Genomic DNA, 56,062 nt, shown 5'->3' with positions numbered 1-56,062 from the left:
CGGCGCGGAGACCCGGTTCACGGTGTGGCTGCGGCGGCGGCTGCGGACCGACCCGGGGCTGCGCGCGGAGCTGCTCGGCGACGGCGAGCAGCGGCTGCCGATGGTGTTCCAGTACAACCCGTTCGCGACCTACCTGGAGACCAACGAGCGGCGGGAGCTGGTCTGCACGGTGGCCGGGCCGGACGTGCTCCAGCCCCGGCTGCGCTACAACGTCGGCGACGAGGCGCTGCTGGTGCCGTACCGGCGGATCGCCGAACTGGCCGCGGCCGACCCGGTGCGCGCGGCCGAGTTCCGCGCCGCGACGGCCGAGGAGCGGATGACGCTGCCGGTGCTGCTGCTGTTCGGCCGGCGCGACTCCACGATCTCCTACCTGGGCGCGAACCTCTACCCGCAGGACGTCGAGTACGGCCTCTACACCGGCAACCCGCACGCCGCCGCGATCAGCCGGTTCTGCCTGGCGCTGGTCGAGGACGCGACGCTGGAGACCCGGCCGGTGATCCACGTCGAGCTGCGCGGCCCGCTGGCCGCCGCCGACCGCGCGGCGCTCGCCACCGCCTGCCGCGACGGGGTACGCCGGCACCTCGGCTCGGTGTCGCGCGATTTCGCGCAGTCCCTGTTGGAGGACCCGTCCGCCGGTGACCTGCGGGTGGAGCTGCACGAACCGGGAACCGGCCCGTTCGCCGGCCCGCAGAAGATCAAGAACGCCTACCTGGTGGTGAGGTGACCATGCGTACCCGAGACTTCTCCCGCGCCCCGGCGCAGGCCCGCGCCGGCGCGATGTTCATCGGCGGCACCCGCTACGCGAGCCCGCTGGTGCTGCTGCGGCTGGCCCCCGACTGGTTCCGGATGGTTCGCGACATGCGCCGGATGTCCGGCTACTGCTGGCACACCGTCTACTGGCAGTTCCCGCTGACGCTCGGCACGATCGCGTTCTTCACCGACCGGGACGCGATGCTGCGCTTCGCGCGTACCCGGCACCACCGCAAACTGATGGCCTGGCTGACCGACGGCGGGCGCAACGCGACCGCCGGGTTCATCCGGCTCTACACGGCTTCGCCGGACGGCTACTCCAACGGCGCGTGGCGGGCCGAGGACGGCGCGATGGGCCACATCGACACGTTCACCCCGCTGGGCGCGGAGACCACCGGGCCGGCGGTACGCCGGTGAGCGGCCACCGGTTCGAGCGGGTCACCGGCCGGCGCGGCCTGGCCGAGTTCGTCGCGCTCACCGACCGGCTGTACGCGGACCAGCCACGGTACGTGCCGACGCCCCGGCAGCAGATTCGCCGCTGGTGGGCCGACGGCGTGCCGCTGTACGTGCTGCGCGACGCCGACGGGGCGGTGGTCGGGCGGACCACGCTGCACACCGACGCGGACCTCGACGCGAAGCTGGGCCGCCGGTGCCAGTTGTTCGGGCTCACCGAGTTCACCGCGCCGGCCGCCGGGCCGCTGTTCGACGCGGTCACCGCGCACACCGGCGCCGACCGGGACCTGCTGTTCGGCCCGGTGGCGCTGCTGCCCAACCAGGCCGGCGGCGTGATCACGTCCGGGTTCGACGACCGGGGCTTCGTGGACAGCGCCTGGAACCCGCCGCGCTACCCGGCCGCCTACGAGGCGTACGGGTTCGTCCGCCGGTTCGTCTCCGACACCTGGATCTGCCCGGTGCCGGCCCCGGTCGAGCCGCCGCCGGGGTTGGGTGGCCAGCCGGACGGCGCGCGGCTGGAGCTGCACCGGGGGAACGCGCGGCGCCTCGACGAGCAGCTCGACCTGCTGCGCGGCATGCTGAACGCCTCGTTCGCCCAGCTCGGCTACTACACCCCGATCTCGGCGGCGCAGTTGCGCCGGCAGACCGACGGGCTGGCGTACCTGCTGGACTCCGCGCTGCTGCTGTACCTGACCCGGGACGGGCAGCCGGTGGCGTTCGTGCTCTGCGTACCGGACATCAGCGCGTTCCTGGTCGCGGCGCGTGGCGACCTGGGCCCGGTCAACCAGCTCCGGCTGCTGGCCACCCGCCGCCGGTACCGCCGCGAGGCGGTGCTGATCGTCAAGGGCGTGCTGCCGGAGTTCCAGGGGCGTGGCTACCAGCGGCTGCTCTCCGCGCACCTGCACCACAACCTGCACGCCCGCGGCTACACGACGCTGCGCAGCACCTATGTCGGGCGGGACAACCCGGCATCGGCGGCGCAGTACCGCCGGCTCGGCGGCCGTCCGCTGCACGGCTACACGTTCTACGCGAAGGAGCGTTGACATGGACCTCGCCGCGTTCCGTGCGTTGGAGCCGCTGTGCTGGCGCGCGCCGAGCGCGCACAACACCCAGCCGTGGCGGCTGCGCTACGAGCGCTGGGCGATCACGGTCGGCTGGGACCCGGCCGACGCGCTGCCGGCCGGTGACCCGAGCGGGCGGGACCTGCGGCTGTCGCTCGGCGCGTTCGTGGAAACCTGCCTGATCGTCGCCGCCGACGCGGGACTGCGACTGGACTGGGTCGCCGACCATGACGCGTCGGACCACCGGGTGGGTCGGCTGCGTCCGGCACGGCAGCCGTACCGCACGCCGTTCCGTACCTCGGAGGTGTGGGACCGGCGTACCGACCGGGGCCGGTTCACCGGCGGCCCGGACGCCGACGTGCTCGCCGCCGTCGACGACGTCGCCCGCCGGGCCGGCGGCGCGGTCCGGCTCGTGCCGGCGGCCGGGCGTCTCGGCGCGCTGCTGCGTGCCGCCGACCGGCAGGTGTACGCGGACCCGGCGGTGGTGGCCGAGTTGCGCCGGTGGCTGCGGCTGGACCCGACGCGGCCGGACTACCGGGTCGACGGGCTCAGCGACCGCTGCCTCGGGTTGTCCCGGCCGGCCGCCGCCGGGCTGCGCGCGGCGCTGGCCGCGTACCCGGTGCTGCGCCCGCTGGGGCTGGCCCGGCTGCTCGCCGCCGGCGACGATCCGCTCGCGCGCGGCGGCGCGGTCCTGGCGCTGGTGGCCCCGCCCGAGCTGGACGCGCCCGGGCAGGTCGAGTTCGGCCGGGTGCTGATGCGGGTGTGGTTGACGCTGCACGCCGCCGGCCTGGCGGCGCACCCGTTGAGCCAGCTCGTCGACGTCGCCGCCACCCGCGACACGCTCGGCGCGCTGCTGGACGTGGCCCCGCGGCGGGTCGTGCACGTGACCCGGGTGGGGCGGCCGGTCGCGCCGGCGCCCCGCTCGGCCCGCCGGACCGAGATGGCAACGTTCGCCAAACCTGCTCGTCACTTCTTGACGACCGACGCCTCATCCATGAAAGTCCATATGGGCTGATGTGGTGCGCGGTAAGGGAGCTCCGGCGCGCGCATCGTGACAGGAGGCGTCATGGGGCGCGAGCGATTCGTGTTAGCGCTAACACTCGCTCGCCACCGCTGATCCGCGTGACTGGGAGAGATCATGTCCGAAGTGACCCGAAGAAACGTCCTCAAGGCTTCGGCGGCGGGCGCCGGCGCGGCGCTGGCGCCGGCCGCCTGGACCGCCACCGCCCGCGCCGACTCGGTGGCGCCACCCGAGGTGCTCGCCGCGAACGACCTGGCACTGTGGTACGACGAGGAGGCCGGCACCGACTGGCTGCGGGCCCTGCCCATCGGCAACGGGCGCCTCGGCGCGATGGTGTTCGGCAACGTCGACACCGAACGGCTCCAGCTCAACGAGGACACCGTCTGGGCCGGCGGCCCGTACGACTCCGCCAACACCCGGGGCGCGGCGAACCTGGCCGAGATCCGGCGGCGGGTCTTCGCCGACCAGTGGACGTCGGCGCAGGACCTGATCAACCAGACCATGATGGGCACGCCGGGCGGACAGCTCGCCTACCAGATCGTGGGCAACCTCCGGCTCGCCTTCGGCACGTCCGGCGGGGCGACGCAGTACCGCCGGACGCTCGACCTCACCACCGCCACGGTCACCACGACCTACGTGCTGGGCGGCGTACGGCACCAGCGGGAGGTGTTCGCCAGCGCGGCCGACCAGGTGATCGTGCTCCGGCTGACCGCCGACCGGGCCAACTCGATCACGTTCTCCGCCACGTTCGACAGTCCGCAGCGGACCACCGGGTCGAGCCCGGACACCGCCACCATCGGGCTCGACGGCATCTCCGGCGCCATGGAGGGCGTCAACGGCTCGGTGCGGTTCCTCGCCCTGGCCAACGCCGCCGTGACCGGTGGCACGGTCAGCAGTTCCGGCGGCACGCTGCGGGTCTCCGGCGCGACGAGCGTGACGGTGCTGATCTCGATCGGATCCAGTTACGTCAACTACCGCACCGTCAACGGCGACTACCAGGGCATCGCGCGTAACCGGCTCAACGCCGCCAGGAGCGTGGCGGTCGACCAGTTGCGCAGCCGCCATCTCGCCGACTACCAGGCGCTGTTCGACCGGGTCACGATCGACCTGGGCCGGACGGCCGCGGCCGACCAGCCGACCGACGTCCGGATCGCGCAACACGCGACCACGAACGATCCGCAGTTCTCCGCGCTGCTGTTCCAGTTCGGGCGGTACCTGCTGATCTCCTCCTCGCGTCCGGGCACCCAGCCGGCGAACCTCCAGGGCATCTGGAACGACTCGCTGGCGCCGTCCTGGGACTCGAAGTACACGATCAACGCCAACCTGCCGATGAACTACTGGCCAGCCGACACCACCAACCTGTCCGAGTGCTTCCTGCCGGTCTTCGACATGATCAAGGACCTGACCGTGACCGGCGCTCGGGTCGCGCAGGCGCAGTACGGCGCCGGTGGCTGGGTCGCCCACCACAACACGGACGCGTGGCGGGGCGCCTCGGTCGTCGACGGGGCGCTGTGGGGCATGTGGCAGACCGGCGGCGCCTGGCTGAGCACGCTCATCTGGGACCACTACCTGTTCACCGGCGACCTCGGGTTCCTCCAGGCCAACTACCCGGCGTTGAAGGGCGCCGCCCAGTTCTTCCTGGACACCCTGGTCGCCCACCCGACGCTCGGTTACCTGGTGACGAACCCGTCGAACTCCCCGGAACTGCCGCACCACGCGAACGCGAGCGTCTGCGCCGGCCCCACGATGGACAACCAGATCCTGCGCGATCTGTTCGACGCCGCGGCCCGGGCCAGCGAGGTCCTCGGCGTCGACACCACCTTCCGGTCCCAGGTGCGGACCGCCAGGGACCGGCTGCCCCCGAGCCGGGTCGGCTCCCGCGGCAACGTCCAGGAGTGGCTCGCCGACTGGATCGAGACCGAGCGGACCCATCGGCACGTCTCCCACCTGTACGGCCTGCATCCCAGCAACCAGATCACCAGGCGGGGCACCCCGACGCTGTACGAGGCCGCCCGCAGGACGCTGGAGCTGCGGGGCGACGACGGGACCGGCTGGTCGCTCGCCTGGAAAATCAACTTCTGGGCCCGGCTGGAGGACGGCGCCCGCGCCCACAAGCTCCTGCGTGACCTGGTGCGCACCGACCGGCTCGCGCCGAACATGTTCGACCTCCACCCGCCGTTCCAGATCGACGGCAACTTCGGCGCCACCTCCGGCATCGCCGAGATGCTGCTGCACAGCCACACCGGGGAGCTGAACGTGCTGCCCGCGCTGCCCAGCGCCTGGCCCACCGGGCGGGTCGCGGGCCTGCGCGGTCGCGGCGGGTACACCGTCGCCCTGGCGTGGAGCAACGGCCAGGTCGACGAGATCGGCGTCCGTGCCGACCGCGACGGCACGCTGCGGCTGCGGTCCCGGCTGTTCACCGGCGGCTTCACGCTCGTCGACGCCGACGACGGCAGCACGCCGGCCACCATCCGACCGGAGACGGACGTCGTCCAGTTCGCCGTCCGGGCCGGCCGCACCTACCGGGCGGCGCGGCCGGGCGTGACGCCGACACCGACGTCGACCGCCACCCCCACCCCCACGGTGAGCCCGACGCCGACGCCCACGCCGACCACCAGCTCGCCCGCACCGTCCGGCGCCCGGGCGACGTACGCGGTGACGGGCTCGTGGTCGGGTGGCTTCCAGGGCGAGGTCACGGTGACCGCCGGCGCGACCGCGATCCGCGGTTGGACGGTGTCCTGGACGTTCCCCGACGGGCAGGTCATCACCCAGATCTGGGGCGGTTCGCACACCCAGAGCGGCGCGAACGTGGCGGTGCGCAACGTCGACTACAACGGCGCGCTGGCGGCCGGCGCGTCCACCACGTTCGGCTTCATCGGCACGGTCAACGGCGCCAACAACGCACCGACGAACCTCACCTGCACCACGACCTGACCGACCAGGAACACGCCCCGGGTGGGCGGTCAGGCCAGCAGCGTCTCGCGCAGCCGCGCGCCGAGGTTGATCCGGCCGACCACCCGGGGGCCGGCCGGGTCGTACACGTCGATGCTGTGGTTGCGGCGCATCATCTCGCGCACCGGCGGCGGCAGCCGGGGCGGGTCGTCCATCGTGGCGAGAACCTGCGCGGCGGTGCCGGTGAGCCGCTCGACCAGCGTGGCGCTGTCGGTGTCCACCCGCACCCGGCCGAACTCCCAGCCGGCGGTGGTGAGGTCGAGCACCTCGAACAGACGCGTCACGAACGGCTGCGGGTCGGTCACCCGGTCGAGGCGCTTCGCCCGGCCGCCGACCACCGTGACGGCGGCGGCCACCTGCGCGTACGGGTGCAGCCCGCTGGGCAGCGCGCCGAGCGGCCAGCGCAGCCACTGCCCGGCCTCCTTCCACAGGGGCCGGTAGTTGCGGCGGTGCACCAGCAGCCGCCGGCCGGTGCGCCGGAACACCTCCTGGGCCTGCAACTGCAGGTCGGCGTGGGCCTCCTCGGCGGCCGCGCAGACGATCCCGGCGGCCACCACCAGGCCGTCGTCGTCGGCGAGCAGCCGACCGATCGCGTCGACCTGGTCGGGGAACCGGACCCGGGCGTGCGCGCCGTAGGAGTGCCGGACGTCCCGCAGCAGCGCCTGCTGGCGTTCGGGGTCCAGTTCGACCCCACCGCCGCCACCCAGCAACCGCCGGAGCCAACCCATCGTGCCTCGCTTCCGTCGCCGTCTGCGGACCGGGCAATGCTAGTGCGTCGGTGGATGCTCGTATGGTGACGGGGTGGCTGAGCGATCCCTGACCCTGATGGCGGTGCACGCGCACCCCGACGACGAAGCGACCAGCACCGGTGGCGTCCTCGCCCGCTATGCGGCCGAAGGCGTCACGACGGTGCTCGTGACCTGCACGGACGGCCGGTGCGGCGACGGTCCCGACGGTGTCAAGCCGGGCGATGACGGGCACGACCCGCAGGCCGTGGTGGCGATGCGCCGGGCGGAGCTGGTGGCCAGTTGCGAGGCGCTGAAGGTCACCCACCTGGAGACGCTCGACTACGCCGACTCCGGGATGATGGGCTGGGCCACCAACGACGCGCCCGGCGCGTTCTGGAAGACGCCGGTGGCCGAGGCGGCCGACCGGCTGGCCGAGCTGATCCGGCGTCACCGCCCCGACGTGGTGGTCACCTACGACGAGAACGGCTTCTACGGCCACCCCGACCACATCCAGGCGCATCGCGTCACGATGGCCGCGGTGGAGCGCACCGGCATTCCGGCCAAGGTCTACTGGACCACGGTGCCGCGCAGCGCGTTCCGGGAGTTCGGCAAGGTCATGCAGGAGATCGGGGTGGAGTTCCCGGATCCGGAGGCGGCCGACGGGACGGCGCCGCTGGGCCTGCCCGACGACGAGATCACCACCTGGGTGGACACGCGTGCCCACGGCGGGCAGAAGTTCGCCTCGCTGGCCGCGCACGCCAGCCAGGCGGAGAACATCTTCTTCCTGCGGCTGGGGCAGCAGCGGTTCACCGAGCTGATGGGGATCGAGACGTTCGTCCGGGTCCGCGACACCACCGGCGCGCCGACGCCGGAGGACGACCTGTTCGCCGGGCTGCGCTGAGGTCACGGCCGGCGCCGGTCAGGCCGCGGTGGTCTGCGCGGCCAGATGCTCCAGCACGGCGCGGACGTCGCCGCCGGTGTCGGCCATGATCCGCCGTTGCCGGGTGGCTCCGGTGCCGTCCCGGCGCAGCCGCTCCGCCTCCCGCAGGACCAGCTCCCGGTCGCCGTGCCGGGTCAACGCGGGCGCGACGGTGGCGAGCAGCTCGTCGACCAGGTCCCAGGCCGGCCGGGGCCGGCCGGTGCGCAGGTCCACCAGCTCACCGTCGAGGCCGTCGTGGGCGGCCCGCCAGTGCGCGGCGGCGACCAGGCAGTCACGGATGCGCGGGGCGGGGACGCCCGCGCGGATCTCGTCGATCATGGTGGCGACCAGGGCCCGGACCAGCCCGGCGACGAGCACGGTGTCGTCGACGGTGGGGCAGACGTCGCCGACCCGGATCTCCACGGTCGGGTAGGACGCGGACGGCCGGGCGTACCAGTAGACCATCGCGGCGTCGAGCATGATGCCGGCGGTGATCAGCTCCTGCACGGTGGCGTCGTAGTCGGCGGCGGAGTCGAAGTGCGGTGTGGGCCCGATACTCGGCCACCGTTGCAGTTGCATCGAGCGCCAGCTCGCGTGTCCGGTGTCCCGCCCGTCGTGCAGTGGCGAGTTCGTGGTGAGCGCCTGCACCACCGGCAGCCACGGGCGCAGGTGGTTGCAGACCCGCACGGCGAGTTCCCGGTCGGGCACCCCGACGTGGACGTGACAGCCGCAGACCGCCGGGTCGTGGGCCACCGGCCCGAACCGCCGGGACATGTCGTGGTAGCGCGGTTCGTCGGGCACGGTCCGGTGGGCCTCGCAGACCGGGGTGGCCCCGACCGCCACCAGCCGTGCCCCGACGGCGTCGGCGGCCCGGGCGGCGGCCCGGCGCAGTGCGACGAGGTGCTCCCGCAGCGACGTGAGGTCCGGGCTGACCGGGGTCACCATCTCCACCATGCTGTGCCGGAACTCCTGCCGGCTCTGCTCGCGGGCGAGCCCGGAGAGCGCGTCGCGGACCCGGTCGGCGACCGGCATGCTCTCCCCGGTCGCGGAGTCCAGCAGCAGGAACTCCTCCTCCACCCCGAGCGTGAGCGGGTCGGCGGTCGCCGGGGCATCGGCCGGTCGTGGCCGCACCGACGTTCCGGGCCGGTCGTCGCGGGGCTGCGCCATGTCTCGACGGTACGAGGCCGGCGGCCTTCCGGATGCCGTTTCCACCGGCCCCGCGCCCCTACGCGGGGCCGGTGACGAACCGGGTGACGCGTCAGCAGTCGAAGTACATCGCGAACTCGTGCGGGGTCGGGCGCAGGCGCACCGGGTCGACCTCGTTGGCGTTCTTCCAGTCGATCCAGGTGGAGATCAGGTCGTCGGTGAAGACACCGCCGTCGAGCAGGTAGTCGTGGTCGGCGGCCAGCGCTTCCAGCGCGTGCGACAGTGAGCCGGGGACCTGCTTGACGTCGCCCCATTCCTCCGGGGGGAGGTCGTAGAGGTCCTTGTCGATGGGGGTCGGGGGTTCGATCTTGTTCTTGATGCCGTCGAGGCCGGCCATCATCATCGCGGAGAAGGCGAGGTAGACGTTGGCCGAGGGGTCGGGGACGCGGAACTCGACGCGCTTGGCCTTGGGGTTGCTGCCGGTGACCGGGATGCGGGTGCAGGCGGAGCGGTTGCGCTGGGAGTAGACCAGGTTGACCGGTGCCTCGAACCCGGGCACGAGGCGCCGGTAGGAGTTGACGGTCGGGTTGGTGAAGGCCAGCAGTGACGGGGCGTGGTGCAGCAGGCCGCCGATGTACCAGCGGGCGGTGTCGGACAGGCCGGCGTAGCCGGTCTCGTCGTAGAACAGCGGCTCGCCGCCGCGCCACAGGCTCTGGTGGGTGTGCATGCCGGAGCCGTTGTCACCGAACAAGGGCTTGGGCATGAACGTCACGGTCTTGCCGTGCGCCCACGCCTCGTTCTTGATCAGATATTTGAAGAGTTGCAGCTCGTCGGCGGCGCGAAGCAGCGTGGAGAACTTGTAGTTGATCTCCGACTGGCCGCCGGTGCCCACCTCGTGGTGCGAACGTTCGACCGTGAAGCCGGCGTCGACCATGCGGCGGACCATGCTGTCGCGCAGGTCGGCGTAGTGGTCGACCGGGGGGACGGGGAAGTAGCCGCCCTTGTAGGCGGTCTTGTAGCCGCGGTTGCCGCCGTCTTCGATGCGGCCGGTGTTCCAGGCGCCCTCGATCGAGTCGATGTAGTAGAACGACTGGTGGGCGGAGGTTTCGTGGCGGATGGAGTCGAAGATGTAGAACTCGGCTTCGGCGCCGAAGTAGGCGGTGTCGGCGATGCCGCTGGCGGCGAGGTAGGCCTCGGCCTTCTTGGCGACGTTGCGGGGGTCGCGGGAGTAGGCCTCGCGGGTGAACGGGTCGTGGACGAAGAAGTTCAGCGCGAGGGTCTTCTGGGCGCGGAACGGGTCGATGAACGCGGTGGCGACGTCGGGGAGCAGGAGCATGTCCGACTCGTGGATCGACTGGAAGCCGCGGATCGACGAGCCGTCGAACGCGAGGCCGTCGGTGAAGACGCTGTCGTCGAAGGACTCGACCGGCAGGTTGAAGTGCTGCATCACGCCGGGCAGGTCACAGAAACGTACGTCGACGAACTTCACGTCCTCGTTGCTGAGGTATCGCAGGAGTTCCTCGGAATTGGCGAACACACGTCCTCCTGGCAGGCGTTGTCGATCATGGCCACGTTCCCGTGGCCGGACCGCCCGGGGACATGGCCCGTACCGCCACCGTACGACGGCCCGCCGGTCCCGGCTCGGCAACCGCCCATCCCGGGTTTCCTTGGTCACACGCCGGGTAGTCGCCGACATGTGCGGGATCAGCGGTGAGGCCCGGTTCGACGGGGCCACCCCCGACGCGGGCGCGGTGACCCGGATGACCGAGACCATGCGCTCGCGCGGCCCGGACGGCCAAGGGTGGTGGAGCGACGGCTGGGTCACCCTGGGGCACCGCCGGTTGACCGTGATCGACCTGACCGAGGCGGGCGACCAGCCGATGGTCCGGGACGACCTCGGTCTCGCCCTGATCTTCAACGGTTGCGTCTACAACTACCCCGAGCTGCGCGACGAGCTGCGGGCGGCCGGGCACACGTTCGGCTCGACGAGTGACACCGAGGTGATCCTGGTCGCGTACGCCCAGTGGGGTGAACGGTTCGTCGACCACCTGGTCGGCATGTTCGCCGTCGCGCTGGTCGACCAGCGGCGGCGCCGGCTCGTGCTGGCCCGGGACCGCCTGGGCATCAAGCCGCTCTACCTCGCCGAATCACCCGGCCGGCTGCGGTTCGCCTCCACCCTTCCGGCGCTGCTGGCCGCCGGCGACATGGACACCGGCATCGACCCGGTCGCGCTGCACCACTACCTGTCCTGGCACTCGATCGTGCCGGCCCCACGCACCATCCTGCGCGGCGTGCGGAAGCTTCCGCCGGCCACCGTCCGGGTGGTGGAGGCCGACGGCAGCACCCGCGAGCACGTCTACTGGCGGCCCGACTACCGGCGCGACCCGGCCCACGACGGCATGGACGCCGGCGACTGGCGGGACGCGATCGGGGACGCGCTGCGCACCGCGGTACGCCGTCGACTGGTCGCCGACGTGCCGGTCGGCGTGCTGCTCTCCGGCGGCCTCGACTCCAGCATGATCGTGGCGCTACTCGACCGGGCCGGACAGCACCACCTCCAGACGTTCAGCATCGGCTTCGACAGCCGGGGCGACGAGGCCGGCGACGAGTTCCACTACTCCGACCTGGTCGCCCGCGCGTTCGGCACCGACCACCACCGCATCCGCCTCGCCGACCGCGACCTCGGCCCGGCCGTCCGCGCCACCGTGGCGGCCATGACCGAACCGATGGGCAGTCACGACGTGGTGGCGTTCCACCTGCTCGCCGAGCAGGTGGCCCGACACGTGAAGGTGGCGCAGTCCGGGCAGGGCGCCGACGAGGTGTTCGCCGGCTACGGCTACCACCACCGGCTCGCGCGGGCGACCCGCGCCGACGCCGCCGCAGAGTTCACCGCCGCGTTCTTCGACCGGGACCACGCCGAGCTGAACCGGATGGTCGACCCGGCGTACGCCTGCGACCGGGACGTCAGCGGCGAGCTGGTCGCCGCGGAGCTGGCCGCGCCGGGCGCGCGGACCGCGGTGGACGCGGTGCTGCGCCTGGACACCCACCTGATGCTCCCCGACGATCCGGTCAAACGGGTCGACAGCATGAGCATGGCCTGGGGGCTGGAGGTACGGACGCCGTTCCTCGACCAGGACCTGGTGACGCTCGCCGCCGCCTGCCCACCCGAGCACAAGCTGGCCCAGGGCGGCAAGGGCGTGCTCAAGGACGTGGCCCGGGAGGTGCTGCCGGCCGAGGTCATCGACCGGCCCAAGGGCTACTTCCCGGTACCGGCGCTGCGCAACGTCGACGGCCCCGTGCGGGAGTTGGTGGTCGAGGCGCTCGACGCGCCCGAGGCACGCCGGCGCGGCCTGTTCCGGCGGGCCTACGTCGACGAGCTGCTCGCCGAGCCGGACCGGGCGCAGGCCACCGCCGGCAGCAACAAGCTGTGGCAACTGGGCCTGCTGGAGCTGTGGTTGCAGGCCCACGGGGTCTGAGCGGCGGGAGGAGCGCGGTGAAGTTCGTCATCGAGAGCGAGACCGACGGCCGGGTCGGGTTCACGGTGCTGGGCGGCGACGGGCAGGTGCTCGCGACCGGCCGGCCCTGCCCGGACAAGGGCTCGGCGCTGGCCGCCATCGGGGAGCTGATGCACGGGCTGGGCGACGCCTGCATCGAGGACCGGACCGAGGCCATCGCCCCGCCACCGTCCACCGACACCGGCGAGATCGGCGGCGGCGACATGTCGGCCATCGGCCGCTCCGGCATCCCCCCGGTCTGAGCGCCCACCTCCCGCGCGCTTTCCCGGAAAGAGTGGCCATCCGGGCCCGGACAGCCACTCTTTCCGGGAAACAGGGCGGCGGGAGGACACGGCGGCGGGTGAGACAGCAGGGCGGCGGGCTAGGAGCGTGGGTAGGGGCGGCGGGTGAGGGTGGCGTGAGCCATCTCGGTGAGCGTGACGATGTCGAACACCGGCACGCCGAGCCGCGCCTGGATCCGGTGGGCGAACGGCACCAGGTCGGTGCACTCGATCACCAGCGCGCCCAGGTCGGGGTGGGCACGGGCCAGCGCGTCGATCCGGTCGTCCACCTCGGCGGCCAGCCGGTCCACGTCGAGCGCGTCCCGCCGCCCCTGGAGCATCACCTCGCGGAACTCCGGCTGCCCGGCCATGCCGGTGACCGCGACCGGCACGTCCGCCGCGTCGACCGCCGCCAGGTGCCGTGGCGTCAGCGCCGCCTCGTCGGCGACCAGCAGCCCGACGGTACGCCCGACCATCCGGTGCACCATCGGCAGCTGCACCAGGCTCGACGACCACAGCGGCACGTCCACCGCGGCGGCCAGCTCGGCCTGGAACAGCACCAGGAACCCGCACGCCCCGGTGATGCCGGCGACGCCGGCGGCCTGGAGGTCCCGGGCCGCGTCGACGAACGGTTCCAGCAGCGTCGGGTCGGCCTCGCGGACCAGCCGCTGCGGCGTGGCGCCCTCGACCACCCGGTAGCGCACCGGGAAGTCGAACGTGGCCGGGTTGCGGATGTGCCCGGGAATCTTGTCGAAGCTGGTGTCGAGGCAGAGCACCCCGATCTCCGGTCGGTCGCCCATCAGCTCCCCCTCCGGAAGCGGTCCAGCGCGAACGTCCGCGCCGGCAGCGCCGGCTCGGCGCCGGTGACGAGCTGGGCGAGCAGCTCACCGCCGGCCGGGGCCAGCCCCATCCCGATGTGTCCGTGGCCGGTGGCCACGCTGACGTTGTCGTACCCGCCGGCCCGGCCGATCAACGGCAGGCTGTCCGGGGTGCACGGGCGCAACCCGCTCCACACGTCCAGCCGCCGGCCGGTGTCCAGCGCCGGCAGGTAACGCCGGGCGGTACGCAGGATGCCGTCCACCCGGCGCGGCGAGATCGAGGGGTCCAGCCCGGACAGCTCCAGCGTGCCGCCGACGCGTACCCGGTCACCCAGCGGCATCACCGCGACCTTGCCCTCACTGAGCAGCACCGGCCGGGTGGGCGTGCCCGGCCCGGCCGGGAGCGTGACGGTGTAGCCCTTGGCCGGTTGCAGCGTCAGCCCGACGCCGAGCATCCGGGCGCACGCCGCCGACCACACCCCGGCGGCCACCACCACCTCGGCCGGACGCAGGTCGCCCCGGGCGGTCCGCACCGCCCGCACGCGCCGGCCGGTCGCCTCGAAGCCGCGCACCTCGGCGCCGGTGACGATCTCCACGCCGCGCGCCCGCAGCGCCTCGGCGAGGCCGACCAGGAACGCCGGGATGCGCAGCGCGGCGCCCTCCTCGTTGAGCAGCGCACCGGCCACCGCGAAGTCGACCCCCGGCTCCAGCCGGGCCAGCTCCGCCCGGCCCAGGTCACGCAGCGGCACCCCGCGGGCGGTCGCCGCGCGGATCGTGCGGCGCGCCTGCGCGTACCCCTGCTCGGTGTGGCAGGCCAGGATCATGCCGCGTTCGGTGAGCGTGCCGGCCAGCTCGTCCTCGGCGCACATCTCGCGCAGCAGCGCCAGGCTGCGCTGCTTGAGCGCGAGTAGCGTCTCGAAGCCGGCGCGGGCGTGCCGGTCGGTGCAGTGCCGGCGGAAGTGCCACAGCCAGGCCAGCAGCGCGCCGTCCAGCCGGGGCCGGACCGAGAACGGGCTCTCCGGGCTGAACAGCCAGCGGATGCCCTTGGCCGGCACCCCGGGCTCGGCCAGCGGCGCCGAGCCCTGGGTGCCGACGAAGCCGGTGTTCCCCGCCGAACAGGCCGCCGGGTCACCGACCTCGCCCCGGTCGACAACCGTCACGGTGTGGCCGGCGCGGCGCAGGAACCAGGCACAGCACAACCCGACCATGCCCGCGCCGATGACCAGGACGTCGGGGTCGGCGCGGGCGGGCGTCGTCATCGTCGCCGCCGGTCAGAGCGTGACGACGAAGAAGCAGGTGGGCAGGTTGACCACGACCCGTTCCCAGATCTCGGCGCGCAGCGCCACCCCCGGTTCGGCGAACGTGCCCGGCGGCGGCTCGGCGAACCCGATCGTGGACCGGCCGGCGTCGAACAGCAACGCGCCGTGGCCGAAGTCGCCGACGATCGCGGTGCCCGGGTCGACCAGCCGGGTACGCACGATGAAGACGCCGTTCTCCTCCACGTCCCGCATCAGCGAGCCGCTGCCGAGCAGCCGGTAGTAGTCGGCCGGGTTGATGATCAACCCGTCGGCGGTGCTGCCCATCTGCTCGACCTCGTTGCACGCCGACAGGATCGTCGAGGCGAACGGCCCCGGGTCGGTGAGCCGACCCAGGTCCGGCATGGCCAGCAGCCCACCTTCGCCGCGCAGGATGGTGTGGTTCTCGGCGGTGGCCAGCCGCACCACCAGCCGGTAGTCGATGAACTGGGCGAAGCTGACCGGGTCCTCCCACAGCGTGTCCGGCACCTGCACCCACGCGGTGGTGGTGAGCAGCGGCGGGATGGGGGAGCGGTGGAAGTGGTTGGCCGCCTCCCGGCGCAGGTCCGCGCCGTCCACCGCCGGATCACCCGGCCGGGGCGGGCTCTCGTGCCAGTAGAAGTCCTGCGGGTCCCGGGACAGGTCCACCACCTTCAGCATGTTCCGGGACGGGTACCGGGGCTTGCGCCGGGAACTGGTCAGCGAGTCGGTGACCGTGACGTCGTAGTCGACGCTGGTGTCGAAGCCGTCCTTGGCGAACGCCTCGACGAACATCGCGCCGGGCGACATCTGGGTCTTCCGCTCGGCGACGACCTCGGCGATGGTCCGCTTCACGGTGTCCGTGCGGTGCTGCATGTCTCGCCCCTTCCTCAGGCCGGCTTGCGGGCGATGAACATGCCCCAGCCGAACTCGCCCCGGTCGATCGCCGCCTGGATCTCGTCGCACGACTCGGCGAAGCCGAGGATCCAGGTCCGCGCCGCCTCGTCCGCCGTGCCTTCCGCCCGTTCCCGGGCGGTGCGGCCCAGCACCCGGTACGTCTGCCGGATGTGCGTGTCCAGGCTGCGGGCCACCACGTCCACGAACCCGGCCTCGGTCAGCGCCTCGCGGTAGCCGTCCAGCGAGTAGCCGCCGTTCCAGCGCACCCGGTCGTAGACGTGCCGGCGGGCCGCCTCGCCGATCCGCTCGGTCGGCTGGAGGAAGTCGGAGACGGCCAGCACCCCGCCCGGCGCGAGCACCCGGAACATCTCGGCGTGGCTGCGTGGCTTCTCCGGCACCAGGAACAACGCGTCCTGGCTGACCACGTGCGTGAACGTGCCGTCGGCGTACGGCAGGGCGGTGGCCGAGCCGTGCCGGAACGACACGTCCAGCCCGGCGCCCCGCTCGGCGCGGCGCTGCTCGGCGAAGCGCACCCGCTCGATGCTCAGGTCCAGCCCCTCGCCCTGGCACCCGGTGCGCCCGGCCAGCCGCAGCAGGAAGTTGCCGCAGCCGCAACCGACGTCGAGCACGTTCGAGGACGCGTCGATGCCGGCGTCCTCGGCGAGGATGTCCGAGGTCCGGTCCGCCGCCGCGTGGTAGTCGGTGTCGTCGTCACCGGCGAAGTAGCCGGTGTGCAGCACGCCCTCGCTGTCCCAGAAACTGAGGTACGTCTGCGTGGTCTCGTCGAAGAACTCGGAGACGTCCCGCTCGGTGAACTGGCTGGTCGTCGGCATGGGCACTCCCTCGTGCGGCGGTCGGGCGGATCAGGCGTAGGTGTCCTTGCGGACGCCCGTCAGGTGGGGCAGGTCGGGTCCGGTGGCGGCGGCCCCGCCGTCGATCAGGTGCACGCCGGCGGTCACGTACGACGCCCGCTCGCTCGCCAGGAACGCGGCCATCGCGGCCACCTCCTCGGGGCGGGCCAGCCGGCCGAGCGCGCTGTGGTGGCCCATCGCGGCCAGCCGCGCCTCCACGTCGCCGTCCGCGCCGGCCAGCCGCGCCGCCGCGCGTTCCATCGGCGGGGTACGCACGCTGCCGGGCGCGAGCACGTTCACGGTGACGCCGTCCCGTCCCACGTCGACGGCGAGCCCCTGGGCGAAGCGGACCAGCGCGGCCCGGGTCACCCCGGACAGCACCAGCGGGCCGATCGGCACGCAGGCGGTCTCGGAGGCGACCAGCAGCAGCCGGCCCCAGCCGGCGGCGCGCATGTGCGGCAGCGCGGCCGTCGACACCGCGACCGCGGGCAGCAGCACCCGCTCGACGGCGGCCCGGTAGTCGTCGACGCCGAACCCGGCGGCGGTGCCGACCGGCGGGCTGCCGCCGCTGACCAGCAGCACGTGCGCCCCGCCGAGCTCGGCGGCGACGTCGTCGACCCAGCGGGCGGCGGCGTGGGTGTCGGTGAGGTCCACGCCGGTCGCGCTGACCCGTCCGGTGGCCACCGACGTCAGCTCCCGTTCGGCCGCGGCCAGGCGCGCCGGGTCGCGACCGCAGACCGCGACGTGCGCCCCCTCGGCGGCGAACTCCTTCGCGCAGGCCAGCCCGATGCCGCTGGTGCCGCCGGCGACCAGCGCCACCCGCCCCGTGAGCCCCAGATCCACGTCCGTCACCTCTCCCTCTCGCCGACGCGGGCCGCCGCGCCGGGATGCGTCCGGGCCGTTCCGCCGGGCCGGTAGCCGTAGCGGGTGGACAGCGGCCAGGCCAGCGCCGCCACGGCCACCCGTTGCCGGCCGGTCAGCGTCCGCCGCCACCCGTCGTCGGTGTCCCGGATGACCGTCGGGCCGGTCCGGAACCGGTCCGGGTTGCCGGTGACGGTGTGGTTGCCGCGCAGCTCGACGGTCCGGTCGTGGACCGGGTTGTCGGCCGGGTCGGCGCCGATAAGCCGCAGCAGCGCGTCGACAGTGCCGGCCGGGTCGGCGGCGAAGTCCTCGTAGCGCAGGAACGTCGACCGGCCGGGGTGCCGGCGGTTGATCGCCGCCGAGGCCAGGTTGAACCCGTGCCAGTACGCGGTGCTGCGCGCCGCCGACATGGCGTAGACGTACTCCTTCGGCTCCCGCCACGAGTGCGCCACCGCGCGCGGGTCCCGGACCAGGTGCAGCCAGTACGGCTCGACGCCGGGCACGTGCGGCAGCAGGGCCGACTCGCCCGGGATCTTGGTGCTGTCCACGATCACGCGGGCGCCGGTGCGCGCGGCCACCTCCCGGTAGACCGCGCCGAGCAGGTCGGCGTGCGCACGGGTGTCCGCGTCGGCGGCGCCCCGGCGCAGCACCCGCCAGGTGTGCCGGGTCCGCAGCCGGGCGCGTTGCCGCCGGATCACCTCGGCGGCGTGCGCCTCGGCGGACACGCCGGCCGGACGGCCGACCGGCAGCACCGCCGACCACAGCGGGCAGGCGGTGAGCGGCAGCCCGCAGCCGCAGCGGTCGTTGACGCCGCGCCCGGTCGAGTTCTTCCACAGGAAGTGCAGCTCGCCGACGTGCGCCACGCCGGGCACCTCGCCGAGGACGTTGCCGATGATGGTGCTGCCGTTGCGGCACCAGCCGGTGACGCTGAGCACGGTCACGGGTCCGCTCATGCGGTGCCGGCCGGGCATGTGCTCACGGCCCTCGCTGCGCTCGGTGCGTTCGCTCATGCCGGGCTGGCCGGGCATGTGCTCACGGCCCTCGCTGCGCTCGGTGCGTTCGCTCATGCCGGGCTGGCCGGGCATGTGCTCACGGCCCTCGCTGCGCTCGGTGCGTTCGCTCATGCCGGTACCTCCCTCGGGGTGTCCGTGGCGGCGGGCCGGCCGATGCGCAGGGCCATCGCGGCGGCGACCGCCGCGCCGGCCGCGCCGGCGACGAACACCGCCGGGTAGCCGAAGCCGGCGGCGACCAGCCCGGTCGCCGGCCCCCACACCGCCAGGCCGAGATCCCAGAACGAGGTGTACGCCCCGATCGCCGCGCCCTGCCGCGCCGGGTCGGTGCGGTTCATCACCATCAGCGCCAGCGACGGGTGCAGCAGCGAGAACCCGACGCCCATCACCACGCTGCCGGCCACCGCGACCGGCAGGTTCGGGGCGACCGCGATGACCAGCAGGCCGACCGCCTCGCCGACCCCGCACCAGGCGGCCACCCGCCGGGGGCCGAGCCGGTCCGGCAGGTGACCGATGACCAGGCGGGTGCCGGCGTAGACGGCGCTGAAGCAGCTCAGCACCACCACGCCGTGCCCGATGCCGCGGGCGTCCAGGTGCAGCACCACGAACGCGGCCAGGCCGGCGTACCCGGCGGCGCCGAACGTCAGCGCCACGCCGGGCAGCAGCGCGGGGCGCAGCAGCAGGCCGCCGCCCCTGGCCGCCGGCGCGGTACGCGGCGGCGCCGGCGCCAGCGCGACCAGCGCGGCGCCGACCGCCGGCGCGGCGGCGCTGAGCACCCACACCGCCGGATAGCCGGCCTGCTGCACGGTCGCGCCGAGGAACGTGCCGGCGGAGATGCCGCCCCACATGCTCACCCCGTACAGGCCGATGAGCTGACCGCGCCGGTGGTGCGGGGCGAGCTGGACGATCCACACCGCCCCGGCGGTGAACAGCGCCGCCTCGCCGGCGCCGAGCAGCAGCCGGACCGCCACCAGCGCCGGCACGCCCAGCGGCGCCAGGTAGAGCAGGCCACCGGCGGCCACCACGAGCGCGCCGGTCAGCATCACCGTGCGGTGGCCGTACCGGTCGGCGAGCGCGCCGGCGACCGGCCGGACCAGCAGCGCGGTCACCGCGGTCACCGTGACCACCACACCGACGGTGAGGTCACCGGCGTCGTGCCGCTCGCGCAGGAAGCCGGGCAGCACCGGGATGACAGCGGTCAGTCCGAGGTAGCCGGCGAAGAGCCCGCCGAGCAGCCCGACCAGCGCGAGCCGGGGCAGGCGCCGCTCCGCGGTGCCGGCGTCGGTCAGGTGCGTGCCGGTCACGGGCGGGCCAACGCGCTCTCGCGGGCGGTGGCCACCTTGCGGACCGCGTGGATCAGGTCGTCGCAGTCGTCCGGAGTGAGGTTGGACGACAGCGGCACGTCGACGGTCTCGGTGAGCAGCCGCGCGGTGCGCGGCAGCGTCGCGCGGATCTGTCCCGGGTCCGCGGTGTCGTAGAGGAAACGCCAGTTCCAGAACGCCCGCACGTTCAGGTCGTCGTCCGCACCGATGTTCCGCGCGTCGATCCCCTCGGCCCGCAGCGCCCGGGCGAACCAGCCGGCGTCGCCGCCGGGTACGCGGAACACGAACGCCTCCCCGAGGTACGCCCCGGGCGCGACCGGCCGCCGTACCGCGATGCCGGGCAGGCCGGCCAGGGCCTGCGAGACGTGCGCGTAGTTGCGGTGGAACAGCGTCAGCCGCTGCGGCAGCCGGGTCAGCTCGGCGCGCAGCAGGGCCGCCCGGATCTCGTCCATCCGGAGGCTGAGCAGCGGCAGGTCCAGGCCGGTGAGCGGCGGCTCGCCGTGCGGGAAGTGCCGGCGCAGCCGTCCCTCGTACGCCCCGGACAGCGCGACCGCCCGGGCGAACAGCGTGCTGTCGTCGGTGACCAGGAAGCCGCCCTCGCCGCAGTTGAGGGCCTTGTCGGACTGGGTGCTGAACGCTCCGGCGGCGCCGAACGTGCCGAGCTTGCGGCCGTTGAGTTCGGCGCCGAGCGCCGGTACGGCGTCCTCGATGAGCGGCACGCCCATCTCGGCGGCGAAGGCGGCGAGTGCCTCGACGTCGGCGGCGAAGCCGCGCATGTGGACGACCATGACGGCACGGATGTCCGGCCGCCAGCGGCGGCGCAGGTCGTCGAGGTCCATCCGCAGGTCGTCGTCGACCTCCACCAGGAATGGCCGGCACCCGGCCAGCACAATGGCGCTCGGAGTGGCGACGAAAGTGAATCCGGGACAGGCGACCAATGACCCCGCCGGCACTCCGGCGCCCATCAGGGCGAGGGCCAGTGCGGCAGTGCCGCTGGAAACCGCGAGGGCGTGTCGGGTGCCGAAATAACGGCACAGTTCGTCCTCGAACCGCCCGCATTCGGTTTCTTTCTGCGCGCGATGGTCGTATCGGAAGTAGAGATGGCTGCGAATGGCCCGAATTGCGGCGTCCTCGTCGTCGGGGTGCACGAATACCGCGCCCTTGTCGTAGGTGGGCCACGGTGTGTCCCGTACCGGCCGACCGCCGTGCAGTGCGAGCGGTTCTTCCAGCTCAGCGCCGCGCGAAGCCGGCCGGGGCCGGCTCGCCGCGGGAGCGTCGTTGTTCCCGTTCACCGGCGGACTCCTCGAGGCGAGCGGTGGCATTTCCTATTTCGTCGATAGGATTTACCGAGCGCGCGCCGGGCGTGTTCGCCCGGCGGAATCTCGCGGTCCCGGCGCGATCCCGTCGAGGGGTGGGAAAAGCCACCAGATCCGACATTGGCGTTAGGTGGATCCAGTGACCATCATGATTGCCCTCCGACTGGCAGCCGTCAACATGCGATTGGGAATGTGCACAAGGGTTGCTGACAGTGACAGTGGACAATAAGGAATCGTTCCTTGTGGCGGCGTTCGCCGGTGCCGGGCGCTGCTCGCGAGGTGAACCGCCCGTGGCGGTCGGCCCGCTCCGCCCGGCCCGGGGGTGGCGATCGCGTCCGGTGTGGCCCCGGCGCGGTTCTCCGTGTCACTGAGGGTGATGGTGGCGGCGGGGCGGTCTGCCACCGCGGTGCCCCTTTGCTCTGCCGCCACCGACGCATCGCTGACCGAGCGTCACCGCTGCCTCCGTGGGTGCAGAGCAAAGGCGGCGATGGGCAGGGGTCGGCGGCCGGACGCTCTCGGACACACTCGCTGGTCAGCGCGATGTGCGGCGAGACGACGCCCAGCATGTACCCGATCCCCGGCTACGCTCAGTGATTTTCGTGTGCGGGTGCGCATCATTCACCGAGCGTGACGACTGGTCGTCGCGGCCCCCGTTAGCGGGTGCCCGCCCGCGCGGCGGCCCCGCGCCGTCAGCCCCGCGCCGCCGTCCGAAGCTCCGGCGGCACCACCACCTCGATGACGTCGGCCGGCGCGCGGCGCGCGGCGCGGGGCCGGCGGCAGGTCGGCGTCCGGCCCCCACCCGACGCGTACCACCAGGTAGGGCTCGCCGATGCCGCCGAGCAGGTCACGCATCATCCGGCGCGGCCAGGCCAACTCGATCGCGTCGCTGAGCGTCGCGCCGGCCAACCCCTCGGCCGTCGCGGTGAGCAGCAGCGCCGACCGCGCCTCACCGCCGCGCAGCCAGGCCGTCGGCTCGTCGCGCTCACCGAACAGGATCAGGTGCGCCGCGCCACGGTCGAAGTCCGCGCCGGCGGTCAGCCCGGCTCCGGCAGCCGCTCGACGCCGACTCCCCAGCCGGCCGCGGCGAGCGAGACGCGGGCGTGGTGCAGCGCCGCGCCGCAGCTCAGGATCAGCAGCCGGCCGTCCGGGTCGGTGTGCGCGAGCTGCCGGTCCGGGTCCGTGCGTAGCTCCAGCGCCTCCGCGGTGACCCGCCAATGCCAGGGCCGGGTGTTGAACACCGAGGGGGCGTGCAGGGACTGCCGGGCCGCGGCCTACAGCACCCGTGCGGGTCCTCCGGCCCGGCCGTCACGCCGGGGTGTCGTCCGGCCGGGGTGGGACGGCGAGGGCGATGGTCAGGTCGAGGATGGTGGCGGGGTCGTGCAGGCGGTCGCCGAACAGCTCGCGGAGCTTGCCCATCCGGTAACGGACGGTCTGCGGGTGCACGAACAGGTCCGCCGCCACGTCGTCGCGCCGCCCCTGGTGCAGCAGCCAGGACCGCAGCGTCTCGGCGAGCCGGTGCGCGGTGGCAGGCGGCAGCGCGGCGAGCGGCGCGAGGGTCTGGGTGCGCAGGTCGGCCAGGGCCTCCGGGTCCATGCTGAGCAGCAACGAGGAGAGGTGACGTTCGGTGTCGACCGGCCCGGCGTCCGGTTCGCCGAGGCCGAGCGCGAGGGCGCGGGTGGCCCGCTGGTAGGAGGCGGCGACCCGGTGCCAGGGCCGGGCCGGGCCGAGCACCGCCCGGTGCCCGTGCAGCAGCCGGACGAGTTGGCGGCGCCGCCCGCCGTGCGCGTCCGGCACGAGCAGCACCGCCAGTTCCTCGGCCGGGTTCATGCCGGGCAGGTCCTCGCCGCTCTCCAACGTCTGCGGGCCGAGCAGGGCGAGCACCGCGCGCAGGTGCCGGCGGGGCAGCAGCACCACGGTCAGCGTCTGCGGCGGCGGCCAGTCGGCCCGTTCCGCGCTGCGCCGCAGCGACTCCTCCGGCTCACCGGCGAGCAACTGCTGGGTCAGCCGTTCCAGGTCGCGGCGGCGTACCCGGCCGGCGCTGGCCAACTCGTCGGCGTGCCCGGCCACGCTGGCCGCGGACAGCTCGTCGATGTACGCGAACATCAGCTCGGCGAACTCGGCCACCGTCTCGGCGGCCAACCCGCTACGGACCGTGGTGGTGGAGACCTCCCGCCAGGCCACCCGGGCACCCACCCGGTACGCGGCCAGCAGCGCGTCCATGCTCCGCCCGGCGCGGGCCTCGCCGCTGCCCAACGCGTACGCGGCCTCCAGCGCGGGGGCCAGGGGAGTGCTCGGGTCGAACGCCTGGGTACCCTCGATGAGCTGGAGGAACGTGCCGAGCGCGATGCGTACCGCGTTCTCGATCTTCTCGCGCATGGTGCCGGTGAGCGCGCCGGAGTAGTCCGTCACCTCGGCGGTGATCGCGCTGACCGTCCGCTCGGCGACCATCGGCAGCCGTTCGCGCAGCAACGCCGCGACGCCGGCGTCGAGATCGAGATGGGCGGCACGCGGCCCGGTCCCGGCCTCCTGCGTCATGTTGTTCCCTTCGAACAAAAACCTGTGACCGTTTCACCTTTGCTGGTCAAGATGTTATGCGATCCCGCAGTCACGCTGGTCATATGACCACAACTGCGCCCCGCCGCTCCCAGAAGGTCTCCTTCCGGGACAGGCTGCTGCGGCTGGCCGGCACGGTCACCACCCCGCTGGTGCCGGGCGACTACCTCGACATGATCGCGCCGCTGCGCGCCGGCGCCCCGCTGCGCGGCCGGATCGTCGCGGTCCGCCCGGAGACCCGCGACGCGGCGACGCTGGTGATCCAGCCGGGTCGCGGCTGGCGGGGTCACCTGCCGGGGCAGTACGTGCGACTCGGCGTGGACGTCGACGGCGTACGGCAGTGGCGCGCGTACTCGGTCACCTCCGCGCCGGGTGCGGCGGACGGCCGGATCAGCGTGACGGTCAAGGCGATCCCGGACGGCAAGGTCAGCAACCACCTGGTCCGCCGGGTCCGGCCCGGCACGATCGTCCAGCTCGACCAGGCGCAGGGCGACTTCGTGCTGCCCACCGCGACGCCCGAGCGGGTCCTGTTCCTCACCGCCGGCAGCGGCATCACCCCGGTCATGGGGATGCTGCGGGCCGGGCTCGCCGAACGGGCCGACGTGGTGCTGGTGCACTCCGCGCCCACCCGCGACGACGTCATCTTCGGCGCGGAGCTGCGCGCGCTGGCCGACCGGGGCGCGATGCGGCTGGTCGAGCGACACACCGCCACCTCCGGCCTGCTCGACGTGGCCGAGCTGGACGACCTCGTACCCGACCACGCCCAGCGGCACACCTGGGCGTGCGGCCCGATCGGCATGCTCGACGCCGTCGAGGGGTACTGGACGTCGAACGGCGTCATCGAACGTCTGCACACCGAGCGGTTCCGTCCTACGGTGATTACGCCGGGTGACGGCGGCACGGTGACCTTCACCGGGGCGGGGGTGACCGTCGAGGCCGACGGCGCCACCACCCTGCTCGACGCGGGGGAGAACGCGGGGGTGCTCATGCCCTCGGGCTGCCGGATGGGGATCTGTTACGGCTGTGTCGTGCCGCTGCGCCAGGGCGCGGTGCGTGACCTGCGCAACGGCGACGTCACCACCGCCGTGCCGGGCGACGGCGTACGGATCCAGACCTGTGTGTCGGCGGCAGCCGGTACCTGCGACATCGAACTCTGAGGAGCCACCGACGTGACCGTGATCCAGAAGAAGGCCGACAACCCGATCGCCCACCTGAGCGCCGAGGACATCGAGATCATCGGCAAGGAGCTGGACGCGATCCGGGACCGGGTCATCGCCGACCGGGGGGAGCGGGACGCCCGCTACATCCGCAAGGTGATCAAGACCCAGCGGACGCTGGAGATCAGCAGTCGCGCGGTGCTGCTGTTCTCGCTGTTCCCGCCGGCCTGGATCGTCGGCACGGCCGGCCTCACGATCGCCAAGATCCTCGACAACATGGAGATCGGGCACAACGTCCTGCACGGCCAGTGGGACTGGATGCGCGACCCGAAGATCCACTCCACCACCTGGGACTGGGACCACGTCTCCCCGGCCGACCAGTGGAAGCAGTCGCACAACGAGCTGCACCACCGCTACACCAACGTGGTCGGCAAGGACAACGACCTCGGGTACGGCATCATGCGCGTCGACGAGGACCAGCCGTGGCACCCGATGCACCTGGGCCAGCCGGTGTGGAACCTGCTCAACGCCGCCTTCTTCGAGTACGGCATCGCCGCGTACGACATGGAACTGGGCGACCACCTCAAGCAGAAGCGGCTCAAGGAGCCGGCGTTCCGGGCCAAGGCCAAGGCGGTCGGCCGCAAGATCCGCAAGCAGGTCCTCAAGGACTACGTGGTGCACCCGCTGCTCTCCGGCCCGTCGTTCCTGTCCACGCTCGCCGCCACGTTCACCGCGAACCTGATCCGCAACGTGTGGAGCCACTCGGTGATCATGTGCGGGCACTTCCCGAGCGGCGTGGAGACGTTCGAGAAGACCTCCATCGAGGGCGAGACGCGCGGCGAGTGGTACCTGCGGCAGATGCTCGGCTCGGCCAACATCAGCGGCCCCCGCCTGCTGCACATCATGACCGGCAACCTGTCGTTCCAGATCGAGCACCACCTCTTCCCGGACCTGCCGAGCAACCGCTACCAGGAGATCGCCCCGCAGGTGCGGGCGCTGTTCGACAGGTACGGGCTGCGGTACACCACCGGCCCGCTGCCCAAGCAGGTCGCCTCCGCCTGGTGGAAGGTGATCCGCCTGTCGCTGCCCAACCGGCGCGACCGCCGGCAGCCGATCGCCCCGGCCCCGCTGGTCCCCTCCGGCGCCGCCTGACCGACCGGTGCACGGCGGGTGAATTCCCGCCCGCCGTCACCTGCACAGCCGGTGTCCGCCCAGCTCAGCGCGCTTTCCGTGGTCTTCGTGACGGTCGGCTGCCCCCGTACACTCGCGCCGTCGAGCTGAGGGGGTGTGGTCGTTGATGCCGTGCGACACCGCGACGCCGCCGGGCGCCGGCCGGCGGGTGGTGATGCTTGTCGACAACGCGGTCGAGGGTGACTCGCGGGTGCAGAAGGCCGCCCGGTCCGCCGCCGACGCCGGCTGGGACGTCACGCTGCTCGGCTGCGCCCGCGTCGACGCCGAGCGGCACTGGCGACTCGGCGACGCCGAGGTACGCGTGCTGCCGCTCGACGCACCCCGCGTCACCCCACCCGCCGCCCCTGGTCCGCGCGACGGCGTGCTCGCTGGGCGCGACGGCGCACCCGACGCACGGCACGACGGGTCCAGCCCGCGTGGGGGTGTGCCCCGGCTGGTGGGCGGCGTGTCCGGTCTGCGGCGGCGGCTGGTGGCCCGCGGCGGTCTGCCGCTGCGCGCCGCCCGGCTGGCCCGCCGGCCCGTGGAGCACGCCCAGGTCCGCTACTGGCGGGCCCGGCTCGGTGACCGGGCCTGGCGTCGGCTGGAGCCGGGCCTCTGGGACTACGAGCGGGTCGCCGGTCCGGTCATCGACGCGCTACGCCCGGACCTGATCCACGCGCACGACTTCCGGATGCTCGGTGTGGCTGCCCGCGCGGTCGACCGCGCCCGTGACCAGGGCCGCGCCGTGAAGCTGGTCTGGGACGCCCACGAATGGCTGCCGGGCGCCCGGCCCCGCCGCGACAACGCCCGCTGGCTGCCCGCCCACCTCGGCTACGTCCGCGAGTACGTCGGCCACGCCGACGCGGTCGTCACCGTCTCCGACACGCTCGCCGACCTGCTGGTCCGCGACCACGCCCTGCCCGAGCGCCCGACCGTCGTGCTCAACGCCCCGGTCACCGTCGCCGAACCGGTCGTTGTCGCCGCGCCGGTCGCTGCTGTCGGGTCGGCCTCTGCCGTCGGACCGGTCACCGCCGTCGGGTCGGCCTCTGCCGTCGAACCGGTCGTTGTCGCCGCGCCGGTGGCTGCCGCCGAGTTCGTGCCGGTGGTCGAGCGCGCGTCGGTCGCCGGGGCCGCATCCGAGCCGGGCGAGGCGGACGAACGGGGTGCACCCGACCTCCGGGCCCGCTGCGGCGTGGCCGCCGGCACCCCGTTGCTGGTCTACAGCGGTGCGATGGCCGTCCAGCGCGGCGTGGACACCGTGGTCGAGGCGCTGCCCCGGCTGCCCGGCGTACACCTGGCCCTGGTCGTCGCCGACCCGGCCGCCACCTACGTCCGGCAGGTCGTGGCGCGTGCCGCCCGGCACGGTGTCGCCGACCGGGTGCACGTGCTGCCGTACGTGCCGCACCGGCAGCTCGTCGCGTTCCTCGCCACCGCCGACGTCGGGCTCATTCCGCTGCACCACTGGCCCAACCACGAGATCGCGTTGATCACCAAGTTCTTCGAGTACGCGCACGCGCGGCTGCCGATCGTGGTGAGCGACGTCCGCACCATGGCCGACACGGTCCGGGCCACCGGCCAGGGTGAGGTGTTCCGCGCCCGGGACGCCGCCGACCTGGCCCGAGCCGTGCGGGCGGTGCTCGCCGACCCGGCCCGCTACCGCGCCGCCTACGACGGCCCGGACTCGCCGCTGCCCACCTGGACCTGGGAGGCCCAGGCCGAACGCCTGACCGCCCTCTACCACCACCTGCTCACCTCCGCCCCCACTCCCAGAGCGCGCTGATTCACGGAAAGCGTGGCTATCCAGGCGTTGTTAGCCACGCTTTCCGTGAATCAGCGCGGAGCAGCGTGGGGCGCGGCGCGAGTGCGGCGTGGAGTGGCGTGGGGCGCGGAGCGGGGTGAAGGGCGGAGTGGCGTGGGGCGCGGAGCGAGCGGGTGGGAGGGGAAAGCGGTGGGCAGGGGGAGGGAAGTGGGATAGCGTTGGCGGTATGCAGAGCTGGCGATCGATCACCGCCGCAGCCGCGCGAGCTTCCCGCTCGCCGGTTGCCGCCGCCTGACCTGCCCCACTTTCACGCCGGCGACCGGAGACGGTCCGCCGGCGTCGTCGTGTGTCATGACCGCCGTCGCGCGGGCCGTCCGGTCGCCCGTACCCGGAAGGCACCCGCCATGACACCCGACGAGATCATCCGCATCTTCGGAGAGCACTACCACCGTCTCGGGCACTCCGACGCGCCGGAGAGTTCCCTGGTGCCGCCGCCCGGCGACCCGGTGCTGTTCACCACGTCCGGCATGCACCCGCTCACGCCGTACCTGCTGGGGCGCCCGCACCCGGGCGGACGCCGCCTGGTCAACGTGCAGCGGTGCCTGCGCACCACCGACCTGGACGAGGTGGGCGACCGGACCCACCTGACCGTGTTCCAGATGCTCGGTTCCTGGTCGCTCGGTGACTACGACATCGCGACCAGCCTGCGCTGGGGCTTCGACCTGCTCACCGACGGCTACGGCATCCCGCCGGGGAAGCTGCACGCGACGATCTTCGGCGGGGACGGCCACGGGCTCGGGCCGGACGAGACGGCGCGGGACACCTGGGCCGCGCTCGGCGTGCCGGTGGAGGCGCTCGGCGCGGACAACTGGTGGTCCAACGGCCCGACCGGCCCGTGCGGACCGGACTCGGAGATCTTCGTGTGGACCGGTGACGGCCCGCCGACCGGCACCCCGAGCGGCGACGGACGCTGGGTGGAGGTGTGGAACCACGTGCAGATGCGACACCACCGGCATTCCGACGGCCGGCTCACGCCGCTGCCGGTGTCCAGCATCGACACCGGCATGGGCCTGGAGCGGCTGGAGATGGTGCTGCGCGGCGACCGGTCCGTGTTCACCGGCGCCGGGTTGAGCCCGTGGGTGGGCGCGGTCCGCGACCGGTGGGGCCTGCGCGGCGCGGACCTGCGCGTGGTCGCCGACCATTTGCGGTCCGCGGTGGTCGTGCTGGGCGACGGGGTACGCCCGGGCAACACCGGCCGCGGCTACGTGCTGCGCCGGCTGCTGCGCCGCGCGTTGACCGTGCTGTGGCGCGACGACCCGGCGCGGAGCCTGGACGAGCTGCCGCTGACCGGATACGACGACACGCTGCGCCGGTTCCGCCAGCCGGGCGAGCCCGGCCCGCTGCGGGCGGCGCTGCGCGACGAGGAGCGCCGGTTCCGGGGGCTGCTGCGGCGCGGTCGGCCGCTGGTCGAGCGGGTCCGGGCGCGGGGCCCGCTGACCGAACCCGACTACCACTGGCTGCACGACACCCACGGGCTGCCCCGCGACCTGGTCGACGCGCTGCTCGCCGACGCCGGCTGAGCGGTTGGCCGCCCGGCCCGGCCGGTGCCAGACTCGTGGCAGACATCGCCGCGAGGGAAGAGGACCCATGACCGGGTACGACGTGCGGCCGGACGAGGAGACGGTGCCGCTGCTCGGCGCCGAGGTGCGCATCGTCGACCCGGCCGGGCTGCTCGCCGCCGCCCAGGACGGGCCGGTGGAGCTGCTGGCCGGCGCCGACTTCCCCGCCCCGGTGCGGGAGGTCCGCTGCACCCTGCGCGTCGACGCCGTCGACGAGCGGCCGGTGCACCGTTTCGAGGCGTACCTGCGGGTGGAGGCCGCGCCGGCCGGCCTGCTCGCCCTCGGGCTGGCCGGCCCGGTCGGCCTGCTGCTGGCCGAGCGGCTCGCCGCGCGCGGCGGCGACGGCCCGGCCGCCGCGGTGGGTCGGGTGGCCGCCGAGGCGACCCGCCGGCTCGGGCTGCGACCGGCCGGCACCGCGCTGGCCACGCCGCCGCGCGACCCGGCCGGCCGGGCCGTGCTGCGCGCCGCCGAGTCCGCCGGCGTGCGCCCGCGCGTCGAGCAGGACAACGGCACGGTACGCATCCGCGTCGACGTGCCCAGCGCCGAGGTGGGACCGGAGCACCTGCGCGTGGTGCTCGGCCTGCTGCTCCAGGCCGTCCGCGAACTGACCGGCGACAGCCTGGAGCCGACGGTGCTGCGCGGACGGACGTACCGGGTGGGGCGGCGGCCGGTCACGGTGGCCGCGCCCCGCAGCGCCACGGTGGCCGCGCCGCGCAGCACGACGGTGACGCTCGACCAGGTCGGCGGCCTGACCGACGTGGTCGCCCGGTTCCGCGAGGTGGCGGTGTCGTTCCGGCACCCGGCGGCGATGGCCCGCTGGGGCGCGCGCCGGCCGCAGGGCATCCTGATGTACGGCCCGCCGGGCACCGGCAAGACCATGCTGGCCCGGGCGCTGGCCAACGAGGTCGGCGCGGACTTCGTGGAGATCCGCACGCCGGAGATCCTGGACAAGTACCTCGGCGGCTCCGAGCGCAACATCAAGCGCATCTTCCGCGACGCCCGCCGCTACCGCCGGCCCACCGTGATGCTCTTCGACGAGTTCGACTCGATCATCAGCTACGCGGGCGCCGGCGGCGACGCGGCCAGCCAGGCGGTCAACGCCGTCGCCGGCATCTTCAAGCAGGAGATGAACACGCTGTTCGAGGAGAACCCGGACGTCATCGTGGTGGCCACCACCAACTTCCCGCAGCGCGTCGACGCCTCACTGATCCGCTCCGGCCGCTTCGACCTGAAGATCGCCATCCCGGCGCCGGACGACACCGGTCGCGCGGAGATCCTCACCAAGATGATCCGCGAGCTGATCGACCGGCACGAGCAGCCCGGCTTCCGGATGTTCGCCGACGACCTCGACCCGGCCGCGCTGGCCGCCGACACGGCCGGGCTCACCGGCGCGGACCTGCGCGAGGCACTGCGTCGGGTGCAACTCGCCAAGGCGCTACGGGAGGCCGCGGAGGGTGCGCCGCCGGCCCCGATCGGCCAGGATGACCTGCGGGAGGCCGTCGCCGGGCTGCGCCGCGGCTGAGGCCGGCCCTGCCGCTTCCGACCGGCCCGCCGCGACTGCGACCGGGCGCGCCACCGCGGCGGGACCCGGTGGTGTCCGGGTCCCGCCGTGGTGGTGGTGGTCAGATGCCGTAGATGAATTGGGTGTCGACGGGGCCGCCGCTGTTGGTGTTGCGGAGGTAGACGGTGTTGTTGCTGGGGCGGCGGACTCCGGGGGTGGTGTTGGTGTTGGTGTTCCATTGGCCGGGTACGGCGATGTCGCCGGAGGGGCCGTGTCCGAAGATGAATTCGTGGTCGGTGGTGTTGGTGGCGGTGGTGGTGCCGTTGGTGAGGTACCAGGTGGAGTTGGTGGGGCGGAAGACGCCGACGGAGTCGTAGCCGTTGTTGTTCCAGTCGCCGGCGATGGGTTGGTCGCCGGAGGGGCCGTGTCCGAATTTGAATTCGTAGTTGGTGTCGTTGGTGTTGGTGGTGGTGCCGTTGGTGAGGTACCAGGTGGAGTTGGTGGGGCGGAAGACGCCGACGGAGTCGTAGCCGTTGTTGTTCCAGTCGCCGGCGATGGGTTGGTCGCCGGAGGGGCCGTGTCCGAAGATGAATTCGTGGTCGGTGGTGTTGGTGTTGGTGGTGGTGCCGTTGGTGAGGTACCAGGTGGAGTTGGTGGGGCGGAAGACGCCGACGGAGTCTTTGCCGTCGTTGTTCCAGTCGCCGGCGACGGGGATGTCGCCGGAGGGGCCGTGGCCGAATTTGAAGATGCGGGTGGCGTCGCCGCTGTTGGTGTCGCGGAGGTAGAAGGTGGAGTTGCTGGGTCGGAAGACGCCGACGGTGTCGATGCCGTCGCCGTTCCAGTCACCCGAGATCGGCACGTCCTCCGGGGACACGTCCTCAAGGATGTTGTCGTAGCGGACCGGGGTGTACAGGCCGGCGTAGCCGGAGGTCCAGGTCCGTTCGATCGTGCCCGAGCTGCCCGTCTGCTCGATCACCACCGGAGCGGTGTGCGCGGAGTCGCTCCACTTCACGAACAGGGCGACGTGGTTCTCGCTGGGATCCCCGGTGTGCCGGAGCAGCGCATCGCCCGGGGCGAGATCACCGCGTGCGATCGGGTGCGACCGGCTGTCCAGGTTCCCGGTCCAGAACGAGCTCCCCGAGCCGCCGAGCCCCCATGCCATCGCCACGAACCCCGAGCAGTCGGTGCGGTAGTCGCCGTACTGGTTCTCGTAGCAGCGGTTCTGGCTGTAGGGGACACCACCCACGCTCAGCCAGCTACGTGCCCGGTTGACCGCATCCGATCGCTGCATGCCCTTGTCGGAACCGTTGTCACCGCAGGGTATCGGCGTGGTGCTCACCGCGGCGAACGCTCCCGCCCGTGGCGCCAGGCCCGGGTATTCGGGCAGCGCCGGGTCGCCCGGGACGGCGGTGACCGCCAGCCCGGCCGCGTCCACCGCGGAGTTGTCGGGCGTCGCGGACGCCACAGTCGGCGTCGAGGCCAGGGCCGCGGCCAGCACCGCCACCGGCACCAGCGACCGGCGGGCCCACCAGCCGCTTCGTCGAGCGTATGACTGCAATGTGTTCTCCTCGTCTGTTCTGGCGTGCTTGCCGCTCGCCTTGCCCAGAGTGTGAGGAGTGCTCCTGACGCCCGACTGGAGGGACAGATCCTGTAGTGAAACTCGTACTACGATCTCTCCGCACAGAGGTAGGAGTCAGGTCGTCACGCCGTCGGCGCATCGATCGCCGGCTACCCGTCGATGAGCCAGCCGCCGGGGGTGCCGCGGGGCGGCCCCTCGGGTCGACGATCATGCGTACGGGGGAGTGTCGACGATGGATGACGGGCATGGTGGCCTCAGCGAGCTACTCCGGCGCGCCCGGGTCGGCCGCGGCCTGACCCAGGCCGATCTCGCAGATCGGGCCGGGGTCAGCGTCGGTGTGGTTCGTGACCTCGAACAGGGTCGTAGCGGGAGGCCGCGAGGACGTTCCCTCCAGGCGCTCGCGGACGCTCTGGGGCTTCCCCACGAGGACCGCGCGCGGATGAAGCAGCTCGTCCGGCCGCCGCAGTGGGAACGACTCGAGGCGACCGGCCCGGCCCGGATCTCGGTGCTGGGACCGCTGCTGGTCACCCGGGACGGTCAGCCCACCGATCTCCGGGCCGGACGGCACCGTGTCGTGTTGGCACGCCTCGCGCTGACTCCCGGTCGCCCCGTGAGCCGCGCGGAGCTCATCCATCTTCTGTGGGGAGACACGCCGCCGACGTCGGCGACCAACGTGGTGCAGACCCACATCAGTCGGATCCGTCGCCTGCTGGAGCCGACACCGCACCCGGACCGGGCGCCGTCGGTGATCCTCGGATCGGGCGGGTACCAACTGCGGGCCGATCCCGAGCGACTCGATCTGGTGGCCTACCGGTCCCGTCTTCTCGACGCCGGCGCGCCGGCCCTGCCCCCCGGGCGCGCCTTCGAACTGCTCCTCGACGCGTTGGACATGTGGCGTGGCGACGACGCCGCCCAGGACGTGCCGGAACTCGCCGGTGATCCGTTGATCACCGCGCTGGCCGAGGAACGCGTGGAGGCGGCCGTGCGCCTGGCGGCTCTCGGGGAGGTGGTGCACCAGCAGCGGCAGGTCCTTCCGCTTCTGCGCCGGCTGGCGGGGCGGTTCCCGTGGCACGAGTCGTTGCACGCGCGGCTGGTCGTCGCGCTCGCCGCCTCCGGGCAGCAGGCCGCCGCGATCGAAGCCTTCGAGAGTGTCCGCCAGCGGCTCGCCGAGGAACTGGGCGTCGACCCCGGCCGCGAGTTGATCGAGGCGCGGCAGGCCGTGATCGGTGGGCCGGGGGATCGAGGCGCGGGTACGCCGGTGGACCTCCGTGGCGCCGTCACGCCGCAGCAGGTGCCGGCGCCACCGGTGGACTTCTGCGGACGTGCCGGTGAGCTGCGTGAGATCGAACGCGCATTCCGCTACCCGGAGCGCGGATCACCTGTCGTCCGCGTCATTTCCGGCATGGCCGGCGTCGGCAAGACCAGCCTCGCCCTGAAGGCGGCCTGGGGGCTCCGGCGGGACTTCCCGGACGGGCAGCTCTACATCGACCTCCGCGGTGGCGACGACCGGCCGGTAGCGGTCGCGTACGGGCTCGCCCGACTGTTGAAGGCCCTCGGGGTCGAGGCTCGTGCCGTCCCCGGTGACGAGGACGAGGCCGCCGCGCTCTACCGCAGCGTGCTCGCCGACCGACGGGTGCTGATCGTGCTCGACAACGCGCACAACGCCGCCCAGATCCGCCTGCTGCTGCCCGGTCCGGGCGGAAGCGCGGTCCTGGTCACCAGCCGTAACCAGTGTGAGGAGTTGGACGGCGCCGCCACGACGCTCCTGCCGGTGTTCACGTCGGACGAGGCGCTGGACCTGCTGCGGATCAAGCTCGGTGCGGCCCGGGTCCAGACCGAACGCGGGGAGGCCGAGGCCCTGGTCGACGCGTGCGGCCGGTTGCCGATCGCGGTGCGGCTGATGGCGGGCCGGTTGGCGGGCCGACCGGGGAGTACGGTCGCCGAGGTCCTCCAGGGCCTGACCGACGAGCGGCTGCGGCTCGCCCAATTCAGCCTCGGCGACCGTACCGTGACGAGCAGTTTCGCCATCAGCTGCCGCGCCCTGCCGTCGGCGGCGGCCGAGGTCTTCCACACCGCCGCGCTCATCCCCGGGGAGGACTTCTCGGCCGCCGCGGTCGCCGCGCTGCTCGGCACGGAGCAGCGCGGTGTCCGGACGGCGCTGGAGCGCCTTGTCGCGGAGAACCTGCTCCAGCCCGGCGGTGCGGGCCGCTACCGGTACCACGACCTGCTGCGCCTCTACGCGCTGCGGGCCGGCGAGACCCGCGAGACGCCCGTCGACCGCGCCGCGGCCCTGGGCCGGCTCTACACCTGGTACCTGACGCGCACCGCCTCGGCGATGGACCTGGTCTACGCCGACATGGTGCGGCTGCCGATCGACGTCGACCCGGCCGAGAACCCGTTTCCCGACCTCGACGCCGCGACGGGATGGCTCAGCCGGGAGGCGTCGAACCTCTTCGCCGCGGTCGAGGTCGCCGCGGCGGACGGACACGGCGCACGGTCCTGGCAACTGGCCGACCAGCTCCGTGGCTACTTCTTCGTCTCGGGAGACGTGCTCGCCTGGCTCGCGACCGGGTCGGCCGGGCTCGCCGCCGCGGAGGCTGCGGGCAACGTGCTGGCCCAGGCCGCCATGCATCAGACCATCGGGCAGGCGCACTGGGCGGCGGGTAAGCATCACCTGGCCGCCGACGCCTACCGACGGGGCATCGAGGCCGCCCGCGGCAGCGGCTGGCTCGTCGGCGAGGCGTACCTGTCGCACAACCTCGGGCTCGTGCAGGCCGAGCTGGGCCACCCGGACGAGGCGCAGGAGCTATACCAGCGGGCCCTGACACTGGGGGACGGCCCCGAGTTCCACCACGTTCGGGCGGTGACATTGAACGACCTGGGCACGCTGTGCCACGAACGGGGGCAGCTCGCCGAGGCGGCCGGGTACCTGACGGCGGCTCAGCAGTTGAACGAGAGGTCGGCGCGCAATCCGTCGGCGATGGCCAACCGGCACAACCTGGCGATGGTCCTGCGACAGATGGAAGACTTCGAGCCCGCGCGCGCCCACTTCGAGACCGCACTCGACTACTACCGTCGTAGCGGGGCGACGCTGCGTGAGCTGTCGGTGCTCGATGAGCTGAGCCAGCTCGACCGGCAGTTGCACGAGTGGGTGTCGGCCGTGCACAACGCCGCCGAGGCGGTGCGGCTGGCCCGGAAACTGCGCAACCTGCGGGCCGAGGCGGCCACCCTCAACACCCTGGGCTTCGCGCTGCTGGGAAGCCGCGCTGTCGATGACGCCCGTGCCCGGTTCACCGAGAGCCTGGCGATCAGCCGGAACCGGGGCTTCCAGTACTTCGAATGCCAGGCGGCCATCGGTCTCGCCGAGGCCGCCCTGCTCGAAGGCGCCGCCGAGGAGGCCGGCCGGACTGCGGAGGACGCCGTCCTCATCGCTTCCCGCAACGCCTACCGGGCACTGCACAGCGATGCCCTCATCGTGCGGGCGAAGGTGGCGATCCGCCGGGGTGAGCCGGAGGCGGCCCGGCAGCACTGTGCGGCTCTCCGGGACCTGCTCGGGACGACGTTCCTTCCCGACCGGGAGCGCGAGTGCGAGGCGATCGAGGCCCGGTTGACCCCACTGCCACCGCGGCGGGACCCGGTGGTGTCCGGGTCCCGCCGTGGTGGTGGTGGTCAGATGCCGTAGATGAATTGGGTGTCGACGGGGCCGCCGCTGTTGGTGTTGCGGAGGTAGACGGTGTTGTTGCTGGGGCGGCGGACTCCGGGGGTGGTGTTGGCGTTGGTGTTCCATTGGCCGGGTACGGCGATGTCGCCGGAGGGGCCGTGTCCGAAGATGAATTCGTGGTCGGTGGTGTTGGTGGCGGTGGTGGTGCCGTTGGTGAGGTACCAGGTGGAGTTGGTGGGGCGGAAGACGCCGACGGAGTCGTAGCCGTTGTTGTTCCAGTCGCCGGCGATGGGTTGGTCGCCGGAGGGGCCGTGTCCGAATTTGAATTCGTAGTTGGTGTCGTTGGTGTTGGTGGTGGTGCCGTTGGTGAGGTACCAGGTGGAGTTGGTGGGGCGGAAGACGCCGACGGAGTCGTAGCCGTTGTTGTTCCAGTCGCCGGCGATGGGTTGGTCGCCGGAGGGGCCGTGTCCGAAGATGAATTCGTGGTCGGTGGTGTTGGTGTTGGTGGTGGTGCCGTTGGTGAGGTACCAGGTGGAGTTGGTGGGGCGGAAGACGCCGACGGAGTCTTTGCCGTCGTTGTTCCAGTCGCCGGCGACGGGGATGTCGCCGGAGGGGCCGTGGCCGAATTTGAAGATGCGGGTGGCGTCGCCGCTGTTGGTGTCGCGGAGGTAGAAGGTGGAGTTGCTGGGTCGGAAGACGCCGACGGTGTCGATGCCGTCGCCGTTCCAGTCACCCGAGATCGGCACGTCCTCGGTACGGGGACCGGCGGCATCCCAGAGCGCATCGACGATGATCTGCGCGTCCGGCGCCTGGACCTGGTAGCGGTCGGGGTAGGCCGACACCTGCACCGCTTGGCAGACCTCGCCGATCGGAGCGCTGGCCCAACTGCCGTTGGGATACTTCCGCACCATCGCGTCGAGGAAGGCGTTCGTGGCCGAGGCCGGGTTGAGCCGCTCGGCCCGGGTGCCCCACCACTCCTGCTGCTGGAACAGGCCGAGGCTGGTGTGGTCCACCTCCTCACTGATGTTCTGCAGGTGGGTCTCGACGATCACGGTGGTGATCGCGATGACCGCCGCGCGCGAAGCCAGCCCTCGCGCCCGCACCGCCTCGACCACCTCCCGCGCGCAGGACACGCGGTACGCCGTCAGGTAGCCCCGCATGTCCGAGTTCAGCCGCGAGTTCAGTTGGGTGGCGAGCGTCCCGTCGCCCGTGGTGGGACCTGCGGGATCGCACGCGACCGTCTGGTACTGGGCGGTCAGCGGGGCGAGGGCCGGCGGCAGGTCCGATCCCGACTCCGCGCCCAGGGCGGGGGAGGCGCCCAGCAGTGCGCATGTGGTCAGGGTGGCCGTGACGCAGAGGGCCGCCGCCATGGAGGGAGGCTTTTTCACCAGTGATGATCCAATCGCCGAGGGTCCGAGCACCGGCCCGGTTCCTTCGACCGGGCCGGTGCCCAGAAGACTCGCGCAGCCTGCTGACGACAGGCTGACGCGACGCTTCCAGGACCCATCCCGTACTCGGCGGGCACCGCGACGCGAGGCGGTGGAGGGTGCGCCGCCGGCCCCGATCGGCCAGGATGACCTGCGGGAGGCCGTCGCCGGGCTGCGCCGCGGCTGAGGCCGGCCGACCGGGAGGAGTCCGCGTTGTCGTCGTCCGACCTGCTGCTGTCCCGCCGTGACCTGGCGTTCCTGCTGCACGACTGGCTGGACGTGACCCGGCTGACCGAGCGGCCCCGCTACGCCGAGCACTCCCGCGAGACGTTCGACGCGGTGCTCGACCTCGCCGCGCGGGTCGCCGCCGAACGGTTCGCCCCGCACAACCGCGCCGCCGACACCGCCGAACCCACCGTCGACGGCGGACGCGTACGCACCATTCCGCAGGTCAGGGCCGCGCTGGACGCGTTCGCCGACACCGGGCTGTTCGCCGCCACGCTGGACGAGTCGGTCGGCGGCATGCAGCTCCCGCACGCGGTGGCCGCCGCCGCGTTCGCCTGGTTCCAGGCCGCCAACGTGGGCACCTCGGCGTACCCGTTCCTCACGCTCGGCAACGCCAACCTGCTGCTCGCCCACGGCAGCGCCGAACAGGTCGACACCTGGGTCCGCCCGATGGTCGCCGGTCGGTTCTTCGGCACCATGTGCCTGTCCGAGCCGCAGGCCGGCAGCTCGCTGGCCGACCTGACCACCCGGGCCGAGCCGCAGGACGACGGCACCTACCGGCTGACCGGCACCAAGATGTGGATCTCCGCCGGGGACCACGAACTGGCCGAGAACATCGTCCACCTGGTGCTCGCCCGCATTCCCGGCGGGCCGCCCGGCGTGAAGGGCCTGTCGCTGTTCATCGTGCCGAAGGTGCTGCTCGCCGACGACGGCACGCCCGGCCCGCGCAACGACGTGGTGCTGGTCGGGCTCAACCACAAGCTCGGCTACCGGGGCACCACCAACACGCTGCTCAACTTCGGCGAAGGGGTGCACCGCCCGTACGGGCGGGCCGGAGCGGTCGGCTACCTGGTCGGGCAGCCGCACCGAGGGCTGGCGCTGATGTTCCACATGATGAACGAGGCGCGCATCGGCATCGGGGCCGGCGCCACCGCGCTCGGCTACACCGGCTACCTGAAGTCCGTCGCGTACGCCCGGCAACGGCCGCAGGGCCGGCCGGTCGCCGACAAGGACCCCACCGCGCCGCAGGTGCCGATCGTCGCCCATCCGGACGTACGCCGGATGCTGCTGGCCCAGAAGAGCTACGTGGAGGGCGCGCTCGCGCTGGTCCTCTACTGCGGACGGCTGCTCGACGAGGAGAAGACCGCGCCCGACGGGGCCGACCGCGAGCGGGCGCACCTGCTGCTGGAACTGCTCACCCCGATCGCCAAGAGCTGGCCGGCCCAGTGGTGCCTGGCCGCCAACGACCTGGCCATCCAGGTGCACGGCGGGTACGGCTACACCCGCGACTACGACGTCGAGCAGCACTGGCGGGACAACCGGCTCAACGCCATCCACGAGGGCACGCACGGCATCCAGGCGCTCGACCTGCTCGGCCGCAAGGTCACCATGCGCGACGGCGCGGCGCTGGAACTGCTGCTGGAGACCATGCGCGCCACGGTGACCCGGGCCTGGAAGGCGGACGGACCCACCGCCGACCTGGCCGGTCGGCTCCAGACGGCGGTGGACCGGATCGCGGTGGTGACGCGACGGTTGTGGGCGACAGGTGACCCGGAGCTGGCGCTGGCGAACGCCTCGGTCTATCTGGAGGCGGTGGGGCACGTGGTGATCGCCTGGATGTGGCTGGAGCAGGTGCTGGCGGTGGAGGCGCTGGGTTCGCCGGAGGGGGAGTTCTTCGCCGGGAAGCGGGCGGCGGCGCGGTATTTCTACCGGTGGGAGCTGCCGAAGGTGGCGGCCCAGTTCGACCTGCTGGAGAGCCTGGACCGCACCACACTGGACATGCGGGAGAGCTGGTTCTGAGCGGGTGATGTCAGCAGGGCCGTCCGAGAAACCTCCGTTGTCGGACTGCGCGAGTCAGATCGGGGAGAGCTGCCGGGCGTCAGTCGATGGGCATTCGGTAGACGAGGTCGTAACGACCGCCCGGCAACACGATGTCAGCCGTCTCCACCGGTCTGCCGCCCGCCGTGTAGGTCCGTTCGATGGTGTGCACGAAGGTGCGGGCCGGCAGGTTGAGCGAGTCGACCTCCTCGGCCGACGCGGCCCGCAGGCTCACCCGTTCCACCACCTCGTCCACCCGGACGCCGATGGCATCCATGCGAGCGACCACGCCCAGCGCACTGCCGCCCTCCGGCCACTCCACCGGCGTGCCTCCGGTGAGAGCAAGCGGCTCGTACGACGTGGAGAGCTGTATCGGTTCGCCGTCGGCGAGGAAGCGGTATGCCGTTCGCATCACCGGCGTCCCCGGTTCGATGCCGAGCCGCGCGGCGATCCGCTCGTCGGCCCGGTCGTGGTGGCTCTCGTGCTCCCAGGTGCCCTGCTGACCGGCGCGGGCACTGTCGCGGGCGAACGGTGAGGTAGGGCCGTCGCCGGTGCGGAGGTCGCGTGCCTGGGCGTGGCGGACCAACCGTGTGGTGTCCCTGACGTACACGCCGGACCCGGCGCGACCCTCCACGATGCCCTCGCCTTTGAGGACGGCGATGGCCCATTTGGCGACGGTGCGGCTCACGTCGTACTGGCGCATGAGCCCGGACTCCGACGGCAGCTTGGCTCCGGCGGGAAGCTCTCCGGACACGATGGCGGCGCGTAGGTCGGCGGCGATCGTCAGATAGGCGGGCGACGTCGGCATGTCGGTGGTACCTCCGGTCAGCCCGCCCAGTCGATCACAGAGAACCTGGTGTGCCAAGTTGCGTGGCGCACTTGTCGCCGCAAAGCTAGTGCACTAGCTTTGCGGTTGGCGGCCCGTTACCGTTCGGCTCCGGTCAGCAACCATGCGGACGGTAGCGGGACGTCTTCCTCACCCAGTGGCGGCACCTGCCCGGAATCCGCCTGCCCGAACGCCATGGAGACGCGGTGGAGACGAACATCTTCGATCTGCTTCGCAGACTGCTACGTCGAGAGGGGCCTGAGATACGCGGTATCGGCACGACCATCCAGGAACGCGAGCAGGCGGCGGCGCGCCGCCGCCTGCTGGATCAGGCCGGGCGACTGTCGAGAGGACCGTTCCCGGCGAAGTCGAACCCGGTCGAGCTGCCGGGGGAACGGTCGTGACCGGAGGGCGACCGACTGGGATGGCCCATCGACGCGATGTCGGCGGCGCATTGCGCGCGGCTGACTCCGTACCCCGGGGGGAAGGCGGCGTGGGGGATTGGCCGGCGGTCGCCGGCGCGGGCGTGAGCGCGCACGGGCCGGTGCTGCCGGTCTGGACGTGCGGTGGGTGCGACGCGCCGTGGCCGTGCGCGGCGCGGCGGCGAGAGCTGCGGGCCGAGTACGAGGGCGCGTCAATCTCGTTGGCGTTGTACCTGGGGGCGCAGTTGGTGCGCGCGACGGCGGATCTGGGCTGGGCGCCGGCGGGGGCGTTGCACCGGCGGTTCCTGGGATGGCTGCGGTGAGCGTGTTGCGGGCCGGGGACGAGAAGTTCCACTACAGCGACGGGTCGCACCGGTGGATCCCGCCGGACCCGGACTACGACCAGGCGGTGTGGGACGAGCAGGTGCGCCAACACAAGCTGGGGCACCTGCGTCACGAACGGCCGAGGGTACGCATCTGGCGAGTGGTGTGATCGCCTTGGCCGGCGCCGCGTCCCGCGGCGGGCGCATCGGGAACGAGAGGAGGTCGGCATCGTGTCCGAGAAGGTGATGGCCACCAAGGTTCTCTGCTACGTGGTGCGGGAGGGGCGGTTGCTCGTCTTCCGGCACACCGATTTCAGCGACGAGGAGGTGGGCATCCAGGTGCCGGGCGGCAGCGTCCGCCCGGGCGAGGACCCGGCGGACGCCGCGCTACGGGAGGCCCGGGAGGAGACCGGGCTGAGGGACTTCACCGTCGTGCGCGAGCTGGGGGTGATCGAGTACGACATCAGCCCGCTTCGCTTCGAGATCCAGCGTCGGCACGTCTTCGAGCTGACGCTGCACGAGGCGACGCCCGAGCGCTGGGCGAGCCGGGAGGAGCACGACGGCGAGCGGGAGCCCACCCGGTTCGAGTGCTTCTGGATCCCGTTACGGGCGGCGCACGTCCTGCAATCCGGCCAGGGTGCGCTCGTCGGTCGGTTGTTCGAGTGACCAGCCTGTTCCAGACGAGCCTTCAACGCTGCGCGCAGACCCACCCCGGGGCGATGGCGCCGGAAACGCCGCCGGTGCGGATAGAAGATGCGGAGCGCGGGGTATCCCCGGAAGCATGTCTGAGCTTCCGATGCACATCCTGACCGCCGCGGGTTTCACGACCGACCAGGCGGACGCCATCGTCCGTGCCCTGGTGGCGGGCGACAACCTGCATGGCGACACGAACGCTGACGAGCCGATCAACATCGACGACCTCTCGCCGGAAAAGAAGGAAGCACTCGACCGGTTCAACCTGGCGGTCGCCGCCGACGCCTGAGCCGGCTGTTCCTGCCCCCGTCCGTTCCCCGGGGCGTCATCCGTGACCGGGTGGCGCCCCGCCGTCCGCCGAGCGGCCGACGGAACGGGGGTGACCCGTCGCGTACCCGGAACGACGTGACCGGCGGCGTGGTCAGTGAGGGTCGGGCGTGCCCTGGATGAGGCGGTCCAGGATGGTGCGCGCCGCCGTGAGCCTCTCGATGGACCCGGTGATCCGGGTGCGTTCCTCGGCCAGGGCGTCGAGGAGTTCCGGGCAGGTGGGCGCCAGCACGGTCCGGTCGTCGGGGATGCAGGGCAGGATCTCGGCGATCGCGGTGGTGCCCAGGCCGGCGGAGAGCAGCAGTTGGATGTGCCGCACGACGCGTACGGCCTGCCCGTCGTAGTCCCGGTAACCGCTTGCGCGCCGGGCGGGCCGCAACAGTCCCTGTTCCTCGTAGTAGCGCAGGGCGCGGGGGGTGGTGCCGGTCTGCCGGGCCAGTTCGCTGATCCGCATGTCCGGAGTCAAACAGGACTTGACCTTCACGTCAACGTGAAGGTTTACCGTCGCTGCTGTGACAGACCACGACATCTCCGCCGAACAGCAGTCCACCGTCGCCGTCCTGGGGCTCGGTCCGATGGGCCGGGCACTCGCCACCGCCGCACTCGCCGCCGGGCACCCGACCGTGGTGTGGAACCGCACGCCGGACCGGGCCGACCCGCTCGTGGCGCGGGGGGCCGTGCTCGCGCCCTCGGTGGGCGACGCGGTGCGGGCGGCCACGGTCACCATCGCCTGCATGATCAACTATGACGCGGTCCGCGCGAGCACGTCCGACCTCACCGACCGGCCCCGAGGCACTCTGGTCAACCTGAGCAGCGGGCACGCCGCGGAGGCACGCGCGATGGCGGATCTCGCCGCACGGCGCGGCATCGACTACCTGGACGGTGCCATCCTGACCCCGGCGCCCACGATCGGCACACCTGCCGCGACGATCCTTTACAGCGGCCGGCACGCGCTGTACCAGCGGAATCGAGCCCTGCTCGACGCGTTCGGCGGCACCGGCATCCATCTCGGCGACGACGTCGGCAGCGCGGCGGCGTACGAGACGGCGCTGCTCGACCTGTTCGCCATGTCCGTCGGTGGGCTCGCGCACGCCTTCGCCCTGGCCATCGCCGAGGGCATCGCGCCGGCCGCGTTCGCCCGCTTCGCCAAGGGGATCGGCGGCCTGCTGCCCGACCTCACCGACCGGTTCGCCGGTCAACTTGCCGCCGGTGAGTTTCCGGCCGAGGTCTCCAGTGTCGCGTCGGCGGCCTCCGCGCTGTCGCACGTGCGGGCCGCCGCCGCCACGCACGGGATCGACGCCGCCCCGCTGGAGGCCGTCCACCGCATCATCGACCGGGTGGTCGCGGCGGGCCACGGTGGGGACGGCTACGCCCGGCTCGCCCAGCATCTAGCCGGAGCCGGAGCCGGAGCCGGAGCCGGAGCCGGAGCCGGAGCCGACGACGTGACCTCGCGGGCGGGCTGACAGGTCACGCCGCGTCACGGGCGGCGGCCCGTCCCGGCCGATCGGGCTCGTCGCGATCGGGGGGTCAGTGCCGGACGTCCTTCCTCTGCTTCGTCTTCTTCGCCCTCGAAGCGTGCTGACCGTTCGTCACCCGGTGGCCGGGGGCTTGGCCTTCTGCGGGTGGGGCGTCTCGTGGCGGGCCAGCATGGCGACGAACTCGCCGATCTTCCGCTCCCGGGTCTCCGCCCGTTTGACGGCGTTGAGGCGGTGGATGAGCGCGAACCGGTTGGTGCTGGTGAGGACGTCGAACATGGCCCGGGCGGCGGGGTCGGCGTCGATGGCGGCGAGCAGGTCGGCCGGCACCTCGGCCTCCGAGGGCGGGGCGTATGCGGCCGACCAGCGCCCGTCCGCCTTCGCGGCCTCCACCGCGGCCCGGCCGGCGGGCTGCATCCGCCCCGCCGCCTCCAACCGGGCCACATGGGCGACGTTGCGCCGGGACCAGGCGCTGCGGGGCCGGCGCGGGGTGAACCGGATCCAGGACGACTCCTGGTCGCGCTTGCGGGCCTGCCCGTCGATCCAGCCGAAGCACAGCGCCTCGTCGACCGCCTGCTGCCAGGTAAGCGTGGTGACCGTGCCGCCCTTGCGGGCCAGCGCGAGCCAGACGCCCGGTGAGGTGGCGTGGTGGGCCGACAACCACGCGCGCAGCGCGTCGGCGTCCGCGACGATCAACTCATCCAGCTCCGGGCTCGCCATGACGGCAGGCTAACCGGTCGGTACGACACGCGAGGCCACCGCGGAACCGGCCCGGTCCGGGCCCGCGCCGGCATCCCGGTCCCGCCGACCGGCCGGTCCGGCGGGTGCCGCACCCGGGTGACCCGCACCATCTCCTCCTGGCGTCGACCGGGCCACGCCGGGCCGGGAGCCGTCCCGACGTGGCCGGCCGTAGGGTCGGCGCATGACGACGGAACAGGTCCGCCGGGCGTACGCGTCCGTCGTGGACCGCTACATCGCGCTGTTCGGCACGAGCCGGCAGGTGCACGCCGACGACCTCGCGTTCATCCGGCGACACCTGACCGACCGGCCCGGCCCGGTGCTCGACCTGGGCTGCGGGCCCGGCCACCTCACGGACTTCCTCCGCGCCCACGGCGCCGACGCGACCGGCCTCGACATCGTCGGCGAGTTCATCGCCCACGCGCGGGCCACCTATCCGACCGGTCGCTACCTGCGCGGGTCGTTGGCGGATCTCCCGGTCGCCGACCACCGCGTCGCCGGCATCCTGGCCTGGGGCTCGATCATCCACCTGCCGCCCGGGCAGCTCGACGGTGCGCTCGCCGAGTTCCGGCGGGTGACCGCGCCGGGCGCGACGGTGGTGCTCGGGATCTTCGTCGGTGACGAGGTCGCCGCGTTCGACCACAAGGTGCTCACCGCCTACCGGTGGCCCGTCGACGTGTTCGCCGAGCGGCTGGCCCGAGCCGGCTTCGCCGAGGTGGAGCGTCTGCACCGGCCCGGCGACGCCACCCGCCGGCCGCACGCCGCCGTCGCGGCGGTCGCCGCCGGGTGAGCCGCCGGCCCTGACCGATGCGTGTGGCCCGCCGTCAGGACGCCTGGTCGCCGTTTCGGAGCGCCGCCGCCGTCGTCGGCCGCCGACGGTCCAGGAGCGGGCGGTCGCGGCACGGCAGGCCATGCGCGCGCTCCGCCGCGCTCCGCCGCGCTCCGCCGCGCTCCGCCGCGCTCCGCCGCGCTCCGCCGCGCTCCGCCGCGCTCCGCCGCGCTCCGCCGCGCTTCGCCGCGGCCCGGTCGCGACGTCTTCGAGCGGGGCCGGGGCGTGCCCGACCGGCACTCGGCAGCCATCGTGGAGAACGCCGTCTACGGCGACGCCGCGAGCTTCGACTCGGGTGGCGGGGGCGGCGACGACTGACCGGCGTGGATGAACCGTTGCTGGCGCGGGTGGGTGATCAGGAGGCCTGGCGGACGGGCATGTCGGCGAGCCAGGTGTCGGCCAGCTCGGCGAGGGGGACGTCGAGGGCCTGGCTGAGGCAGACCACGGTGCCGAACGCCGGAGCGGGCAGGCGACCCGCCTCGATCTTGCGGAGCGTCTCCGGGGAGATGCCGGCCGCCAGGGCCACCTCGACGAGACTGCGGCCGGCTCGCGCGGATCGCAGGGCGACGCCGAGGCGTCGGCCCGCGGCGATCTGTTCGGCGGTGAGTGGCTGGCGAACCATGGCAGCAGGATATCCCGTCGGGACGCCCCGGGCGGGCGTGGTATAAAAATACCGGACCGGGAGAGGGAGGGTGTCGTGATCGAGCTCAAGTCCGCCGAGGAGATCGGCCGGATGGCGGTGACCGGCCAGTTCGTCGGCGAGTTGCTCGCCGAGCTGAAGGGCGTGGCCGCGGTCGGCGTCAACCTGATGGACATCGAGCACCACGCCCGCCGCCGGATCGCCGAGCGCGGCGCCGAGTCCTGCTACTGGGACTACGCCCCGTCGTTCGGCCGTGGCCCGTTCCGCAACGTGCTGTGCCTGTCGGTCAACGACGCGGTGCTGCACGGCCTGCCGCACGACTACGTCCTGCGCGACGGCGACCTGCTCAGCATCGACATGGCGGTCGGCATCGACGGCTGGGTCGCCGACTCCGCGCTCTCGTTCGTCGTCGGCACCCCCGACCCGGCCGACCTGAAGCTGATCGAGGCCACCGAGGTCGCGCTGGAGGCCGGCATCGCCGCCGCCCGGCCCGGCGGTCGCCTCGGCGACGTCTCCGCCGCGATCGGCGAGGTCGCCCACGCCTACGGTTACGGCGTCAACGGCGAGTTCGGCGGCCACGGCATCGGCCGCACCATGCACGAGGCCCCGCACGTGGCCAACAGCGGACGTGCCCGCCGCGGCATGAAGCTCACCCCCGGACTCGCCATCGCCATCGAGCCCTGGCTCTGCCGCACCACCGACAAGATCAGGGTCGACGACGACGGCTGGACGATCCGCTCCGCCGACGGTTCCCGCACCGCCCACTCCGAACACACCGTCGCCGTCACCGAGTCCGGCCCGCAGGTCCTCACCCGCCGTCCCACCGACGCCGCCACCCCGGGCGACCCCACCCGGAAGCCCGCCGCCGCCTCCTGAGCCGGGCCCGGACGGAGATCCCGCCCGGCAGCAGCAGCGGGGTGCCGAGCAGCAGGACGCCGGAGACGGTGATCGCGGTGAGCGGGCCGGTGAGCGTGGCGAGACCTCCCCAGACCGCCGTCAACGTGGCAGACGTGAGCCGGCTGCCGACGCTCCACGCGCTGAGCACCCGGGCGGCGTGGTCCGTGGGGGTCCGCCGCAGCCGTTCGGTGGCGTAGATCGGGTTGAACACGCCCATCGCCATGATCAGCAGGCCCTCGACCACGATCACGGTGACGAGCCCGCCGATGCCGGGTCGGGTGAACGCCAGCCCGAGCGGGAAGACCGACCGCAGCCAACCGCTGACGGCCAGCACCCGCTGCCCGCCGTACCGCCGTACCAGGCGGGCGGAGAGGCGCGCACCCACGAAGCCGCCCAGCGCCGGCACGCCGAACGCGAGACCGTACTGCCAGGCCGGGACGGCGTACTCGCCGAGCAGGAGCACGGCCAGCAACGGGACGGTGGCCGTGATCAGACCGCCGACCAGCACCGAGTTGAGGAACAGCCGCCGCAGGATCCGGTCGTGGCGGATGACCCGCCACCCGCCGAGCAGATCCGCGCCGCGTGCCGCCGCGACCGGGGCCGCCACCACCTCACCGCCCCGGATGCGCCGGACCGCGAGCGCCGACAACAGGTAGCTCAACGCGTCGGCGGCGACGGTGACGACCGGGCCGAGCAACCCGACCAGCGCGCCGCCCAGCGGTGGGCCGGCCGCCGTCGCCACCCAGCCCGTGCCCTCCAACCGCCCGTTCGCGACCAGCAGCCGGTCGGCGGGCACGAGCTGCTTCAGGTACGCGCCGGACGCGGCCGTGAACGCGATCCCCGCGCTCCCGCAGACCACCGCGACGACCAGCAGGTGCCCGAAGGTCAACACCCCGAGGCCGTGCGCGACCGGCACGCTCGTCATCGCGGCGAACCGGACCAGATCCGTCCCGATCATCACCCGGCGCTTCGGCCGGTGCTCCACCCACGGCCCGAGCGGCAGCGCCACCACCGCCGCCACCGCGAGACCCGCGGCCTCCAGCAACGACACCGCGAACGGGGACGCGTCCAGCTCCCGCACCGCGAGCAACGGGAACGCGCCGAACGCGAGCCACGTGCCGTACGTGCTGACCGCGTACGCCGACCACAGCCGGTTGAAGTCCTGATCCCGTGCCACCGCCGCATCAGACCGGCCGCCGGCCCGCGTGATCAAACAACCGCCCTCCGGCGAGCCACAACCACCGGTTGGACGACCATAGGCTGAGCCGGTGGACACCGAGGCAGTGCGATCGTTCGTCCGGGCGGCCGACGTCGGGCAGTTGCAGCACGCCGCCGACGAGCTGGGCGTCACCCAGCAGGCCGTCTCCAAACGGGTCGCCGCGCTGGAACGCGAGCTGGCGGTCCGCCTGTTCACCCGTACCGCCCGCGGCGTCGACCTGACCCTCGACGGCCGGGCGTTCCTCCCGCACGCCCGCGGCATCGTGGCGAACGCCGACCGGGCCGTCGCCGCGCTGCGGCCCGGCTCCCGGGCCGTCCGCGTCGACGTGCTCGGCCTGCGCAGCGCGCAGGCCGTCGTCCTGCACGACTACTGGCGCACACATCCCGGCACCCGCCTGGACGTGGTCACGGTCCGGGTCGACGACCCGCACCGGGTGGCCGCCGCCGTCCAGGCCGGCGACCTCGACGCCGCGTTCCGCACCGTCACCGACCCGGCCACGCTGCCGGCCGGCGTCCGGATGGTCCACGCGTTCGACTCGCCGCTGGAACTGCTCGTCGGTCCCCGGCACCCGCTCGCCGCCGCCCGTACCCTGACCCCGGCCCACCTGCGTGGGCTCCGCATCTGGGTGCCCGGCATCGTGCCGCACAGCGAATGGTCGGAGTTCTACGACCAGCTCGCCACCGCCTTCGACCTCCGCATCGACGCGGCCGGCCCGAACTTCGGCAACGAGGTGCTCCTCGACACGCTTGCCGACACCGCCGACGTGGCCACCCTGGTCGGCGCGCGCGACCGCTACCTGTGGCCGGCCGGCCACGACCTGCGCCGCATCCCGATCCGGAACCCGACGCTCGCGTACCCGATCTCGCTGATGCTGCCCACGACGAACCCGCACCCGGGTCTGCGGGGGATCGTCGACCACCTCGCGGCCCTGACGCCGCCGCCCGACCCGGTGTGGCGACCATCCTGGGCCCGGGTCACCCCGGCGGCGGGCCGGCCGTGATCCGCTCCAACGTGCGCCGGCCGAGGCGGCTCATCACCGGGTTGGACTCCCGGTAGTACCAGACCAGGCCCATCGCCTGCGCGAACGCCCAGGCCCGACCACGTTCCCAGGCCAGGTCGTCGCAGCCGAGCCGCGCACGCAACGCCGAGCGGGGCCCGGCTTCCAGCAGGTGCCAGCCGCCGACGAGGTCGAGCGCGGGATCGGCCGGGCCCAACCCACCCACGTCGAGGACCCCGGCCAGCCGGCCGTCGCGGACGAGCACGTTTCCCGGGATCAGGTCGGTGTGGCTCATCCGGTCCGGCTCCCCACCCCGGGGCAGCTCCCGCATCGCCGCCCAGAACCGGCGCAGCAGCGGCACGTCCAGCAGCGCCTCGCTGTGGCGCAGGCAGGTCTCCATCCACTCGTCGTGGGCGGGCAGGACGCCGCCGCGGCCCGGACCGCCGAACGTGCGTCCGCCGGTGTCGATGGCCCACACGCCGGTGACGAACTCGGCGAGGTCATCGGCGAAGGCGTACGAGTCGCCCGGATCGTCGACGGTCGCCACCACGCCGGGCAGCCAGGTCTGCACCGACCACGGCAGCGGATAGCCGGCGCCCGGTTCGCCGAGCGCGACCGGCTCCGGGGTGGGGAACCGGGTGCGCCCCAGCAACTCGCGGGCCGCGTCCGCCTCGCGTGCCAGCCAGCGTCGCGCCGCCTCCGGCTCCTGCCGTTGCCGAGGGAACCGGGCGGTCAACCGGTCGCCCAGCCGGAAGATGGTGTTGACCGTGCCCTCCGACGGCAGGTGCCGGACCGGCAGCCGCCGCCACGCGGGGAACTGCGCGTCCACCAGGGCGCGGACCGTCTCCGGCGTGACCGTGAGTTCTCCCTCGTGCATCGGCATGCCCGGCAGCCTGGATGACCCGGCGCGCGCCCGCAACCGGTTACCCCGCGGCGCATGGACGCCCGTCGCCGGGTTCACCGTCGAGGCCGAGCTGACGCACCAGCCGGCCCCGGGTGTCGAGGGCGGGTTCGTCTTCGCCCACCGGTGACGGCGGTACCGTGCCGGAGTGACTGCCGCACCGGCGACGTCGTCCGCCGTCACGTCCACGCTCGACTACTACCTGCTGTGCCCGGCCGGTGCGCCGGACCCGCCACTCGGGCTGCTGGTCGAGGAGTTCGTGCTGGCCGACGACCTCTCGGCGACGCGCCTGCGTACCGCCGGCTGGACACCGGCGGACGGCGGCTGGTGGAGTTCCGCCGCGTTCGCCCGCGCGGTCCGCGCGGACCCCGACGTCCGCGCCCGGCTGCGGGCGGTCACCCGCGTCGGCGCCGAGGAGGCGTACCTGCGGTCGGGCGGCGGGGCGCTGCCGGGCGAGGACATGCTGCGCGGGCACTTCCGGGACGACGTGCCGCTGGCGACCGCGGCACCGCTGCGGCTCGGCGGCGGACCGCCCGTGTGGCGGGTGCTGTTCGCCGGTGGACTCGACACCGGGCGCCTGGCCGGCCTCCGGACTGCCCTGCGGCTGGACGCCGGCACGGGCCCCGGGGTCGTCGGCACCGGGCGGCTGCGCGTCGGCGACACCACCTTCCACTGGGACCTGCGCCGCGTCGGCGGCGGGGTGGCATGGTGCCTGGACGTGACCGCCGAGCCGGCGCACCGGGGCGCGCTGCGTCCGCTGCTGCGCCGGCTCACCGACGTCGTACGCCGGCACGGCCTGGTGCCCGCCACGATCGAGTGCTTCGCCTGACGACGTACGCCCTGCTCCGGTCAGTCGGCGAACTCGACCCCGGCGAGCGCGGCCGAGCGGTGCGCGGCGAGGCGTTCGGCCTGTTCGACGACCGCCCGGCGGCGGCTGTCGGGGAGCTTCTGCCACGGCTGCACGGCGACTGTCAGTTTCGCGCCGGACTTGCGGGGGCGCCACGTGCCGACCAGGTCACCGTCGACCAGGACCGCGCCGGGGCGGCCCAGCACCGGCCACAACTCCCTGGCCCGGGCCGGGTCCGGCACCAGCGTCGCCCGGTCCTTCGCCTGGAGGAACAGGTCGTACGGGCCGAGCAGCCGGGTCACCGCGCTCCCGGTCGACGCCGGCATCGTCTCGTCCCCGGCCAGGAGCCAGCGCGTCTCGCCGTCGACCGGCACCTCGACGGCGTCCTGCGGCCAGCGTGCCCGCACGTCCCGGACCGGGGCGTCGAGGTAGTCGGCCACGTGCTTCGGCGTGGCCGGGCCGAGCAGCCGGAGGTAGGCGCGGATCAGGTCGAACCGGTCACCGGCGGTGGCCGCCCGCCGGAACGCCGGGATGCGGCGCAGCACCGGTGGCGACGTGCCGGGCGTCAGCTCCAGCCCGGCCCGCACGGCGGCCAGGCGGAACGGCATCTCGAAGAGGTGGGTGGCCTGGCACGGCCGGCAGAACCGCAGGTAGGGCTCGGGCAGCAACTCGGCGAGGCGGCCCGAGACGTCGCCCTTGACCGTCGGCTCGGTGACGATCGCGCGCATCCGCCCGGCCACCTCGTCGAGCGCGGCGACGATGCCGATGCCGGCCGCCCGCAACGGCTTGGCGGCGTCGTAGATGCGCTTGCCGGCGTCGGCGTCGGAGAACGGCTCGACCGCGGCGGCCACCCGCCCGACGTCGGCGCGGCGGTAGAGGTGGGGCGCACCGCGCACGGTCCACAGCAGGACCAGGTCGTCGTCGGAGAGCGCCGACCCGTCGACCCCGCGCAGGGCCAGTGCCCACCGGGCGCCGTCCGGGCCGGTGTCCTGCACGCCGAGGTCGAGCACGGCGGTGTCGGCGGGTGTGCCCTCGGCGCGGTCGAGCTGCTGGGCCCGTACGCGGAAGCTCATCACCTGACGCCGGTCGACCATTCCCTCAGCCTAGGCGCCGGCACCGACACCGGGCGCGGGACGCGGCCGACCGACCCGCCCGGCCGGTGGGCGGCCGGGTCAGTGCGCGCGCTGGCCGGTGACCGGCGCGGCGGTCGCGGTGTCGCGGGGACCGCCCGAACGCTTGAGCGCGAACACCCCGCCGCCGACGAGCACGGCGCTGAGCACGATCCCGACCAGATTGCCGTCGGCGAGACTGCCGAGCGCCATGAGCAGACCGATGATCACCGACACCCCGCCGACGAGCCGCAGGAGGTAACGCCCGACCGCCTTGCCCCGTGAATCCATCATGGACCGTCGGCTACCCGCGGGGTCCACGCGCCAAACGGCTCGTCGTCAGGTCTTCCCGAAGTGACATCGGTGACGGGCGGGTCAGGGCCGCGCGCGGATCTCCATCTCGGCCACCAGGCCGTCGACGAGACGGTAGACGTGCGTGACGGTGTGGTCCGCCAGCTCGACGCCGGCCCGGTCCCGCACCACCTGACGCACCGACACGGCGACGCGGCCGTCGGGTTCCACGACGAACGCGGTCGGCGTCACCGACGGGTCGAGTTCGGCCCACTGCCGCCGCCAGTAGTCGCCCACCTCGGCCCGGCCCCGGAGGACACCACCCTCCCAACCGTTGGGCCAGGAGACGTCCGGGGTCATGGACGCCAGCAGGGTCGGCACGTCGCGCTCGTTGAACGCCGCGTAGAGCGCCGTGAGCCGGCTCTGTGCCGCGTCGGGTCCGGAAGCCGTCATCCCCCGAGTGTGGCCCGCCCGGACCGGTCGCGGTGGACGACTTCGCGCTGGGCAGAACGTCAGCCGTCGGCGAGGAGCCGGTCGCGGACCTCGCGGCGCAGCACCTTGCCGATCTGCGAGCGGGGCAGGTCGTCGACCACCACGATCCGGCGGGGCACCTTGTAGCCGGCCAGGTGAGCGCGGCAGGCCGCGCGGATCGCCTCCGGCGTGCCGGCCACCGCGGCGTCGAGCACCACCGCCGCGACGACCTCCTCGCCGTCGGCGGTGGGCATACCCACGGCGGCGGCCTCGCGGACGCCGGGGACGCGGCGCAGCGCGTCCTCCACCTCGGACGGGTAGACGTTGAAGCCGCCGGTGATGATGAGTTCCTTGATCCGGTCGACCACGGTCACGAAGCCGTCGGCGTCCATGGTGACGATGTCGCCGGTGCGCAGCCAACCGCCGGGCAGCAGCACCTTCGCCGTCTCCTCGGGCCGGTTCCAGTAGCCGGAGAACACCTGCGGTCCGCGTACCAGCAGCTCACCGGCCTCGCCCGCGGCCCGGTCGCGGCCCGGGTCCTCGGGGTCGACGATGCGCACGTCGGTGGACGGGAACGGCACCCCGACCGTGCCGGGCCGGCGGGTCGACGCGACCGGGTTGCCCAGCGTGATCGGGGACGTCTCGGTCATGCCGTACCCCTCGACCAGCAGCCCGCCGGTCACCGACTCCCACAGCTCCACGGTGGCCGGCGGCAACGCCATCGCGCCGGAGATGGCGTACCGGATCGAGGTGAGGCCGACGCCGCGCTCGCGGGCGGCGGTGGCCAGCCGCGCGTAGACCGGCGGCACGGCGGGCAGGAACGTCGGCGGGCGGCGGCGGGCGGCGTCGAGCACCTGGTCGGCGTCGAAGCGGGGGAACAGCACCAGGGTCGCCCCGATGCCGACGGCGAACGTGAGGCAGAGCGTCAGGCCGTAGGCGTGGAACAGCGGCAGCACCGCGTACACGGTCTCCGCGCCGTCACGCAGGCCGGGCACCCAGGCCCGGCCCTGCGCGGCGTTGGCCCGCAGGTTGCGGTGGGTGAGCACGGCGCCCTTGGGCACGCCGGTGGTGCCGCCGGTGTACTGGAGCAGCGCGACGTCGTCGACGCCCGGGCCGGGATGCGTGGCGGGCAACGGTGCGACGGCGGCGACCAGCTCCGCCCAGGCCCGCGCGCCGGGCGCGGGGCCGGTCATGGCCGCGCGGGCGGCGCGGACCTTCGGCAGCGGCAGCCGCAGCGCCCACCGCTTCAGCCGGGGCAGCGCCGCGGTCAGGTCGACCGAGACCACGGTACGCACGGCGCCGCGTCCCGCCACCAGCGGCGCGACCTTGTCCCACACGATCGCGACGCCGGCGCCGTGGTCGGTGAGCTGCCGGTCCAGCTCGTCGGCGGTGTAGAGCGGGTTGTGCTCGACGACCACCGCGCCCAGGCGCAGCACCGCGTAGAACGCGACCACGTGCTGCGGGCAGTTCGGCAGCACCAGCGCCACCCGGTCGCCCGGTCGTACGCCGAGTCGGCGCAGCGCCTCGGCGGCGCGGGCCACCTGCCCGGCGAGTTCGGTGAAGGTGGTGGTGGCGCCGTAGAAGTCGAGCGCCACCCGGGGCCCGAACCGGCCGGCCGCGTCGGTGAGCAGGTCGACCAGCGAGCCGTCCGGTTCGCCGACCTCGGCCGGCACCCCGGGCGCGTAGCTGTGGGTCCAGGGCCGCCCGTCGGTCGCGTCCATCGCCGTCTCTCCTCGCTGCGCGGATGACGGCCCCAGCCTAACGTGACCGGCCGGTAACCTACGCTGGCGTAAGTTGCCGGGTTCGTCACATCGACGCCGGCGTCACCGCCGGCTCGCCGAACGGTGGTGCACCACCCGCCGGGTCTTCACGATCGCGAAGATGACGACCGCGGCCAGCGCGATCACGCCGATGATGATGAGCCAGCGGACCGCCTCCAGCAGCAGCCCGAGCAGGATGAGCACGCCGGCGACCACACCGACCACCCAGAGCAACGCGCGCATGTCGTGCCTCCCGTCTCCTCCGGTCGGCGGCGCTTTCCCGCTTGCCGGTCGGACATGCCGCCGGTGCTCGGTCAGCGCCGGGCCACGTAGACGGTGTTCGCCGCCTCCCGCCCCTGCAACGGGTTCGGGAACCGGACGACGTGCGCCACCGAGGTCGGGAACACCTCGGTCAGCGTGCGCTGGAACGCCGAATCCGGCGGGTCGTTCGACCAGAGCGCGAAGACGCCCTCCGGGTGCAGCAGCGCGGCCAGCCGGCGCAGCCCGTCGACCGTGTAGAACGGCGCGTGGCCGGGATGCAGCACGTGGCGGGGGGAGTGGTCCACGTCGAGCAGCACCGCGTGGAACCGCCGCCCGGGCTCGTCCGGGTCGAAGCCGCCGCCGGCGACCGCGGCGAAGAAATCCGCCCGCACGAAACGGGTACGCGGATCCGCCGCCAGACCGGCGGCGAACGGCAACAGATCCTGCCGGTGCCAGTCGATCACGTCCTCGATCGCCTCGACCACCAGCAGCGAGCGCACCCGAGGGTCGGCCAGCGCGGTACGCGCGGTGTAACCGAGCCCGAGCCCGCCGACCACCACGTCGAGCGTCTCCCCGGCAAGCGGGGCCAGCCCCAGCCGGGCCAGTTCGATCTCCGCGACCGGGAACGCGCTGGACATGAGGTACTCGTCGCCGAGCTTCACCTCGTACACGTCGGCGTCCAGTGCCGGGTCGCGACGCCGGCGCAGGCTGATCTCCCCGATCGGTGTCTCCCGCCAGGCCAGTTCCTCGAAACGCGCGCCCACCCGGTGTCCTCTCCGCCGATCCGTCACCGGATGCTACCGGCCGCTCGTGACCCGGCCGGCGGGAACGACCGGTCCGGCCGCCTCAGCCGGCGGGTCTGGTGGCCACCACCACGGTGTCCAGCGCGTCGACCGTGCCGCCGTCGGTGGTCGGCACCGGCCGGCGGGCCGTCTCGGCGCGCCCGATGCGCAGCCCGGCCAGCCCGTCGACCACCGCCTCCGGGGTGAGCAGCACGCTCGCGTCCTGCGGGCCGCCGGTGCCGCCGTCGAGGTTGGCCAGGTCGTGACCGACCACCACCAGCGTGCCGCCCGGGCGCAGCGCCGACCGCGCCGCCGCGAGCACCCCGGCGAAGTCGGCGGCGGGCAGGTGCAGGTAGCTGATCAGCACCAGGTCGTAGCTGCCCGGCACCGGTCGGTACGCGATCACGTCGGCGACCCGCCAGTCGACGGTGACGCCCCGCGCGGCGGCCAGCTCGCGCCCCCGTTCGACGGCCACGGTCGAGAAGTCGACCGCGTTGACCCGCCAGCCCTGACCGGCCAGCCAGACCGCGTTGCGTCCCTCGCCGGCGGCGACGTCCAGCGCGGAGCCGGGACTCAGCCCGGACACCGACTCGACCACGAAGCGGTTGGGTTCAGCGCTCCACACCAGTCC

At 73.3% G+C, this 56,062-nt stretch carries 55 protein-coding genes and 1 pseudogene (3 of these 56 running past the window's edge); 27 read left to right on the top strand and 29 right to left on the bottom strand.

The features are described from left to right. The 5 genes from VKK44_RS15830 to VKK44_RS15810 all read left to right on the top strand — a co-directional run. Positions 1 to 724, top strand: partial view of a phenylacetate--CoA ligase family protein gene (locus VKK44_RS15830; protein WP_343441858.1) — the end only. The gene continues 830 nt to the left of window position 1, outside the view; 724 of the gene's 1,554 nt are visible here — the last part of the coding sequence; its start codon lies off the left edge, out of view; it ends in the stop codon at positions 722 to 724. Positions 725 to 726: 2 nt separating this feature from the next. Next, positions 727 to 1,167 (top strand): DUF4188 domain-containing protein, encoded by a 441-nt coding sequence (locus VKK44_RS15825; protein ID WP_107155405.1) that lies wholly within the window; start codon positions 727 to 729, stop codon positions 1,165 to 1,167. Further along, the gene (locus VKK44_RS15820; protein WP_343441857.1) at positions 1,164 to 2,246 is read left to right on the top strand and encodes a GNAT family N-acetyltransferase; all 1,083 of its coding nucleotides are present in this window, start codon (positions 1,164 to 1,166) and stop codon (positions 2,244 to 2,246) included. Before VKK44_RS15825 ends, VKK44_RS15820 begins: the two co-directional genes overlap by 4 nt. A 1-nt stretch (position 2,247) precedes the next feature. Beyond that, positions 2,248 to 3,279: a nitroreductase family protein gene (locus tag VKK44_RS15815; RefSeq protein ID WP_343441856.1), complete on the top strand. Its 1,032-nt coding sequence runs from the start codon at positions 2,248 to 2,250 to the stop codon at positions 3,277 to 3,279. Positions 3,280 to 3,402: 123 nt separating this feature from the next. Beyond that, a complete protein-coding gene (locus VKK44_RS15810) occupies positions 3,403 to 6,219 on the top strand; it encodes a glycosyl hydrolase family 95 catalytic domain-containing protein (RefSeq protein ID WP_343441855.1) in 2,817 nt (938 codons plus the stop codon). Between the two features lie 29 nt (positions 6,220 to 6,248). Here VKK44_RS15810 and VKK44_RS15805 read toward each other — a convergent pair whose 3' ends face one another. Further along, positions 6,249 to 6,965 (bottom strand): hypothetical protein, encoded by a 717-nt coding sequence (locus tag VKK44_RS15805; protein ID WP_343441854.1) that lies wholly within the window; start codon positions 6,963 to 6,965, stop codon positions 6,249 to 6,251. Positions 6,966 to 7,038: 73 nt separating this feature from the next. Here VKK44_RS15805 and VKK44_RS15800 point away from each other — a divergent pair, with 73 nt between their 5' ends. Further along, positions 7,039 to 7,866, top strand: a complete 828-nt coding sequence (locus VKK44_RS15800; protein WP_343441853.1) for a PIG-L family deacetylase — start codon at positions 7,039 to 7,041, stop codon at positions 7,864 to 7,866. Positions 7,867 to 7,884: 18 nt separating this feature from the next. On the opposite strand, the gene VKK44_RS15795 is transcribed toward VKK44_RS15800, so the two are convergent. Together VKK44_RS15795 and glnA are read right to left on the bottom strand one after the other, a co-directional pair. Continuing rightward, a complete protein-coding gene (locus VKK44_RS15795; RefSeq protein ID WP_343447790.1) occupies positions 7,885 to 9,015 on the bottom strand; it encodes a carboxylate-amine ligase in 1,131 nt (376 codons plus the stop codon). 127 nt (positions 9,016 to 9,142) lie between these two features. Beyond that, positions 9,143 to 10,567 (bottom strand): type I glutamate--ammonia ligase, encoded by a 1,425-nt coding sequence (glnA, locus tag VKK44_RS15790; RefSeq protein WP_343441852.1) that lies wholly within the window; start codon positions 10,565 to 10,567, stop codon positions 9,143 to 9,145. A 157-nt stretch (positions 10,568 to 10,724) separates the two neighbouring features. Here glnA and VKK44_RS15785 point away from each other — a divergent pair, with 157 nt between their 5' ends. Continuing rightward, complete coding sequence (locus VKK44_RS15785; RefSeq protein WP_343441851.1) at positions 10,725 to 12,506, top strand: N-acetylglutaminylglutamine amidotransferase; 1,782 nt, start codon at positions 10,725 to 10,727, stop codon at positions 12,504 to 12,506. A gap of 17 nt (positions 12,507 to 12,523) precedes the next feature. After that, complete coding sequence (locus VKK44_RS15780; RefSeq protein WP_343441850.1) at positions 12,524 to 12,787, top strand: YegP family protein; 264 nt, start codon at positions 12,524 to 12,526, stop codon at positions 12,785 to 12,787. Positions 12,788 to 12,906: 119 nt separating this feature from the next. Here VKK44_RS15780 and VKK44_RS15775 read toward each other — a convergent pair whose 3' ends face one another. The 10 genes from VKK44_RS15775 to VKK44_RS15730 all read right to left on the bottom strand — a co-directional run bounded on the left by VKK44_RS15775 (position 12,907) and on the right by VKK44_RS15730 (position 23,689). Beyond that, entirely contained in the window at positions 12,907 to 13,605 is a 699-nt protein-coding gene (locus VKK44_RS15775; protein ID WP_343441849.1) for an aspartate/glutamate racemase family protein, read from the bottom strand. Beyond that, on the bottom strand, positions 13,605 to 14,882 hold the full coding sequence (locus VKK44_RS15770; protein ID WP_343441848.1) for an NAD(P)/FAD-dependent oxidoreductase: 1,278 nt from the start codon (positions 14,880 to 14,882) through the stop codon (positions 13,605 to 13,607). The genes VKK44_RS15775 and VKK44_RS15770 overlap by 1 nt, the downstream gene beginning before the upstream one ends. Before the next feature lie 12 nt (positions 14,883 to 14,894). Continuing rightward, complete coding sequence (locus VKK44_RS15765) at positions 14,895 to 15,773, bottom strand: family 3 encapsulin nanocompartment shell protein (RefSeq protein ID WP_343441847.1); 879 nt, start codon at positions 15,771 to 15,773, stop codon at positions 14,895 to 14,897. A 14-nt stretch (positions 15,774 to 15,787) separates the two neighbouring features. Then, the gene (locus VKK44_RS15760; RefSeq protein ID WP_343441846.1) at positions 15,788 to 16,627 is read right to left on the bottom strand and encodes a methyltransferase domain-containing protein; all 840 of its coding nucleotides are present in this window, start codon (positions 16,625 to 16,627) and stop codon (positions 15,788 to 15,790) included. Positions 16,628 to 16,657: 30 nt separating this feature from the next. Further along, positions 16,658 to 17,488 (bottom strand): SDR family oxidoreductase, encoded by an 831-nt coding sequence (locus VKK44_RS15755; protein ID WP_343441845.1) that lies wholly within the window; start codon positions 17,486 to 17,488, stop codon positions 16,658 to 16,660. A 5-nt stretch (positions 17,489 to 17,493) separates the two neighbouring features. Beyond that, positions 17,494 to 18,630: a sulfotransferase family protein gene (locus tag VKK44_RS15750; protein ID WP_343441844.1), complete on the bottom strand. Its 1,137-nt coding sequence runs from the start codon at positions 18,628 to 18,630 to the stop codon at positions 17,494 to 17,496. Next, positions 18,627 to 19,820, bottom strand: coding sequence for an MFS transporter (locus VKK44_RS15745; RefSeq protein WP_343441843.1), 1,194 nt, complete (start codon positions 19,818 to 19,820; stop codon positions 18,627 to 18,629). The genes VKK44_RS15750 and VKK44_RS15745 overlap by 4 nt, the downstream gene beginning before the upstream one ends. Next, entirely contained in the window at positions 19,817 to 21,160 is a 1,344-nt protein-coding gene (locus VKK44_RS15740; protein WP_343441842.1) for a DegT/DnrJ/EryC1/StrS family aminotransferase, read from the bottom strand. The genes VKK44_RS15745 and VKK44_RS15740 overlap by 4 nt, the downstream gene beginning before the upstream one ends. 1,028 nt (positions 21,161 to 22,188) lie before the next feature. Beyond that, positions 22,189 to 22,392 carry a hypothetical protein gene (locus VKK44_RS15735; RefSeq protein WP_343441841.1) on the bottom strand — a complete coding sequence of 68 codons (204 nt, stop codon included), beginning with the start codon at positions 22,390 to 22,392 and terminating at the stop codon, positions 22,189 to 22,191. Positions 22,393 to 22,459: 67 nt separating this feature from the next. Further along, positions 22,460 to 23,689: a PucR family transcriptional regulator gene (locus VKK44_RS15730; RefSeq protein WP_343441840.1), complete on the bottom strand. Its 1,230-nt coding sequence runs from the start codon at positions 23,687 to 23,689 to the stop codon at positions 22,460 to 22,462. An 83-nt stretch (positions 23,690 to 23,772) separates the two neighbouring features. On the opposite strand from VKK44_RS15730, the gene VKK44_RS15725 reads away from it, so the two are divergent. From VKK44_RS15725 to VKK44_RS15705, 5 genes are all read left to right on the top strand, one after another. Beyond that, positions 23,773 to 24,864 (top strand): ferredoxin reductase, encoded by a 1,092-nt coding sequence (locus VKK44_RS15725; protein WP_343441839.1) that lies wholly within the window; start codon positions 23,773 to 23,775, stop codon positions 24,862 to 24,864. Positions 24,865 to 24,876: 12 nt separating this feature from the next. Further along, positions 24,877 to 26,016: a fatty acid desaturase family protein gene (locus VKK44_RS15720; protein WP_343441838.1), complete on the top strand. Its 1,140-nt coding sequence runs from the start codon at positions 24,877 to 24,879 to the stop codon at positions 26,014 to 26,016. Positions 26,017 to 26,161: 145 nt separating this feature from the next. Next, positions 26,162 to 27,814, top strand: a complete 1,653-nt coding sequence (locus VKK44_RS15715; RefSeq protein ID WP_343441837.1) for a glycosyltransferase — start codon at positions 26,162 to 26,164, stop codon at positions 27,812 to 27,814. Between the two features lie 383 nt (positions 27,815 to 28,197). Next, complete coding sequence (locus VKK44_RS15710) at positions 28,198 to 29,373, top strand: alanine--tRNA ligase-related protein (protein WP_343441836.1); 1,176 nt, start codon at positions 28,198 to 28,200, stop codon at positions 29,371 to 29,373. 67 nt (positions 29,374 to 29,440) lie between these two features. Continuing rightward, the gene (locus VKK44_RS15705; protein ID WP_343441835.1) at positions 29,441 to 30,934 is read left to right on the top strand and encodes an ATP-binding protein; all 1,494 of its coding nucleotides are present in this window, start codon (positions 29,441 to 29,443) and stop codon (positions 30,932 to 30,934) included. A 100-nt stretch (positions 30,935 to 31,034) separates the two neighbouring features. On the opposite strand, the gene VKK44_RS15700 is transcribed toward VKK44_RS15705, so the two are convergent. Continuing rightward, the gene (locus tag VKK44_RS15700; protein WP_343441834.1) at positions 31,035 to 32,471 is read right to left on the bottom strand and encodes an NlpC/P60 family protein; all 1,437 of its coding nucleotides are present in this window, start codon (positions 32,469 to 32,471) and stop codon (positions 31,035 to 31,037) included. Positions 32,472 to 32,724: 253 nt separating this feature from the next. On the opposite strand from VKK44_RS15700, the pseudogene VKK44_RS30995 reads away from it, so the two are divergent. Continuing rightward, a pseudogene (locus VKK44_RS30995) lies at positions 32,725 to 32,871 on the top strand (helix-turn-helix transcriptional regulator); the annotation flags it as partial. A 60-nt stretch (positions 32,872 to 32,931) separates the two neighbouring features. Continuing rightward, positions 32,932 to 36,174: an AfsR/SARP family transcriptional regulator gene (locus VKK44_RS15695; protein WP_343441833.1), complete on the top strand. Its 3,243-nt coding sequence runs from the start codon at positions 32,932 to 32,934 to the stop codon at positions 36,172 to 36,174. Here VKK44_RS15695 and VKK44_RS15690 read toward each other — a convergent pair. Continuing rightward, positions 36,162 to 37,523, bottom strand: a complete 1,362-nt coding sequence (locus tag VKK44_RS15690; protein ID WP_343441832.1) for an FG-GAP repeat domain-containing protein — start codon at positions 37,521 to 37,523, stop codon at positions 36,162 to 36,164. The genes VKK44_RS15695 and VKK44_RS15690 overlap by 13 nt on opposite strands. 270 nt (positions 37,524 to 37,793) lie before the next feature. On the opposite strand from VKK44_RS15690, the gene VKK44_RS15685 reads away from it, so the two are divergent. Continuing rightward, entirely contained in the window at positions 37,794 to 39,605 is a 1,812-nt protein-coding gene (locus VKK44_RS15685) for an acyl-CoA dehydrogenase (RefSeq protein WP_343441831.1), read from the top strand. A 79-nt stretch (positions 39,606 to 39,684) separates the two neighbouring features. Here VKK44_RS15685 and VKK44_RS15680 read toward each other — a convergent pair whose 3' ends face one another. Further along, positions 39,685 to 40,431 carry a GntR family transcriptional regulator gene (locus VKK44_RS15680; protein ID WP_343441830.1) on the bottom strand — a complete coding sequence of 249 codons (747 nt, stop codon included), beginning with the start codon at positions 40,429 to 40,431 and terminating at the stop codon, positions 39,685 to 39,687. A 224-nt stretch (positions 40,432 to 40,655) separates the two neighbouring features. On the opposite strand from VKK44_RS15680, the gene VKK44_RS15675 reads away from it, so the two are divergent. From VKK44_RS15675 to VKK44_RS15655, 5 genes are all read left to right on the top strand, one after another. Next, positions 40,656 to 40,853 (top strand): hypothetical protein, encoded by a 198-nt coding sequence (locus tag VKK44_RS15675; RefSeq protein WP_343441829.1) that lies wholly within the window; start codon positions 40,656 to 40,658, stop codon positions 40,851 to 40,853. Positions 40,854 to 40,942: 89 nt separating this feature from the next. Further along, on the top strand, positions 40,943 to 41,194 hold the full coding sequence (locus tag VKK44_RS15670) for a hypothetical protein (RefSeq protein WP_343441828.1): 252 nt from the start codon (positions 40,943 to 40,945) through the stop codon (positions 41,192 to 41,194). Then, complete coding sequence (locus VKK44_RS15665) at positions 41,191 to 41,364, top strand: hypothetical protein (protein WP_343441827.1); 174 nt, start codon at positions 41,191 to 41,193, stop codon at positions 41,362 to 41,364. Before VKK44_RS15670 ends, VKK44_RS15665 begins: the two co-directional genes overlap by 4 nt. A 76-nt stretch (positions 41,365 to 41,440) precedes the next feature. Continuing rightward, the gene (locus tag VKK44_RS15660; RefSeq protein ID WP_458351670.1) at positions 41,441 to 41,860 is read left to right on the top strand and encodes an NUDIX hydrolase; all 420 of its coding nucleotides are present in this window, start codon (positions 41,441 to 41,443) and stop codon (positions 41,858 to 41,860) included. Positions 41,861 to 41,975: 115 nt separating this feature from the next. Then, positions 41,976 to 42,176, top strand: a complete 201-nt coding sequence (locus tag VKK44_RS15655) for a hypothetical protein (protein ID WP_343441825.1) — start codon at positions 41,976 to 41,978, stop codon at positions 42,174 to 42,176. Positions 42,177 to 42,308: 132 nt separating this feature from the next. Here VKK44_RS15655 and VKK44_RS15650 read toward each other — a convergent pair whose 3' ends face one another. Further along, complete coding sequence (locus tag VKK44_RS15650) at positions 42,309 to 42,668, bottom strand: MerR family transcriptional regulator (protein WP_343441824.1); 360 nt, start codon at positions 42,666 to 42,668, stop codon at positions 42,309 to 42,311. 58 nt (positions 42,669 to 42,726) lie between these two features. Here VKK44_RS15650 and VKK44_RS15645 point away from each other — a divergent pair, with 58 nt between their 5' ends. Beyond that, a complete protein-coding gene (locus VKK44_RS15645; protein ID WP_343441823.1) occupies positions 42,727 to 43,677 on the top strand; it encodes an NAD(P)-dependent oxidoreductase in 951 nt (316 codons plus the stop codon). A 126-nt stretch (positions 43,678 to 43,803) separates the two neighbouring features. On the opposite strand, the gene VKK44_RS15640 is transcribed toward VKK44_RS15645, so the two are convergent. After that, on the bottom strand, positions 43,804 to 44,409 hold the full coding sequence (locus VKK44_RS15640) for a YdeI/OmpD-associated family protein (RefSeq protein ID WP_343441822.1): 606 nt from the start codon (positions 44,407 to 44,409) through the stop codon (positions 43,804 to 43,806). A 202-nt stretch (positions 44,410 to 44,611) separates the two neighbouring features. Between VKK44_RS15640 and VKK44_RS15635 the strand changes: the two genes are divergently transcribed. Continuing rightward, the gene (locus tag VKK44_RS15635; RefSeq protein WP_343441821.1) at positions 44,612 to 45,217 is read left to right on the top strand and encodes a class I SAM-dependent methyltransferase; all 606 of its coding nucleotides are present in this window, start codon (positions 44,612 to 44,614) and stop codon (positions 45,215 to 45,217) included. 394 nt (positions 45,218 to 45,611) lie between these two features. Here the strand turns inward: VKK44_RS15635 and VKK44_RS15630 are convergent, their stop codons facing one another. Beyond that, on the bottom strand, positions 45,612 to 45,878 hold the full coding sequence (locus VKK44_RS15630; RefSeq protein ID WP_343441820.1) for a helix-turn-helix domain-containing protein: 267 nt from the start codon (positions 45,876 to 45,878) through the stop codon (positions 45,612 to 45,614). Positions 45,879 to 45,953: 75 nt separating this feature from the next. Between VKK44_RS15630 and map the strand changes: the two genes are divergently transcribed. Next, positions 45,954 to 46,772, top strand: coding sequence for a type I methionyl aminopeptidase (gene map / locus VKK44_RS15625; protein WP_343441819.1), 819 nt, complete (start codon positions 45,954 to 45,956; stop codon positions 46,770 to 46,772). Here the strand turns inward: map and VKK44_RS15620 are convergent. Further along, complete coding sequence (locus tag VKK44_RS15620) at positions 46,705 to 47,970, bottom strand: MFS transporter (protein ID WP_343441818.1); 1,266 nt, start codon at positions 47,968 to 47,970, stop codon at positions 46,705 to 46,707. The two genes, map and VKK44_RS15620, sit on opposite strands and share 68 nt — an antisense overlap. Before the next feature lie 91 nt (positions 47,971 to 48,061). Between VKK44_RS15620 and VKK44_RS15615 the strand changes: the two genes are divergently transcribed. Beyond that, the gene (locus VKK44_RS15615) at positions 48,062 to 49,012 is read left to right on the top strand and encodes a LysR family transcriptional regulator (RefSeq protein ID WP_343441817.1); all 951 of its coding nucleotides are present in this window, start codon (positions 48,062 to 48,064) and stop codon (positions 49,010 to 49,012) included. Here VKK44_RS15615 and VKK44_RS15610 read toward each other — a convergent pair. Beyond that, on the bottom strand, positions 48,987 to 49,892 hold the full coding sequence (locus VKK44_RS15610) for an aminoglycoside phosphotransferase family protein (protein WP_343441816.1): 906 nt from the start codon (positions 49,890 to 49,892) through the stop codon (positions 48,987 to 48,989). The two genes, VKK44_RS15615 and VKK44_RS15610, sit on opposite strands and share 26 nt — an antisense overlap. On the opposite strand from VKK44_RS15610, the gene VKK44_RS15605 reads away from it, so the two are divergent. Continuing rightward, complete coding sequence (locus VKK44_RS15605; RefSeq protein WP_343441815.1) at positions 49,891 to 50,040, top strand: hypothetical protein; 150 nt, start codon at positions 49,891 to 49,893, stop codon at positions 50,038 to 50,040. The genes VKK44_RS15610 and VKK44_RS15605 overlap by 2 nt on opposite strands. Positions 50,041 to 50,058: 18 nt before the next feature. Next, positions 50,059 to 50,739 carry a hypothetical protein gene (locus VKK44_RS15600; RefSeq protein WP_343441814.1) on the top strand — a complete coding sequence of 227 codons (681 nt, stop codon included), beginning with the start codon at positions 50,059 to 50,061 and terminating at the stop codon, positions 50,737 to 50,739. 20 nt (positions 50,740 to 50,759) lie between these two features. On the opposite strand, the gene VKK44_RS15595 is transcribed toward VKK44_RS15600, so the two are convergent. Next, complete coding sequence (locus VKK44_RS15595) at positions 50,760 to 51,851, bottom strand: winged helix DNA-binding domain-containing protein (RefSeq protein ID WP_343441813.1); 1,092 nt, start codon at positions 51,849 to 51,851, stop codon at positions 50,760 to 50,762. Positions 51,852 to 51,929: 78 nt separating this feature from the next. Then, positions 51,930 to 52,160, bottom strand: coding sequence for a hypothetical protein (locus VKK44_RS15590; RefSeq protein ID WP_343441812.1), 231 nt, complete (start codon positions 52,158 to 52,160; stop codon positions 51,930 to 51,932). Between the two features lie 81 nt (positions 52,161 to 52,241). Next, positions 52,242 to 52,610, bottom strand: a complete 369-nt coding sequence (locus tag VKK44_RS15585) for a nuclear transport factor 2 family protein (protein ID WP_343441811.1) — start codon at positions 52,608 to 52,610, stop codon at positions 52,242 to 52,244. A 59-nt stretch (positions 52,611 to 52,669) separates the two neighbouring features. Then, positions 52,670 to 54,349 carry a long-chain-fatty-acid--CoA ligase gene (locus VKK44_RS15580; RefSeq protein WP_343441810.1) on the bottom strand — a complete coding sequence of 560 codons (1,680 nt, stop codon included), beginning with the start codon at positions 54,347 to 54,349 and terminating at the stop codon, positions 52,670 to 52,672. Positions 54,350 to 54,451: 102 nt separating this feature from the next. Further along, complete coding sequence (locus VKK44_RS15575; protein ID WP_343441809.1) at positions 54,452 to 54,631, bottom strand: hypothetical protein; 180 nt, start codon at positions 54,629 to 54,631, stop codon at positions 54,452 to 54,454. A gap of 71 nt (positions 54,632 to 54,702) precedes the next feature. After that, positions 54,703 to 55,413: a polyamine aminopropyltransferase gene (locus VKK44_RS15570; protein ID WP_343441808.1), complete on the bottom strand. Its 711-nt coding sequence runs from the start codon at positions 55,411 to 55,413 to the stop codon at positions 54,703 to 54,705. 82 nt (positions 55,414 to 55,495) lie between these two features. Then, positions 55,496 to 56,062, bottom strand: partial view of a class I SAM-dependent methyltransferase gene (locus VKK44_RS15565; protein ID WP_343441807.1) — the 3' portion only. The gene runs 42 nt beyond the window's last position; 567 of the gene's 609 nt are visible here — the last part of the coding sequence; the start codon falls outside the window, past its right edge; it ends in the stop codon at positions 55,496 to 55,498. Further along, positions 56,043 to 56,062: the 3' portion of a sulfite exporter TauE/SafE family protein gene (locus VKK44_RS15560; RefSeq protein ID WP_343441806.1), read on the bottom strand. It continues 880 nt past the right edge of the window; the window shows 20 of its 900 coding nt (coding positions 881–900); its start codon lies beyond the right edge, outside the window — the gene reads right to left on this strand; the stop codon is at positions 56,043 to 56,045. The genes VKK44_RS15565 and VKK44_RS15560 overlap by 62 nt, the downstream gene beginning before the upstream one ends.

Source organism: Micromonospora sp. DSM 45708 (genome assembly GCF_039566955.1).
Classification (GTDB): Bacteria; Actinomycetota; Actinomycetes; order Mycobacteriales; family Micromonosporaceae; genus Micromonospora.
This window is presented reverse-complemented; position numbering and strand designations above follow the sequence as displayed.

Bases quoted from the DNA above. Each gene is read 5' to 3' on its own strand.
- VKK44_RS15635 (WP_343441821.1), top strand. From the start codon at position 44,612: ATGACGACGGAACAGGTCCGCCGGGCGTACGCGTCCGTCGTGGACCGC.
- VKK44_RS15730 (WP_343441840.1), bottom strand. From the start codon at position 23,689: ATGACGCAGGAGGCCGGGACCGGGCCGCGTGCCGCCCATCTCGATCTC.
- VKK44_RS15770 (WP_343441848.1), bottom strand. From the start codon at position 14,882: ATGACGACGCCCGCCCGCGCCGACCCCGACGTCCTGGTCATCGGCGCG.
- VKK44_RS15715 (WP_343441837.1), top strand. From the start codon at position 26,162: ATGCCGTGCGACACCGCGACGCCGCCGGGCGCCGGCCGGCGGGTGGTG.
- VKK44_RS15580 (WP_343441810.1), bottom strand. From the start codon at position 54,349: ATGGACGCGACCGACGGGCGGCCCTGGACCCACAGCTACGCGCCCGGG.
- VKK44_RS15810 (WP_343441855.1), top strand. From the start codon at position 3,403: ATGTCCGAAGTGACCCGAAGAAACGTCCTCAAGGCTTCGGCGGCGGGC.
- VKK44_RS15765 (WP_343441847.1), bottom strand. From the start codon at position 15,773: ATGCAGCACCGCACGGACACCGTGAAGCGGACCATCGCCGAGGTCGTC.
- VKK44_RS15575 (WP_343441809.1), bottom strand. From the start codon at position 54,631: ATGCGCGCGTTGCTCTGGGTGGTCGGTGTGGTCGCCGGCGTGCTCATC.
- VKK44_RS15590 (WP_343441812.1), bottom strand. From the start codon at position 52,160: ATGATGGATTCACGGGGCAAGGCGGTCGGGCGTTACCTCCTGCGGCTC.
- VKK44_RS15655 (WP_343441825.1), top strand. From the start codon at position 41,976: ATGTCTGAGCTTCCGATGCACATCCTGACCGCCGCGGGTTTCACGACC.
- VKK44_RS15595 (WP_343441813.1), bottom strand. From the start codon at position 51,851: ATGGTCGACCGGCGTCAGGTGATGAGCTTCCGCGTACGGGCCCAGCAG.
- VKK44_RS15805 (WP_343441854.1), bottom strand. From the start codon at position 6,965: ATGGGTTGGCTCCGGCGGTTGCTGGGTGGCGGCGGTGGGGTCGAACTG.
- VKK44_RS15710 (WP_343441836.1), top strand. From the start codon at position 28,198: ATGACACCCGACGAGATCATCCGCATCTTCGGAGAGCACTACCACCGT.
- VKK44_RS15610 (WP_343441816.1), bottom strand. From the start codon at position 49,892: ATGCCGATGCACGAGGGAGAACTCACGGTCACGCCGGAGACGGTCCGC.
- VKK44_RS15750 (WP_343441844.1), bottom strand. From the start codon at position 18,630: ATGAGCGAACGCACCGAGCGCAGCGAGGGCCGTGAGCACATGCCCGGC.
- VKK44_RS15825 (WP_107155405.1), top strand. From the start codon at position 727: ATGCGTACCCGAGACTTCTCCCGCGCCCCGGCGCAGGCCCGCGCCGGC.
- VKK44_RS15660 (WP_458351670.1), top strand. From the start codon at position 41,441: ATGGCCACCAAGGTTCTCTGCTACGTGGTGCGGGAGGGGCGGTTGCTC.
- VKK44_RS15815 (WP_343441856.1), top strand. From the start codon at position 2,248: ATGGACCTCGCCGCGTTCCGTGCGTTGGAGCCGCTGTGCTGGCGCGCG.
- VKK44_RS15705 (WP_343441835.1), top strand. From the start codon at position 29,441: ATGACCGGGTACGACGTGCGGCCGGACGAGGAGACGGTGCCGCTGCTC.
- VKK44_RS15630 (WP_343441820.1), bottom strand. From the start codon at position 45,878: ATGGTTCGCCAGCCACTCACCGCCGAACAGATCGCCGCGGGCCGACGC.
- VKK44_RS15605 (WP_343441815.1), top strand. From the start codon at position 49,891: ATGCCCGGCAGCCTGGATGACCCGGCGCGCGCCCGCAACCGGTTACCC.
- VKK44_RS15690 (WP_343441832.1), bottom strand. From the start codon at position 37,523: ATGGCGGCGGCCCTCTGCGTCACGGCCACCCTGACCACATGCGCACTG.
- VKK44_RS15680 (WP_343441830.1), bottom strand. From the start codon at position 40,431: ATGCCGACGTCGCCCGCCTATCTGACGATCGCCGCCGACCTACGCGCC.
- VKK44_RS15725 (WP_343441839.1), top strand. From the start codon at position 23,773: ATGACCACAACTGCGCCCCGCCGCTCCCAGAAGGTCTCCTTCCGGGAC.
- VKK44_RS15760 (WP_343441846.1), bottom strand. From the start codon at position 16,627: ATGCCGACGACCAGCCAGTTCACCGAGCGGGACGTCTCCGAGTTCTTC.
- VKK44_RS15640 (WP_343441822.1), bottom strand. From the start codon at position 44,409: ATGGCGAGCCCGGAGCTGGATGAGTTGATCGTCGCGGACGCCGACGCG.
- VKK44_RS15585 (WP_343441811.1), bottom strand. From the start codon at position 52,610: ATGACGGCTTCCGGACCCGACGCGGCACAGAGCCGGCTCACGGCGCTC.
- VKK44_RS15785 (WP_343441851.1), top strand. From the start codon at position 10,725: ATGTGCGGGATCAGCGGTGAGGCCCGGTTCGACGGGGCCACCCCCGAC.
- VKK44_RS15775 (WP_343441849.1), bottom strand. From the start codon at position 13,605: ATGGGCGACCGACCGGAGATCGGGGTGCTCTGCCTCGACACCAGCTTC.
- VKK44_RS15650 (WP_343441824.1), bottom strand. From the start codon at position 42,668: ATGCGGATCAGCGAACTGGCCCGGCAGACCGGCACCACCCCCCGCGCC.
- VKK44_RS15740 (WP_343441842.1), bottom strand. From the start codon at position 21,160: ATGCCACCGCTCGCCTCGAGGAGTCCGCCGGTGAACGGGAACAACGAC.
- VKK44_RS15695 (WP_343441833.1), top strand. From the start codon at position 32,932: ATGAAGCAGCTCGTCCGGCCGCCGCAGTGGGAACGACTCGAGGCGACC.